Source organism: Candidatus Pelagibacter sp. (assembly GCF_052049675.1).
Classification (GTDB): Bacteria; Pseudomonadota; Alphaproteobacteria; order Pelagibacterales; family Pelagibacteraceae; genus Pelagibacter.
Window position 1 is genome coordinate 1 of the sequence record NZ_JBNGZM010000001.1, and the last position, 57,671, is coordinate 57,671.

61 protein-coding genes and 1 tRNA gene (1 of these 62 running past the window's edge) are annotated in these 57,671 nt (G+C 29.2%); 46 read left to right on the forward strand and 16 right to left on the reverse strand.

Translation table 11 applies throughout. The annotated features are described in order from the left end of the window. From ACTT9L_RS00005 to ligA, 3 genes are all read left to right on the forward strand, one after another. Positions 1–521 (forward strand): UDP-3-O-acyl-N-acetylglucosamine deacetylase (locus ACTT9L_RS00005; RefSeq protein ID WP_440927335.1); only part of this gene is annotated, 521 nt, incomplete at its 5' end. A 48-nt stretch (positions 522–569) separates the two neighbouring features. Beyond that, positions 570–1,418 (forward strand): outer membrane protein assembly factor BamD, encoded by an 849-nt coding sequence (locus ACTT9L_RS00010; RefSeq protein ID WP_440927336.1) that lies wholly within the window; start codon positions 570–572, stop codon positions 1,416–1,418. A gap of 1 nt (position 1,419) precedes the next feature. Beyond that, on the forward strand, positions 1,420–3,450 hold the full coding sequence (gene ligA / locus ACTT9L_RS00015) for an NAD-dependent DNA ligase LigA (protein WP_440927337.1): 2,031 nt from the start codon (positions 1,420–1,422) through the stop codon (positions 3,448–3,450). On the opposite strand, the gene ACTT9L_RS00020 is transcribed toward ligA, so the two are convergent. Then, on the reverse strand, positions 3,433–5,127 hold the full coding sequence (locus ACTT9L_RS00020; RefSeq protein ID WP_440927338.1) for a M24 family metallopeptidase: 1,695 nt from the start codon (positions 5,125–5,127) through the stop codon (positions 3,433–3,435). The genes ligA and ACTT9L_RS00020 overlap by 18 nt on opposite strands. Then, positions 5,124–7,160 carry an ATP-dependent helicase gene (locus ACTT9L_RS00025; protein WP_440927339.1) on the reverse strand — a complete coding sequence of 679 codons (2,037 nt, stop codon included), beginning with the start codon at positions 7,158–7,160 and terminating at the stop codon, positions 5,124–5,126. The genes ACTT9L_RS00020 and ACTT9L_RS00025 overlap by 4 nt, the downstream gene beginning before the upstream one ends. A gap of 34 nt (positions 7,161–7,194) precedes the next feature. On the opposite strand from ACTT9L_RS00025, the gene ACTT9L_RS00030 reads away from it, so the two are divergent. Further along, positions 7,195–8,685, forward strand: a complete 1,491-nt coding sequence (locus tag ACTT9L_RS00030) for an AsmA family protein (protein ID WP_440927340.1) — start codon at positions 7,195–7,197, stop codon at positions 8,683–8,685. Here the strand turns inward: ACTT9L_RS00030 and fumC are convergent. After that, the gene (gene fumC, locus ACTT9L_RS00035) at positions 8,673–10,061 is read right to left on the reverse strand and encodes a class II fumarate hydratase (RefSeq protein ID WP_440927341.1); all 1,389 of its coding nucleotides are present in this window, start codon (positions 10,059–10,061) and stop codon (positions 8,673–8,675) included. The genes ACTT9L_RS00030 and fumC overlap by 13 nt on opposite strands. A gap of 67 nt (positions 10,062–10,128) precedes the next feature. On the opposite strand from fumC, the gene ACTT9L_RS00040 reads away from it, so the two are divergent. After that, positions 10,129–10,500, forward strand: coding sequence for a phosphoribosyl-ATP diphosphatase (locus ACTT9L_RS00040; RefSeq protein ID WP_440927342.1), 372 nt, complete (start codon positions 10,129–10,131; stop codon positions 10,498–10,500). On the opposite strand, the gene nadC is transcribed toward ACTT9L_RS00040, so the two are convergent. Further along, entirely contained in the window at positions 10,497–11,330 is an 834-nt protein-coding gene (gene nadC / locus ACTT9L_RS00045; protein ID WP_440927343.1) for a carboxylating nicotinate-nucleotide diphosphorylase, read from the reverse strand. The two genes, ACTT9L_RS00040 and nadC, sit on opposite strands and share 4 nt — an antisense overlap. Before the next feature lie 4 nt (positions 11,331–11,334). Then, positions 11,335–12,324, reverse strand: coding sequence for a quinolinate synthase NadA (nadA, locus tag ACTT9L_RS00050; RefSeq protein ID WP_440927344.1), 990 nt, complete (start codon positions 12,322–12,324; stop codon positions 11,335–11,337). A gap of 55 nt (positions 12,325–12,379) precedes the next feature. Here nadA and ACTT9L_RS00055 point away from each other — a divergent pair. From ACTT9L_RS00055 to ACTT9L_RS00070, 4 genes are all read left to right on the forward strand, one after another. Then, positions 12,380–12,465: transfer RNA gene (locus tag ACTT9L_RS00055), tRNA-Leu, on the forward strand. 161 nt (positions 12,466–12,626) lie between these two features. Then, positions 12,627–13,424, forward strand: coding sequence for a hypothetical protein (locus tag ACTT9L_RS00060; protein WP_440927345.1), 798 nt, complete (start codon positions 12,627–12,629; stop codon positions 13,422–13,424). A 9-nt stretch (positions 13,425–13,433) separates the two neighbouring features. Then, positions 13,434–14,024, forward strand: a complete 591-nt coding sequence (locus ACTT9L_RS00065; RefSeq protein ID WP_440927346.1) for a hypothetical protein — start codon at positions 13,434–13,436, stop codon at positions 14,022–14,024. 114 nt (positions 14,025–14,138) lie between these two features. After that, positions 14,139–14,300: a hypothetical protein gene (locus ACTT9L_RS00070; protein WP_440927347.1), complete on the forward strand. Its 162-nt coding sequence runs from the start codon at positions 14,139–14,141 to the stop codon at positions 14,298–14,300. A gap of 4 nt (positions 14,301–14,304) precedes the next feature. Here ACTT9L_RS00070 and ygfZ read toward each other — a convergent pair whose 3' ends face one another. Further along, positions 14,305–15,195 (reverse strand): CAF17-like 4Fe-4S cluster assembly/insertion protein YgfZ, encoded by an 891-nt coding sequence (ygfZ, locus tag ACTT9L_RS00075; RefSeq protein ID WP_440927348.1) that lies wholly within the window; start codon positions 15,193–15,195, stop codon positions 14,305–14,307. Between the two features lie 43 nt (positions 15,196–15,238). Between ygfZ and ACTT9L_RS00080 the strand changes: the two genes are divergently transcribed. Further along, positions 15,239–16,546 (forward strand): dihydroorotase, encoded by a 1,308-nt coding sequence (locus ACTT9L_RS00080; RefSeq protein ID WP_440927349.1) that lies wholly within the window; start codon positions 15,239–15,241, stop codon positions 16,544–16,546. On the opposite strand, the gene ACTT9L_RS00085 is transcribed toward ACTT9L_RS00080, so the two are convergent. Next, on the reverse strand, positions 16,539–16,871 hold the full coding sequence (locus ACTT9L_RS00085) for a DMT family transporter (RefSeq protein ID WP_440927350.1): 333 nt from the start codon (positions 16,869–16,871) through the stop codon (positions 16,539–16,541). The genes ACTT9L_RS00080 and ACTT9L_RS00085 overlap by 8 nt on opposite strands. Continuing rightward, complete coding sequence (locus ACTT9L_RS00090) at positions 16,864–18,789, reverse strand: propionyl-CoA synthetase (protein WP_440928648.1); 1,926 nt, start codon at positions 18,787–18,789, stop codon at positions 16,864–16,866. Before ACTT9L_RS00090 ends, ACTT9L_RS00085 begins: the two co-directional genes overlap by 8 nt. Before the next feature lie 186 nt (positions 18,790–18,975). On the opposite strand from ACTT9L_RS00090, the gene ACTT9L_RS00095 reads away from it, so the two are divergent. From ACTT9L_RS00095 to ACTT9L_RS00115, 5 genes are all read left to right on the forward strand, one after another. Next, the gene (locus ACTT9L_RS00095; protein WP_440927351.1) at positions 18,976–19,749 is read left to right on the forward strand and encodes a bacteriorhodopsin-like; all 774 of its coding nucleotides are present in this window, start codon (positions 18,976–18,978) and stop codon (positions 19,747–19,749) included. Positions 19,750–19,849: 100 nt separating this feature from the next. Beyond that, positions 19,850–20,851, forward strand: a complete 1,002-nt coding sequence (locus tag ACTT9L_RS00100; RefSeq protein ID WP_440927352.1) for a fatty acid desaturase — start codon at positions 19,850–19,852, stop codon at positions 20,849–20,851. Between the two features lie 58 nt (positions 20,852–20,909). Further along, the gene (locus ACTT9L_RS00105; protein ID WP_440927353.1) at positions 20,910–21,230 is read left to right on the forward strand and encodes a 2Fe-2S iron-sulfur cluster-binding protein; all 321 of its coding nucleotides are present in this window, start codon (positions 20,910–20,912) and stop codon (positions 21,228–21,230) included. After that, positions 21,231–22,247 (forward strand): NAD(P)/FAD-dependent oxidoreductase, encoded by a 1,017-nt coding sequence (locus ACTT9L_RS00110; RefSeq protein WP_440927354.1) that lies wholly within the window; start codon positions 21,231–21,233, stop codon positions 22,245–22,247. It abuts the gene before it with no gap. Next, positions 22,244–22,870, forward strand: coding sequence for a glutathione S-transferase family protein (locus ACTT9L_RS00115; protein ID WP_440927355.1), 627 nt, complete (start codon positions 22,244–22,246; stop codon positions 22,868–22,870). Before ACTT9L_RS00110 ends, ACTT9L_RS00115 begins: the two co-directional genes overlap by 4 nt. Positions 22,871–23,084: 214 nt before the next feature. Here the strand turns inward: ACTT9L_RS00115 and ACTT9L_RS00120 are convergent, their stop codons facing one another. Further along, the gene (locus tag ACTT9L_RS00120; protein WP_440927356.1) at positions 23,085–23,600 is read right to left on the reverse strand and encodes a TraR/DksA family transcriptional regulator; all 516 of its coding nucleotides are present in this window, start codon (positions 23,598–23,600) and stop codon (positions 23,085–23,087) included. 78 nt (positions 23,601–23,678) lie between these two features. Between ACTT9L_RS00120 and ACTT9L_RS00125 the strand changes: the two genes are divergently transcribed. From ACTT9L_RS00125 to ACTT9L_RS00155, 7 genes are read left to right on the forward strand one after another with little or no spacing between them, the layout of a single operon-like run. Then, a complete protein-coding gene (locus ACTT9L_RS00125; protein ID WP_440927357.1) occupies positions 23,679–25,001 on the forward strand; it encodes a glycosyltransferase family 39 protein in 1,323 nt (440 codons plus the stop codon). Further along, positions 25,002–25,871, forward strand: coding sequence for a glycosyltransferase (locus tag ACTT9L_RS00130; protein WP_440927358.1), 870 nt, complete (start codon positions 25,002–25,004; stop codon positions 25,869–25,871). Between the two features lie 18 nt (positions 25,872–25,889). Further along, positions 25,890–27,326 carry a DUF1800 family protein gene (locus tag ACTT9L_RS00135; RefSeq protein WP_440927359.1) on the forward strand — a complete coding sequence of 479 codons (1,437 nt, stop codon included), beginning with the start codon at positions 25,890–25,892 and terminating at the stop codon, positions 27,324–27,326. Further along, positions 27,323–28,474: a DUF1501 domain-containing protein gene (locus ACTT9L_RS00140; RefSeq protein ID WP_440927360.1), complete on the forward strand. Its 1,152-nt coding sequence runs from the start codon at positions 27,323–27,325 to the stop codon at positions 28,472–28,474. The genes ACTT9L_RS00135 and ACTT9L_RS00140 overlap by 4 nt, the downstream gene beginning before the upstream one ends. Beyond that, entirely contained in the window at positions 28,474–29,481 is a 1,008-nt protein-coding gene (locus ACTT9L_RS00145; protein ID WP_440927361.1) for an endo-1,4-beta-xylanase, read from the forward strand. Before ACTT9L_RS00140 ends, ACTT9L_RS00145 begins: the two co-directional genes overlap by 1 nt. Before the next feature lie 53 nt (positions 29,482–29,534). Continuing rightward, on the forward strand, positions 29,535–30,404 hold the full coding sequence (locus tag ACTT9L_RS00150; protein WP_440927362.1) for a heparin lyase I family protein: 870 nt from the start codon (positions 29,535–29,537) through the stop codon (positions 30,402–30,404). Then, on the forward strand, positions 30,401–31,918 hold the full coding sequence (locus ACTT9L_RS00155; protein WP_440927363.1) for an FG-GAP repeat domain-containing protein: 1,518 nt from the start codon (positions 30,401–30,403) through the stop codon (positions 31,916–31,918). The genes ACTT9L_RS00150 and ACTT9L_RS00155 overlap by 4 nt, the downstream gene beginning before the upstream one ends. On the opposite strand, the gene ACTT9L_RS00160 is transcribed toward ACTT9L_RS00155, so the two are convergent. Then, entirely contained in the window at positions 31,915–32,136 is a 222-nt protein-coding gene (locus tag ACTT9L_RS00160; protein WP_440927364.1) for a hypothetical protein, read from the reverse strand. The two genes, ACTT9L_RS00155 and ACTT9L_RS00160, sit on opposite strands and share 4 nt — an antisense overlap. Before the next feature lie 86 nt (positions 32,137–32,222). On the opposite strand from ACTT9L_RS00160, the gene ACTT9L_RS00165 reads away from it, so the two are divergent. The 7 genes from ACTT9L_RS00165 to ureG are packed head-to-tail and all read left to right on the forward strand — an operon-like array spanning position 32,223 to position 37,055. After that, positions 32,223–33,032 carry an urease accessory protein UreD gene (locus ACTT9L_RS00165; RefSeq protein WP_440927365.1) on the forward strand — a complete coding sequence of 270 codons (810 nt, stop codon included), beginning with the start codon at positions 32,223–32,225 and terminating at the stop codon, positions 33,030–33,032. Continuing rightward, positions 33,033–33,335, forward strand: coding sequence for an urease subunit gamma (locus ACTT9L_RS00170; RefSeq protein ID WP_440927366.1), 303 nt, complete (start codon positions 33,033–33,035; stop codon positions 33,333–33,335). It begins immediately after the preceding gene. A 7-nt stretch (positions 33,336–33,342) separates the two neighbouring features. Next, the gene (locus ACTT9L_RS00175; RefSeq protein ID WP_440927367.1) at positions 33,343–33,648 is read left to right on the forward strand and encodes an urease subunit beta; all 306 of its coding nucleotides are present in this window, start codon (positions 33,343–33,345) and stop codon (positions 33,646–33,648) included. Continuing rightward, positions 33,645–35,354 (forward strand): urease subunit alpha, encoded by a 1,710-nt coding sequence (gene ureC, locus ACTT9L_RS00180; protein WP_440928649.1) that lies wholly within the window; start codon positions 33,645–33,647, stop codon positions 35,352–35,354. The genes ACTT9L_RS00175 and ureC overlap by 4 nt, the downstream gene beginning before the upstream one ends. A gap of 3 nt (positions 35,355–35,357) precedes the next feature. Continuing rightward, positions 35,358–35,801: an urease accessory protein UreE gene (locus tag ACTT9L_RS00185; protein ID WP_440927368.1), complete on the forward strand. Its 444-nt coding sequence runs from the start codon at positions 35,358–35,360 to the stop codon at positions 35,799–35,801. Continuing rightward, positions 35,767–36,447: an urease accessory protein UreF gene (locus tag ACTT9L_RS00190; protein WP_440927369.1), complete on the forward strand. Its 681-nt coding sequence runs from the start codon at positions 35,767–35,769 to the stop codon at positions 36,445–36,447. Before ACTT9L_RS00185 ends, ACTT9L_RS00190 begins: the two co-directional genes overlap by 35 nt. Further along, positions 36,444–37,055, forward strand: a complete 612-nt coding sequence (gene ureG / locus ACTT9L_RS00195; protein ID WP_440926061.1) for an urease accessory protein UreG — start codon at positions 36,444–36,446, stop codon at positions 37,053–37,055. The genes ACTT9L_RS00190 and ureG overlap by 4 nt, the downstream gene beginning before the upstream one ends. Positions 37,056–37,064: 9 nt before the next feature. On the opposite strand, the gene ACTT9L_RS00200 is transcribed toward ureG, so the two are convergent. Together ACTT9L_RS00200 and ACTT9L_RS00205 are read right to left on the reverse strand one after the other, a co-directional pair. Then, on the reverse strand, positions 37,065–38,342 hold the full coding sequence (locus tag ACTT9L_RS00200) for a Y-family DNA polymerase (RefSeq protein ID WP_440927370.1): 1,278 nt from the start codon (positions 38,340–38,342) through the stop codon (positions 37,065–37,067). Next, complete coding sequence (locus ACTT9L_RS00205) at positions 38,320–38,715, reverse strand: LexA family protein (RefSeq protein WP_440908209.1); 396 nt, start codon at positions 38,713–38,715, stop codon at positions 38,320–38,322. Before ACTT9L_RS00205 ends, ACTT9L_RS00200 begins: the two co-directional genes overlap by 23 nt. A 198-nt stretch (positions 38,716–38,913) precedes the next feature. On the opposite strand from ACTT9L_RS00205, the gene ACTT9L_RS00210 reads away from it, so the two are divergent. The 6 genes from ACTT9L_RS00210 to alaS all read left to right on the forward strand — a co-directional run bounded on the left by ACTT9L_RS00210 (position 38,914) and on the right by alaS (position 46,004). Further along, the gene (locus tag ACTT9L_RS00210; protein WP_440927371.1) at positions 38,914–39,375 is read left to right on the forward strand and encodes a VOC family protein; all 462 of its coding nucleotides are present in this window, start codon (positions 38,914–38,916) and stop codon (positions 39,373–39,375) included. Between the two features lie 13 nt (positions 39,376–39,388). Continuing rightward, the gene (locus ACTT9L_RS00215) at positions 39,389–39,754 is read left to right on the forward strand and encodes a GFA family protein (RefSeq protein WP_440927372.1); all 366 of its coding nucleotides are present in this window, start codon (positions 39,389–39,391) and stop codon (positions 39,752–39,754) included. Next, entirely contained in the window at positions 39,720–40,691 is a 972-nt protein-coding gene (locus ACTT9L_RS00220) for a uridine kinase (protein WP_440927373.1), read from the forward strand. The genes ACTT9L_RS00215 and ACTT9L_RS00220 overlap by 35 nt, the downstream gene beginning before the upstream one ends. Then, positions 40,688–41,980 carry a TolC family outer membrane protein gene (locus ACTT9L_RS00225; RefSeq protein ID WP_440927374.1) on the forward strand — a complete coding sequence of 431 codons (1,293 nt, stop codon included), beginning with the start codon at positions 40,688–40,690 and terminating at the stop codon, positions 41,978–41,980. Before ACTT9L_RS00220 ends, ACTT9L_RS00225 begins: the two co-directional genes overlap by 4 nt. Positions 41,981–42,089: 109 nt before the next feature. Then, entirely contained in the window at positions 42,090–43,244 is a 1,155-nt protein-coding gene (gene recA, locus ACTT9L_RS00230; protein ID WP_440927375.1) for a recombinase RecA, read from the forward strand. Between the two features lie 93 nt (positions 43,245–43,337). After that, a complete protein-coding gene (gene alaS, locus ACTT9L_RS00235; RefSeq protein ID WP_440927376.1) occupies positions 43,338–46,004 on the forward strand; it encodes an alanine--tRNA ligase in 2,667 nt (888 codons plus the stop codon). Here the strand turns inward: alaS and ACTT9L_RS00240 are convergent. Then, the gene (locus ACTT9L_RS00240; protein ID WP_440927377.1) at positions 45,996–47,210 is read right to left on the reverse strand and encodes an NADP-dependent isocitrate dehydrogenase; all 1,215 of its coding nucleotides are present in this window, start codon (positions 47,208–47,210) and stop codon (positions 45,996–45,998) included. The genes alaS and ACTT9L_RS00240 overlap by 9 nt on opposite strands. Before the next feature lie 76 nt (positions 47,211–47,286). On the opposite strand from ACTT9L_RS00240, the gene ACTT9L_RS00245 reads away from it, so the two are divergent. The 9 genes from ACTT9L_RS00245 to panB are packed head-to-tail and all read left to right on the forward strand — an operon-like array spanning position 47,287 to position 54,596. Beyond that, entirely contained in the window at positions 47,287–47,934 is a 648-nt protein-coding gene (locus ACTT9L_RS00245) for a phosphatidylserine decarboxylase (RefSeq protein ID WP_440927378.1), read from the forward strand. 3 nt (positions 47,935–47,937) lie between these two features. Further along, a complete protein-coding gene (pssA, locus tag ACTT9L_RS00250) occupies positions 47,938–48,747 on the forward strand; it encodes a CDP-diacylglycerol--serine O-phosphatidyltransferase (RefSeq protein ID WP_440927379.1) in 810 nt (269 codons plus the stop codon). Next, the gene (locus ACTT9L_RS00255; protein ID WP_440927380.1) at positions 48,747–49,658 is read left to right on the forward strand and encodes a glycosyltransferase; all 912 of its coding nucleotides are present in this window, start codon (positions 48,747–48,749) and stop codon (positions 49,656–49,658) included. Before pssA ends, ACTT9L_RS00255 begins: the two co-directional genes overlap by 1 nt. Further along, positions 49,659–50,270: an RlmE family RNA methyltransferase gene (locus ACTT9L_RS00260; protein WP_440927381.1), complete on the forward strand. Its 612-nt coding sequence runs from the start codon at positions 49,659–49,661 to the stop codon at positions 50,268–50,270. Positions 50,271–50,307: 37 nt separating this feature from the next. Beyond that, complete coding sequence (guaB, locus tag ACTT9L_RS00265) at positions 50,308–51,384, forward strand: IMP dehydrogenase (protein WP_440927382.1); 1,077 nt, start codon at positions 50,308–50,310, stop codon at positions 51,382–51,384. After that, entirely contained in the window at positions 51,384–51,824 is a 441-nt protein-coding gene (locus tag ACTT9L_RS00270; RefSeq protein WP_440927383.1) for a tetratricopeptide repeat protein, read from the forward strand. Before guaB ends, ACTT9L_RS00270 begins: the two co-directional genes overlap by 1 nt. After that, positions 51,814–53,376 (forward strand): glutamine-hydrolyzing GMP synthase, encoded by a 1,563-nt coding sequence (gene guaA / locus ACTT9L_RS00275; RefSeq protein ID WP_440927384.1) that lies wholly within the window; start codon positions 51,814–51,816, stop codon positions 53,374–53,376. Before ACTT9L_RS00270 ends, guaA begins: the two co-directional genes overlap by 11 nt. A 22-nt stretch (positions 53,377–53,398) precedes the next feature. Then, positions 53,399–53,818, forward strand: coding sequence for a VOC family protein (locus ACTT9L_RS00280; RefSeq protein ID WP_440927385.1), 420 nt, complete (start codon positions 53,399–53,401; stop codon positions 53,816–53,818). 4 nt (positions 53,819–53,822) lie between these two features. Next, a complete protein-coding gene (gene panB, locus ACTT9L_RS00285; RefSeq protein WP_440927386.1) occupies positions 53,823–54,596 on the forward strand; it encodes a 3-methyl-2-oxobutanoate hydroxymethyltransferase in 774 nt (257 codons plus the stop codon). Here panB and ACTT9L_RS00290 read toward each other — a convergent pair whose 3' ends face one another. From ACTT9L_RS00290 to ACTT9L_RS00300, 3 genes are all read right to left on the reverse strand, one after another. Continuing rightward, positions 54,597–55,208 (reverse strand): YjbE family putative metal transport protein, encoded by a 612-nt coding sequence (locus ACTT9L_RS00290; protein WP_440927387.1) that lies wholly within the window; start codon positions 55,206–55,208, stop codon positions 54,597–54,599. A gap of 98 nt (positions 55,209–55,306) precedes the next feature. Continuing rightward, positions 55,307–55,798 (reverse strand): tetratricopeptide repeat protein, encoded by a 492-nt coding sequence (locus ACTT9L_RS00295; protein WP_440927388.1) that lies wholly within the window; start codon positions 55,796–55,798, stop codon positions 55,307–55,309. Then, positions 55,791–56,570, reverse strand: a complete 780-nt coding sequence (locus tag ACTT9L_RS00300; RefSeq protein ID WP_440927389.1) for a 5-oxoprolinase subunit PxpA — start codon at positions 56,568–56,570, stop codon at positions 55,791–55,793. The genes ACTT9L_RS00295 and ACTT9L_RS00300 overlap by 8 nt, the downstream gene beginning before the upstream one ends. 27 nt (positions 56,571–56,597) lie before the next feature. On the opposite strand from ACTT9L_RS00300, the gene ACTT9L_RS00305 reads away from it, so the two are divergent. Both ACTT9L_RS00305 and ACTT9L_RS00310 read left to right on the forward strand, forming a co-directional pair. Beyond that, the gene (locus ACTT9L_RS00305; RefSeq protein WP_440927390.1) at positions 56,598–57,272 is read left to right on the forward strand and encodes an allophanate hydrolase subunit 1; all 675 of its coding nucleotides are present in this window, start codon (positions 56,598–56,600) and stop codon (positions 57,270–57,272) included. Further along, positions 57,265–57,671: the start of a biotin-dependent carboxyltransferase family protein gene (locus tag ACTT9L_RS00310; RefSeq protein ID WP_440927391.1), read on the forward strand. Its footprint extends 538 nt past the window's final position; only the first 407 of its 945 coding nucleotides appear in the window; the start codon lies at positions 57,265–57,267; its stop codon lies beyond the right edge, outside the window. The genes ACTT9L_RS00305 and ACTT9L_RS00310 overlap by 8 nt, the downstream gene beginning before the upstream one ends.

Genomic DNA, 57,671 nt, shown 5'->3' on the forward strand with positions numbered 1-57,671 from the left:
TTAATAAAGAAATAACTTTTTCTGATGGGGAAAGATTCATATCAATTAAACCTTCAACTTTAAATTTGGAAATAGATTTTCAATTAAAGTATAAAAATGAGATTATTGGAAATCAAAAAAATAAAGTAAAAGTTTATGAAGATGATTTATCTGATGTTTATAATTCAAGAACTTATTGTCTATTTGAAGATATAGAATTAATAAAAAGCAAAGGTCTAGCAAAAGGAGGAAGCTTGGATAATGCTGTTGTTGTTAAAGATGATGAAATACTAAATCCAGAAGGTTTGAGAAATAGTAAAGAGTTTGTAAATCATAAAATTTTAGATTGTATTGGAGATCTTTATACATCAGGGTATAGAATTGTTGCGAGTATTACATGTTCTCAAGGCGGTCATTATTTAACAAACCAGTTATTAAGGAAGGTATTTGAGAACAAAGAAAATTTTTCTATATTAGAAATTAAAGAAAAAAATCTTCCTCACACTCTTGTTAATAAAAGTTTTTTAAGATCTATTGCTTAATAAGAAAGATAACTTTAAATTAATCTTTTAAATCAGTATACATCTGTAATGAATATATTTAGAATTTTTTTATTGTTAGCAATAATTACTTTTATTTTTTCTTGTACAAAAAAAATAGATGAAAACATTGCTATACAGGAAAAAAAACTAGATGACCAAGTAATGGAAGCTTATGAACAAGGAATGGATTCTCTTAGAAAAGGGGATGCATTATATGCAGCAAAAAAATTTAATGAGGCAGAAACATTATTTCCACAGTCTATAATGGCTCCTAAGTCAGCATTGATGGCAGCATATTCATATTATTCACAAGATTATTACGAAGATTCGATTGCAGAGTTACAAAGATTTTTAAGAGTTTATTCATTTCACAAACATTTAGATTACGTTCATTATTTAATGGGACTTTGTTACTATGAACAAATAATAGACGAAAAAAAAGATTTACAAGCAATTATCAAAGCAAAAGAAAAATTCTCTTTTGTAATTAAAAATTATCCAAACACAGAGTATACTTTAGATGCTGAATTTAAGATTGATCTAATAAATGACACTTTGGCTTCTAAAGAAATGTACATTGGTAGATATTATTTTGAGAGGCAAAAATGGATACCAGCAATTAATAGGTTTAGAACTGTTATCGATGAGTATGAGACAACAATATATGTTGAGGAAGCACTTCATCGATTGGTTGAAGTTTATTATAAGATTGGATTAAAAAATGAGGCAAAAAAGTACGCTAAGCTATTGGGATATAATTATAAATCATCAGAATGGTATGAAAAATCTTATAGTGTATTTGACAAAAATTATGAAAAAAATAAAAGGAAAATAAAGAAAACAAATAAAAAAAAAGACAATTTATTTTTAAAAAAATTTAAATCTCTTATCAATTGAGATGAATAAAAAAAATATTCAAACAGAGTATAAGAAAAAAATAAAATTAATTACCAAACTAAACGAGAATTATTACAATAAAAATCAATCTACGGTTTCTGATCAAGAATATGATCAGTTAAAAAAAGAAATACTTTTATTAGAAAAACGATATTTATTCTTAAAATCTGAAAAGTCTCCATCAAAAGTTATAGGCCACAAACCATCAAAGAATTTTAAAAAATTTAAGCATAGAGTTTCCATGCTTTCACTTTCAAATGCATTTTCTGAGGAAGATTTAATAAATTTTGAAAAAAAAATTTTAAATTTTTTATCTGAAACTAAAGACTTTAAAATTGTTTATAGTGCCGAACCAAAAATAGATGGAATTTCAGCATCACTAACATACAAAAATGGTAATTTCGAGAGAGGTTTGTCTAGAGGAGATGGAAGAGAAGGTGAAGATATAACTAAAAATTTAGCAACAATAAAAGATATTCCAAAAAAAATTTCAAACAAAAGTTTTCCTAAAGACATCGATATAAGAGGTGAGGTATTTATAAAAAATAGTGATTTTGAGAATTTAAAAGAAAAATTTGCAAACCCCAGAAATGCAGCCTCAGGTTCTTTGAGACAAAAAAATCCTGAGGATACAAAAAAAATACCATTAAATTTTATAGCTTATACATTTGGTTTTGAGTTAGGTCTGGAACAACAAAAACAATCTGATTATTTAAAAAAACTAAGTGAATGGGGTTTTAAAACCAATCCATATAACAAAACTATTTCAGGTATAAAAAATTTAATTCAAAATTATAATGAAATTGAAAAAAAAAGAGCAAATTTAGATTTTGACATTGACGGCATTGTTTACAAAATTAATGATTTCGAATTACAAAAAAGATTAGGAAATGTTGCTAATGCTCCAAGATGGGCAATCGCACATAAGTTTTCATCAAATAAAGCAATTTCTAAAATTTTAGATATAGATATTCAAATTGGAAGAACTGGAGCTTTAACTCCTGTGGCAAAAATAATGCCTATAAATATTGGAGGAGTATTAGTTTCAAATGCAACTTTGCACAATGAGGATGAAATTGCTAGAAAAGACATTCGAATAGGAGACACTGTAACTGTTGAAAGAGCAGGAGATGTAATACCGCATATTTTATCAGTTGATATTAGTAGAAGACCACAAAAAAGTTCAAAATTTATTTTTCCTAATAAATGTCCTTCGTGTGGCTCAAAAACAGTAAAAGAATTTAATAAGGTCACAAAAAAAATTGATGCAGTAAGAAGATGTTCAAGTGAGGGCTACTATTGTGATAAAATATCAATTGAGAAATTAAAACATTTTGTTTCAAAGGAAGCGTTTAACATAGATGGTCTTGGAAAAAAGATAATTGAGGAATTTTGGAAATTAAAATTAATAAAATTTCCACAAGATATATTTAATTTAGATTATAAAAAAATTGAAAAACTTGAGGGTTGGGGAAGTCTTTCAGTTGAAAATTTAAAGTATTCTATAAATCAAAGAAAAAATATTTCCCTAGAAAGATTTATATTTGCTTTAGGAATAAGACATATAGGTTTAGAAAATGCTAAAATATTATCTAAAAATTTTGAATCTTTTTTGAAATTTCAAAATCTCTCTAGATCAAAAAAATATAATGAATTAATAAATATTGATGGAATTGGAGAAACTCAAGTAAATTCAATAAAAAGTTTTTTTGCTAATGAAATAAATGTAAAAGTTTTAGATGAATTAGGAAATATTTTGGTAATAAAAAATATTAAAGCTAATCAACAAAGTGGATTATTAAAAGATAAATCGTTTTTAGTAACCGGGAAATTAAATGGAATTAGTAGAGCTGAGGTTAAATCATTAATTGAAGAAAACTCAGGTATTACAGTTAGTGCTGTCACAAAAAAATTAAACTATTTAATTGTTGGTGAAAAACCGACAAGAAAAAAAATTGAATCAGCTAAAGAACTAAATATTAAAATTATAAATCAAGAAGAGTTTTTAAAAATGCTAAATAAGACTAGCTAACCATTTTTTTTCATTTGGTTTTAAATATTTTGATATTTTTGAATAAACATCTAAATGATACTTAAAAAGATAATTTTTTTCATAAAAAGTCAATAAATTAAAGTTTATCAAGTCTTTTTCTATAGGTGCCATGGTAAGGTTTTTAAAAAATAATTTTCCTTTTTTTTTGTCAACATAAACTAAATTTTCTATACGTATTCCAAAATAATTCTTCTTATAGTATCCAGGTTCATTGCTCAAAACCATTCCTGGTTTTATTTTAACTTTATTTATCTTATTAATTGATTGAGGCCCTTCATGAACATTTAGAAAAAAACCAACCCCATGACCAGTTCCATGAGAATAATCTAAATTACTTTCATTTAAAAATTTTCTTGCTCTTTTGTCAATTTTTTTACCAATATCATTTATATTTATATTAGTCATCGCAACGGCTATATGACCCTTTAAAACTTTGGTAAAAATATTTTTAATATTTTTACCTTGATTGGAAAAACAAATTGTTCTCGTTACATCTGTTGTACCATATTTATATTGTCCACCTGAATCACAAAGAAAAATATCTGTTTTGTTTATATTTCTACAATTTTCTTTTTTTGCACGATAATGGACTATTGCACCATTTTTTCCAGAACCTGCAATTGTATCAAAACTAGGATAAAGAAAATTTTTATTCATTTTTCTAAATCTCTCTAGTCTTTTAGCAGCATCTACTTCAGTAATTTTATTTTTATTAATTTTTTTCATCCAATAAATAAATTTTGTTAAAGCAACACCATCTATAATATGAGCGTTAATCATATTATTAATTTCTGCTTTATTTTTTATTGCTTTTAAAAGATAAGAAGGGTCTTCTCTACTTACAATTTTAAATTTTGAATTAATTAGATTTTCGTGAAATATTGAACATGATTTATCGTCAATAATAAATTTTTTTCCTTTAAGTTTAGTCAATTTATTTGGTAATTCATTTATATCTAAAAATTGGTTTAATTTAATTGTTTTATTTTTTATTAATTTTTTACACTTTTCTATTTTACTAATTAATAATATTTTTTTTGTTTTACTTATTATTAATCTTGAATTGGGAACGGGGCTATTTGGACCATCTCCTCCTCTAATATTTAATATCCATGCAACATTTTCAGGAGCACTTATAAAAATATAATCTGATTTATTTTTTTTTAGATATTTTGAAATTTTTTTAATTTTAGAATTGATACTTTCACCAACTATATTTTTATTTAATGAAAAAAAAGGTATTTTGAAGTTCTCTCTTTGTTTTTTAATCTCATCAATTAAATTTTTATTAACGGATTTGATTTTATTGTATTTTAAGAAATAGTTTTTTATTTGAGTGTTTGTGAACAATTTTGGATCTATACCAAGTGTAAGATTTTTAAATAAATTACAATTTATTAATTTTTCAAATCCATAGATTTTAAAATTTTTTCCACTCTCAATTTTACTCTGAATAGTATACCTTCCATCAGTAAAGAGATAATTTTTATTTTTTAATATTATAGCTAATCCTGCAGAGCCACTAAAATTTGAAATAATTTTTAATCTATTGATTTTTGAATATTCAGTAAAATAGTCGTCATTTTTTGGGACTACATATCCGTCAATTTTATATTTCTCAAATTTTTTTCTTAATATTTGAATATTTTTTTTCATTTAATTCTTTTCTGGTATCTTATCCATCCAGGACTCCTGGTGCCTTCTTCAATTTCGAAATCTTGATTAAACTCAAAATCTTCCTCATAATTTATTTCCTCATCAAAAAAAGAATTTTTTTCAATGTTTTTTTCAGGTAATTCGTCAATAAACCTTGAAGCCATACTGTCTATCCAGTCTCCTTGATAAAATCTATTCATAGAAAAAGATATTATAGCTTTTTTCTTCGCTCTAGTAATTCCTACATAAGCCAAACGTCTTTCTTCCTCTAAGCCATTTTGACCTTTTTCCTCAATAGACTTTTGATGTGGAAACAAGCCTTCTTCCCAGCCGGGAAGAAAGACAACATCAAACTCCAATCCTTTTGCAGCATGCATTGTCATCATATTAATTTTTTCACCATCCCATTCTTGATCCACTGAAGTTGCTAACGATACATGTTCTAAAAAACTTTCTAAATTATCAAATTCTTTCATAGCACTTAATAACTCTTTTATGTTTTCTAATCTATTTTCGTTATCTACATCTTTTTTATTTTTTAACATTGCTGAATATCCAGACTCGTCTAAAACAATTTGTAGTAATTTAACATGGTTTGATTTTTTGATTATTATATCATTTCTCCATTTACTTAGAGAATTTATAAATAAATTTAAACCAATTTTAGCTTTTGGTTTAATCAAATTTTGTTCAAGCATTTTTATAGAAGCTCTTTCTAAATTTAAATTATTTACCTTCGCAAATTCATGAATACTTTTTAAGGTACTATCTCCTATTGATCTTTTCGGATTGTTAACAATTCTTTCAAAAGCAAGATCATCTTTTTCCTGGTTAATCAATCTTAGATAAGCTACACAGTCTTTTATTTCAGCTCTTTCATAAAACTTTGTGCCACCTAATATTCTATAAGGCATACCAATTTTAAGGAAACGTTCTTCAAATTCACGTGTTTGAAAAATTGCTCTTACAAGTATTGCGATGTTATTGTAAGAGAATTTTTTTTTTATACTTTTCTCTATTTCGTCTGAAATTCCTACTGCTTCATCTTTACCATTTTTAAAACAGTTTAATTTAACTAAATCGCCTTCATCCATAGTTGTAATTAATGTTTTACCAACTCTATTTTGATTATTAGAAATAAGTTTTGAGGCAACCGTTAAAATATTTTGTGAAGATCTATAATTTTGTTCTAATCTAATTACTTTTGTATTTTTATAGACTTGGTCAAATTCTAAAAAATTTTTAATTTCCGCTCCTCGCCAGCTATAAATCGATTGGTCGTCATCTCCAACACAACAAATATTTTTATTTTTTTCTGACAATAGGTTAAGCCATTTACTTTGTATAAAATTTGTATCTTGATATTCATCAACAAGGATATATTTAAAATTTTTTGAATATATTTCTCTAATATCTGAATTAAGTTCAAAAATTTTTACGACATGCAATATAAGATCACCAAAGTCACAAGAATTTAAGTCAATTAATTTTTGTTGATAAATTTTATATAATGGAAGAATTATTTTTTCATAAAGATCTTTTTTATTTATTACTACTTCATTTGGATAAAATCCTTTATTTTTCCAACGATCAATTACTGCTAATATGAACCTTGGAGACAACTGTTTAATGTCAATATTTTCAGCCTTACAAATATTTTTTATTAGTCTTATCTGATCATCTGTATCTACTATCGTAAAATTGGAATTAAGGTTTACTGCCGAAGCATGTTTTCGCAATAATTTCGCACAAATAGAATGAAATGTGCCTAGCCATGAAAGTCCGACTGCATTAGAGCCAATTATTTTGCTTACTCTAATTTGCATCTCTTTAGCAGCTTTATTAGTAAATGTTACTGCTAAGATTTGATTTGGAAATGCTTTTTTTTCTTTAATAATATTGGCAATTCTAGAAGTTAGAACTTTTGTTTTTCCAGACCCAGCCCCAGCCACAATCAAAAGTGGGCCATCTAGATGTAGAACAGCTTCTTTTTGGGCATCATTTAAATTTTCTAAATAATCTTTGTTTATCATTTAAAATAATCCTTTATAAGATTTCTTGATTATTATGAGTAAAACAAATTTTTTTGTAAAACATTTAAAAAACATTAATAATTTTATTAATAATCTTTTAGAAAAAAATTTAAACAAGTTAAATTCTAAGAATCTAAGCTTTTTAATTAAAAATAATAAAATAATTTTAACTTTTGTCGCACTTTTAGTTGTTTTTATTTCTTATTTATTATTACCCACTTTTTATAATCAAAATGATATTTCAAAACAGCTGAAAAATAAGCTTCAAAATAAATTTGATTTAAATTTTAAATTTTCTAAAAATATCAAATATAATTTTTTCCCCAAACCTCATTTTATAATCACAGAGTCTAAAATTCTTAATAATGAAAAAGAAATTTCTAAAATTAGTAAATTAAAAATTTTTATTTCGTTTGATGATCTTTTTTCTTTAAAAAATATTGAAGTAAGAGATTTAATTTTAGAAAACGCCAATTTTAATTTAAATACAAAAAATTATAATTTTTTTCTAGAGCTATTAAACAGAAGTTTCCAAGATGGGGATTTAATAATTAATAATAGTAATGTTTTTTTTAAACATTTAGAGGATGAAGTTTTGTTTATATCTAAAATTTTTAAAATGAAATATTATTTTGACACAAAAGAATTAAAAAATATTTTCTATTCAGAAAATGAAATATTTAATATTCCTTTCTCAGTGGAGTCTTTTTTCAGTGAAGATAAAAAGAAAAATTTATCTACAATTAATTTTAATTTAATAAAACTTAATATTGAAAATGAATTGATCTTTGAGAATGATGCAAAAGTTGGTAAATCAAAATTAAATTTAAATAAAATAAAAAGATTTGTAGACTATAAAATCAAAAAAAACTCATTTGATTTTCATATATTTGACAAAATTGATGAACCAGATGTTGCTTATAAAGGAAAATTTAATTTTAAACCTTTTTTTGCAAATTTAGAGGGTAGCTTGGATGAGATAAATTTGAGGTATCTATTTGGTAATAATGCTATTGTAGCTCAACTTTTAAAAACAGAAATATTTAATAATAAAAATATTGATTTTGAATTAAATATTAATGCAAATAGTATTTATAAGAATTCTAACTTTAAAAATATTCACTTAAATTCAAAAATCCAAGAAGGTTTAATTGATACTGATAATACAAAATTCGAATGGAAAGATATTGCGGAATTTGAATTGTTGGAAAGTTTAATTTTTGTTAGAAATGGAGAGTTAGTTTTGGATGGAAAATTAAAAATAAATGTTAAAGATTATAAAGAGATATATAAATTTCTTTTAACACCAAAAAATTATAGAAATAAAATTGGTCAAATAGATTTAAATTTTTCGTATAATTTCGATCAAAAAATAGCTGAATTAAAGGATATTAAAATTGATAACAAAATTAATCAAAATATTAATAAAATTTTGAGTAATATAATTATAAAAAAAGATGATTTGCAAAACAAAATTTATTTTAAAAACTTGCTAAATGAAGCAATTAAGAGTTATGCTGGATAGATCATCTTTTTAGGATTAACTATCTTATTATAATCTTTTTCATTTATTAATCCTGTTTTTAAAGTTTCATATTTTAAAGTAGTATTATTTTTGAGTGCAGTTTTTGCTATCTTTGCTGCATTATCGTAACCAATATGTGGGGCTAGTGCAGTAACAAGCATCAAAGAATTATCCAGATGTTCTTGGATTTTCTTTTTATTAGGTTTTATTCCTTTGATACAATATAGAGCAAAATTTTTTGTGCTGTCGGCAATTAAGTCGATAGACTGTAAGATGTTATGAGCAATTAAAGGTTTAAAAACATTTAGCTCAAAATGACCATGAGATCCTGCCATAGTTATACCATTATGGTTGCCAATAACTTTTACACAAACCATTGTTACAGCTTCACATTGTGTTGGATTAACTTTCCCTGGCATTATAGATGAGCCTGGTTCATTTTCAGGTAAGATTAATTCTCCATAACCAGCTCTTGGTCCAGAACCTAAGAAACGAATATCATTAGATATTTTCATTAAAGCTACCGCACAGGTATTAAGAGCACCCGAAAAATTAACAATTGCATCATGAGCAGCAAGTTCAGCAAATTTATTTGGGGCTGGTTTAAATTTGATTTTTGTGAATTTAGCCATTTCTTTGACAATTTTTTTATCAAAATTTTTCTTAGAATTTATTCCAGTACCAACAGCAGTACCACCTTGAGCGAGAAATAATATTTCTTTTAATGAATATTGTATTCTTTCAATACTTTTTTTAACTTGAAAATGATATCCTGAAAACTCCTGTCCGAGGGACAATGGAGTAGCATCTTGTAAATGAGTTCTTCCAATTTTAATTATGTTTTTAAATTCATTAGATTTTCTTTTTAATTCCTTTTCTAAAATTTTTAAGTTTGGTAGCATTTTAGAAATAGTTTCTTTAGCAACAGAGATGTGCATTGCAGTCGGAAAAACATCATTTGTAGATTGAGATTTGTTTACATGATCATTTGGATGAACAGGTTTTTTTGTACCTTTTTTTCCACTTAAAATTTCTATAGCTCTATTAGCAATAACTTCATTTACGTTCATATTCGTTTGTGTACCAGAACCTGTCTGCCAAACTTTTAAAGGAAAATTTTCGTCTAATTTACCCTTGATTACTTCATCTGATGCTTTGATTATTGCTTTAGAAATTTTGCTATCAATTAATTTATCTTTAGCATGCACTATTGCAGCTGATCTTTTGATAATTGCAATTGATTTAATGATTGAAATATTAACTAAAATTTTACCAATATTAAAAAACTTATTCGATCTTTGAGTAGACGCACCCCAATATTTATCATTAGGAACGTTTATGCTTCCAATACTGTCAAATTCTTTTCTTAATTTCATTGATTAATTTTTAAGTAACAAATAATTATTAACATACAATAAATTTAAAAAAACATACAGGAGCATTATGTCGAATTTTAGCAAAGTAGGCACTTTCATGAAAACTTTTGGTCAGGAGGTTAAAACTAAACCTTCATTTAGTAGTGATAAAATAAATAAATTAAGGTTAGACCTAATTAAAGAGGAATTAGAAGAACTTACAGAAGCTTTGTATAATAAAGACTTATTGGAAGTAGCTGATGCGCTAACAGATATATTATATGTTACTTATGGAGCAGGACATGCATTTGGAATTGATCTAGATAAATGTTTTGATGAAGTCCAAAATTCAAACATGAGCAAGTTAGACGAAAATGGTAAACCTATTTACAATGACTCTGGAAAAGTTATGAAAGGTCCAAACTATTTTAAACCTGATCTTTCTAAATTTGTAAATTAAATTTCTAACTTAAAGTCAACACCTGGAGCGCTATGTGTAATACTGCCAACAGAAATTCTATTAACTCCTGTAGATGCAATAGCTTTAACAGTTTTTAAACTAACATTTCCAGAAGCTTCAGTTTCATAAAGTTTTTTAACTATTTTAACACATTCTCTTAAATTTTTTAAATTCATGTTGTCAAGCAGAACAGTATTAAATTTTAGACCTAAAATTGATTTAAGTTGTTTGATTGTATCAACCTCAACCGTAATTTTTTTTCTTTTTTTACTTTTAATTGCTCTTAATACGATACTCTTTAAATCTGAACTCGCAATATGGTTATCTTTAATTAAATACTCATCGCTTAAATTAAATCTATGATTTGTACCTCCTCCTAATTTAACAGCATATTTTTGTATAACTCTTAAATTTGGAATTGTTTTTCTTGTACAACAAATTTTAGTTTGTTTACCTGCTAATCTAACAAATTCATTTGTTTTAGTTGCTATTCCAGAAATGTGAGACAAAAAATTTAAAGCAACCCTTTCTGCAATTAAAATATTTTTTGCTTTTCCTTTAATTAAAGCAACTAAAGAACCTTTTTTTACTCCTGTACCATCTTTTTTCTTAACAATAAATTTTATTTTATTATCAATTAACGAAAATGCCTCTCTTGCAAATAACAATCCTCCAATAATTGCTTTTTGATTTGAAATTAATTTAACAGTAACAATATTATCTTTATTAATTAAACTTGAAGTAATATCTCCTGAAGGGTAAAGATCTTCATTCAATGCTAGCTTAACAGTGCTTTTGATAAATTCTTTGCTTAGCTTTATATTAGACACTTATTTATCTGCCAATGGCTGCCATTCTCTCTACAGATATTCTGGCTTTATCAATTGTTTCTTTGTCCATAATTATTTCACCAGTTTCATTCTCTAGACAATCTAATATTTTTGGAAGTGTAATTTTTTTCATGTGAGGGCACATATTACATGGTTTAACAAAGTCTACATTTGGATTTTCTATCTGGATATTGTCACTCATTGAACACTCTGTGACCATCATTACTTTTTTTGGTTGATTATCTTTTACATATTTGATCATTCCAGATGTAGATCCAGCAAAATCACTTGCTTTAATAACATCTGGTGGACACTCTGGATGGGCTATAATTTTAATTCCAGGATTATTTTTTCTAATGTCATCTATTTCTTTTTTATTAAATTGATCATGAACAATACAAATTCCTTTCCAAGAAATAATTTCAACATCAGTTTGGGAAGCAACATATTTTGCTAAATAATCATCAGGTAAAAATATTACTTTTTTCACACCAAGTGATTTAACTATTTTCACTGCATTAGCAGAAGTACAGCATACGTCAGTTTCAGCCTTAACTTCTGCTGACGTATTAACATAAGATACAACTGGGACGCCTGGGTATTTTTCTTTTAATAATCTAACATCTTTACCTGTAATAGATGAAGATAAAGAACAGCCAGCATTCATATCAGGAAGAATAACTTTTTTATTAGGGCTCATTAATTTTGCAGTTTCTGCCATGAAATGTACCCCAGCCATTAAAATTATATCAGCTGAGGTTTTTGATGCTTCAATTGCTAATGCGAGTGAGTCCGCAGAAAAATCTGCTACACCATGATAAATTTCTGGTGTTTGATAGTTGTGAGCAAGAATTACGGCGTTCTTCTCTTTTTTTAATTTATTAATTTTATGAATATAAGGAGCATGCACTGACCATTCAATTTCAGGCATAACCTTAGAAATCTTTTGATAAATAGGATCTGTCGCTTTACGCACTTCTTGTGTAAATTCCATATAGATTTTTACCAATTTGAATCATGATTGTCATTCATTTATTATGGGACATATCGCGGTCGTGCTGAAATTGGTAGACAGGCACGGTTGAGGGCCGTGTGGACCTAGTCCATGAGAGTTCGAGTCTCTCCGACCGCACCAAATTTAAATTTTTATGGGAACTTTTTGCAAAAAATTTTTGAAATTTTAACCTAACTGCGCTCGTAGTGCGCTCGTTTTAGAGTCAATGTTTTAATGATTTAAATTTGTTTTTAGACACTCGTTTAATGATTTGTTAAACTTTTAAAAGAATTATTTATCAGATGAAAAAAATTCTACCTATTATACTTTTTTGTTTATTTTTTAATGTGAATGCTTTTGCAGATAATGACAAATCATGTAATGATGGATATAGTTTTTATAAGACTAATGCTTCCAATAAAGCATTTCCAATTTTTAAAATTGAAAGTACATCAAATAAAAAAATTAAAATAAAAAAATTTAAGATTAAAGGGAACAATAACGAAACAATATATGAAAAAAATATAAGTTTAATAATTGATCCTTATAGTATTAAAACATTTGAACCTTTTAATTTTATCTCTGGAATAATCAAAGATGAAAAAATTCCAAATCTTAACCCGAAAGTAATTAAAAATTATTATTTAACTTGTGAATGGTATGATGAAAAAAGTTCAAAAAAAAACTTAAAAGATAAAATATTTATACTAATGTGTGGGGGACATACAATTTTTTATCCAAAATATCCCATAACTTATGAAGAAATTTTAAATGACGATAATTTATATTATGCCATAGGTGAAAAAAAAATAGCTATTGGATGGGACTGGAAAGAAGGAAGATTTACACAAACTATACCAATAACATCAAATACTACTGAAACAATTGTTGCTATATCTGAAGATTTTTGGAACACGAAAAGTAAAAAGTCAAAATTTTTTTTGGATTTTAACAAATATTCCATGAAAATGATTGTTGGTACGGGAGTTTTAGATAAAAATTTATTTACTAAAGATAAAATTCAATTGGAAACCAGAGTTGCAAATTGTTCAACTATCGATGTGAAAAAATTATTCAAACTTAAACCTAGAATAGATTAATTTTTTTAAATGAACTTCATTCAAAACTATTTTCAAAAAAGAACCAACAACATGATTGCTAATCAAGACTATGAATTAGCAGAGCAATTTATGAATTCGGATATGTCTTTTTGTTTAAATGAAGATAGAAGCATAAAAGATGGAAAAACTGTTGGAAAACATCTTTTTCAAATGGAAGGAATTTTTTTAGATTTAACCGATCGAACGTTAAGTCATCCAAAAGTACCATTTGCACATGAAGATAGAGGTGGAAAATTTGCAAACATTGTTAAAGAAGCTGGTTTAGGAAATAGAAAAGTAATTTGGCGACCATCAGATTTATTTGATTTAGATGAGTATATGGATGCTAAATGGTTTCCAGAGCAACTTGAAATGTATCATAAGGAGTTTAATGAAATGATGGATGCAAAAGATCTTTATTGTGAGAGATCAATAAGTTTTTTAGATTATTTTTTTAAACGTTTAGATATTTATAATGCCTGCCAAATGCCTACTTTTATAAAATATTATAGAGGAGTTGATTTAGAAAAATATAAAGACAAAATTAGACTAATTACTGACGAGTATCCTTATCAAAACAAGCGTGGTGAATTTATTTAATTCTCAGTGTGCTCATATTGTGTTGGAGCTTGGTTGTATTTATCATTTTATGTTTAAAACAAATATTAATAAGGTTTTCGACCGCACCAAAGTGAATTTTATATAGGAGTTTTGATGGATAAATTACTTTCAGTAATATTTATGGTTGGGGTTTTGCTTTTAGTCTTACCAAGTTTTTTACAATCAAATTCTAAGTTAAAGCAATTTCTTAAAAATCTAAGTATTTGGATTATTGTAGTTTTTATAATTTTTATGATTGTTTATTTATTTAAATAAGAAATTAGTTTTTTATCCAATCAGGTTTATTGATATTTATTGAAGCTTCTTTAGTTTTAAAATTTGCTTTTTCATCAAAGTTTTCGTTTAAGTATTTAATTAAAGCAAAAGGGTAGTCGCTATTAATTAAAACCTTACCTACTTCGATTTCATTGTTGTAAATACTTTCACCTTCATGCAGTTTTCCATTAATTACATTTATTGGAAACAATCTTTTTGAAAGCTTGTTCTTTAATTTAATTCGCGCTGTATTTTCTTGGCCAACATAACAGCCTTTTTTAAAATCAATTCCATTTAATTCTTCAAAATTACATTCAATACCAAATAATTTGTCTTTCAATTTATTTAAATCTTTTGGAACTATTCCAAGCCCATGACTTAATGAATAATATTCTTTAAGATCAGCATCATGAAGATCTAGTTTTTTTAAAGATAAATAAAGTTTTTCTAAATTAATAATTAATCTAGCACCCAAATTCTTATTTCTTGGATCTAAAAAAATTGGATCTTCTCTATATTTAATTGTACATCCAGGTTGATCTTTTGCTGAATTAAAAGTTAAGAATTTTTCATGAGAAAATGCTGCCACAACAAATTCATTACTTAAATTTAGAATTTCAATTTTTGATCTTAACTTATAAAGGGATAATTGCTTGAATAACTCCTCAGCCTGAGGTTTTTCACAATCCAAAATATATCCAGACTTATGTTTTACGATTATAAATTCATATAAAAATTTACCTTGGGGCGTAAGCAATGAACTAAAACAACTATTTACATCGCTTACTTTGTTTATATCATTACTGATAAGATTTTGAAGAAACTCTTTTGCATCTTCTCCATTAATATAAAGAATTGCTCTATCTTCTAAAATGTAAACGTTTTTTATATTCATAATTGATTAATTATAAAATGTAATATAATAACAATTCCTCAAAATGTTAGATCTTATAATTAAAAACGGACAATGTTACATTGATCGTGAATTAAAAGATGTTGATGTTGCTATAAAAGATGGAAAAATTCAACAGATTGGACAAATTTCAGAAGATGCAAAAGAGACAATTAATGCAGAAGGCCATACGGTATTACCAGGTTGCATAGATACCCAAACACATTTTAGAGAACCAGGATCAACGGATACTGAGGACCTTCACTCAGGCAGTAGAGCAGCAATATCAGGAGGTATCACAAGTGTATTTGAAATGCCCAATACTAATCCGCCAACTTCAAATATGAAAGAGTTTCAAAGAAAACTAGATCTCGCTAAAAATAGAATGTATTCCAATTATGCTTTTTATTTTGGGGCAACAGCAGATAATGCAGATGATTTAGCAAGTTTAGAGGGTTTAGAAGGTTGTTGTGGTATTAAACTTTTTGCAGGATCTTCAACTGGTAATTTGTTGGTTGCTGAAGAAGACGATATAGATGAGGTTTTTAAAAATGCTTCAAAAGTAGTAGCGGTTCATTCTGAAGACGAGGCAATTTTAAAAGTAAATAAGAAATTAATAAAAGAGGGTGATGTTCATACCCATCCAGTATGGAGAAGCGCAGAATGTGCAATAGCGTCTACTAGAAGAATTGTAAGAATTGCAGAAAAGTATAATAAAAAAGCTCATGTACTTCATATAACAACAAAAGAAGAAATTGATTTTCTATCTCAACATAAAGGAAACATCACATTTGAGATTACTCCTCAGCATTTAACTCTTTATGCTCCAGATTGTTATGACAAGCTTGGAACTTATGCTCAGATGAACCCACCCTTAAGAGATAAATCTCATTACGATAGATTATGGTATGGGGTGAGGAATAACTTTAATGATACAATTGGTTCAGATCATGCTCCGCATTTAAAAGAAAATAAAGATAAAGTATATCCAAATACTCCTTCGGGTATGCCAGGAGTTCAAACTTTAATGCCTGTAATGCTAAATCATATAAACGATGGAAAATTATCTCTCAACCAATTGATGAACTTTGTTTGTGAAAATCCAGTAAAGATTTTTGGAATTAAAAATAAGGGGTTTATTAAAGAAGGTTATGATGCTGATTTTACAATCGTCGATATGAATAAAACTATTGAGATTAAAAATGAAAACATTGAAAGCAAATGTAAGTGGTCACCATTTAATGGATTTAAATTTAAGGGAACACCTACCCACACCATTATTGCAGGAAAAATTAAAATGCATGATGGAAAAATTTTAGGTGATCCTGATGGAACACCATTACAGTTTAGCTAAGCTTACCTGTAAAACTGTTTACAAGTATCACTCCAATAACAATTAAGAACAATCCTAATATTGCTTGCCAGGCTAAAGATTGTTTAAAAAATATGTATCCAAGGATTGCGATAGTAAAAATTCCTAAACCACTCCATGTTGCATATACAATTGCTATAGGAAGTTTATTCACCACAAAAGTTAACAAATAAAATGCTGTGAGATAAAATATAGATAAAGCAACTGTTGGAATTAGTTTTGTAAAGTTTTGAGACATAGGAAGCAGCATTGTTCCAGCAACCTCACAAAATATTGCAGCGATTAAAAAAATATAAGTTTTAACCATTATTTAAGATTTTGTGATTAACTAAATCTTCCATGATTTCTGTTAGAATCGCAGGATCGTCAATAGTAGGTGGTACTTTATAATCAACACCATCTGCAATTTTTCTTATAGTTCCTCTTAAAATTTTTCCTGATCTAGTTTTTGGCAATCTTTTTATAACAATCACAACTTTAAATGCAGCAACTGGTCCAATCTTATCTCTTACCATTTGCACACATTCTTCAGATATAGTTTCATTTTCTTTGTCAACACCTGATTTCAAAACCACTAATCCAATAGGCAATTGACCTTTTAACTTATCTGCTATCCCAAGTACCGCACATTCAGCAACCGATTGATGTTCTGACAATACTTCTTCAATAGCACCAGTAGACAATCTATGACCTGCTACATTAATAATGTCATCAGTTCTAGACATAATCCAAATATACCCATCATCATCGATGTGACCCGCATCATATGTTTGATAATATCCTTTATAATTAGACATGTAGTTTTCTTTATATCTTTGATCTGCATTCCATAATGTTGGAAATGTTCCTGGAGGCAACGGGAGTTTCACAACGATGTCTCCCATTTCATTTGGTTTAGCCAAAGACTGATCTGGTTTAATGATTTTAACATCATATCCAGGGACAGCTTTACAGGCTGAACCATATTTTGTTTCCATCATTTCAATTCCAGTACAATTAGAGCTAATTGCCCAGCTAGTCTCTGTTTGCCACCAATGATCAATCACCGGAACTTTAAGTAAATTCTCAGCCCACTTTATAGTATCTGGATCAGCTCTTTCTCCAGCAAGGAATAAGCTTTCAAAACTACTCAAATCAAATTTTGAGAAAAATTTACCTTCAGGATCCTCTTTTTTGATAGCTCTAAAAGCTGTTGGAGCTGTAAAAAGAGATTTTACTTTGTAATCTGAGATTATTTTCCAAAAGGCTCCTGCATCTGGAGTCCCAACTGGCTTACCTTCAAACAGAACAGTGGTGCATCCTTTAAACAAAGGAGCATATACAATATAAGAGTGTCCCACAATCCAACCAATATCACTTGCAGACCACCAAATATCATCCGTGTTTATGTTGTAGATATTTTTCATAGTCCATTTAAGAGCAACAATATGACCTCCGATGTCTCTTACTATCCCTTTAGGGGTTCCAGTTGTTCCTGATGTATACAAAATATAAGCAAACTCATTTGAATTCATCTCTACACAGTCAGCATCTTTAGCATTAGATACAACTTCTTCCCAACTGACCTCATTAGGCGCTTTTAGTTTTACTTCATGACCAGCCCTCTGAAACAAAATCATCTTTTCAATTTTATGATTGGCTATTTTTATTGCTTCATCGACAAGAGGTTTGTACTCTACCGTCCTTCCTGGCTCAAAACCACAGGATGCAGTTACTAATATTTTTGCATTACTATCATCAATTCTGCTTGCGAGTTCATTTGAGGCAAATCCTCCAAATACAACAGAGTGAATTGCCCCAATTCTTGCACAAGCAAGCATCGCAACCACTGCTTCAGGGATCATTGGCATGTAAATGATAACCCTGTCGCCTTTATCAGCTCCTTGAGCTTTTAATGCCCCAGCAAACTTAGAGACCTTTGACCTTAATTCTTCATAAGTGAACTGACTTTTCTTTCCTGTAATGGGACTATCGTAGATTAAAGCTGTTTTTTGACCTCTACCTTGGTCAATATGAACATCTAAAGCATTGTAACAAGTGTTTGTGACCCCATCTTCGAACCATTTAAAGAAAGGTGGGTTAGATTTATTTAAAATTTTTGTTGGTTTTTTAAACCAAAAGATATCTTCAGATGCTTCTTGCCAAAACTTTTCAGGATTTTTTATAGAATTTTCGTAAATTTGACTAAACTTAGATGACATAAAAATTTGATTCGAATTCCTTATTTTTTTTGGTTTTTAACTTGTAAATTGTATTTAATTTTAAAAATTAAGTAAAATCAATGCTTATTAGTGACAATTAAGTCTTCATAAAACTATTTTTATTTGCTATTTAACCACGAAATTGGCTTAGGGAAACTTAAGTCTAGTTTATATAAACTAAAATAAAAACTAACGAAGAGGGAGTTTTTTATGAAAAAACTTAAACTGTTTGCTTTAGCAGCTATGGGCTTGATCGGTTTTTCAGGTATAGCTATTGCAGCAGACGCAACGATGTTGATGCAAGATGACTTCGTAGGAATTTCATTCTGGGTTATCTCTATGGGGATGTTAGCAGCTACTGCTTTCTTTTTCATGGAAGTAGGCAACGTCGCAACTGGTTGGAGAACGTCAGTAATAGTTGCTGGTCTAGTGACTGGTATTGCATTCATACACTACATGTACATGAGAGAAGTATGGGTGGCTACTGGTGACTCGCCAACAGTATACAGATACATTGACTGGTTAATCACTGTGCCATTACAGATGGTAGAATTCTATTTAATTCTAGCAGCTATTAACAAAGCAAACTCTGGAATGTTCTGGAGATTGTTAATTGGTTCATTAGTGATGCTAATCGGTGGATACTTAGGTGAAGCAGGATACATTAATGCTACACTAGGTTTCATCATCGGAATGGCAGGTTGGGTATACATTCTTTATGAAGTATTCTCAGGTGAAGCTGGTAAAGCTGCAGCGAAAAGTGGTAACAAAGCTCTTGTAACTGCTTTTGGTGCAATGAGAATGATCGTTACAGTAGGTTGGGCAATTTACCCATTAGGTTATGTATTCGGTTACTTAACTGGTGGAGTAGACGCTAACTCACTTAACGTCGTTTATAACTTAGCTGACTTCATTAACAAAATTGCATTTGGTCTAGTAATTTGGGCTGCTGCAACTAGTTCTGCAGGAAAAAGAGCTAAGTAATTTAGCTAAAATTTAAACTAAGGGCAGGTACAATTTAGTACTTGCCCTTTTTTTTTACCTTTTGTAAGACTATGTATAATAACTATACATAATTTTTTTTATGGACGTAAAATTAGAAAAATGGCATCGATGCCAAGTTGATATAGAAGTTCTTAAAGAACTTTCAAAAAAATCTGATATCAAAGGGCTTCAACATGTTTCAGTTTTTTTTGGATTATTATTAATTACCGGAATATTTGCGTATCAAACCTGGGGTACATGGTGGTCGGTATTTTGGTTTTTGGTTTATGGAAACATTTATGGTTTTTCAAATCCATTATGGCATGAGACTGGTCACAAAACTGCGTTTCAATCAAAATCTTTAAACGAATTTTTTTATTATATTTCTTCATACCTCTCAAATTTTGAACCAGTCAGGTGGAGATACACACACTTTGTTCACCATGGAAATACATATTCAACAGAAGATCCATATGATCATGAAATTGAATATGGAAATAATTTAAAAGAAACTCCAAAAAATTTGTTGATGAATTTAATTCCTTTTATGGAACTTGTTTATTTTAAAAAAAGTATAGCTTACGAAATTATTCAACACGCATTGGGTATAAAAACAAAAGTAATGCAAGATTGTATTCCTGAAAATGCACAACCAAAAGTTATTTTAAACTCTAGAATTTTCGTTGCAATTTGGATTGCAATTATTTTGTGGTCTTTAATTACATTATCTTGGTTACCAGTATTATTTTTTTTATTACCAAAATATTATGGAAGAACTTTACACAAACTTGTCTCTTTTACTCAACATGCAGGTTTGGCAAGAAATATTAAAGATCACAGGTACACAACAAGAGAAATGTATTTAAATCCTGTATTAAGCTTTTTATATTGGAAAATGGAATACCATGTGACACATCATATGTTTCCAACGGTACCATCTTACAACTTAGATAAACTTCATCATCATATAAAAGATCAATTACCAAGAACAAATAATGGTTTAATCGAAGCTTATAAAGAAATTTTACCAGCTTTGATGAAACAAAAAGAGGACTCTAGCTACTTTTTTAAAAAGGAAGTTCCTGAACCAGAAAACGCGTAAAACTGACCAGGTTTGTTTACTTACTTGTTCAATTTAGATAAGAACCTATATATAACGCATGGCGAAAATTACTTACCACACACACGATAATAAAACTCATACAATTGATGTACAAAAGGGACTAACTGTAATGGAAGGTGCAATTCAAAATGATATTCCAGGAATTGATGCAGATTGCGGGGGAGGAATGGCTTGTGCTACTTGCCATGTTTATGTCAAAGAAGAATGGTTAGATAAGCTTCCAGCAAAAGAAGATGGTGAAGAAGATATGCTTGATATGGCTTTTGAGCCAAAAAATAATAGCAGGTTGAGTTGTCAGTTAATTGTTTCTGATGAGTTGGATGGATTGGAAGTAAATATTCCCTCAAAGCAAGGCTAAATGAATAAAACAGATGTATTAATTATTGGAGCAGGACCAACAGGTTTATTTTGTGCTCATCAACTAGGAATTATAGGGTTGAGTTGTGAAATAGTAGATAATCTTGATAAAGCAGGAGGACAATGTATCGAACTTTATCCAGATAAACCTATTTATGATATTCCAGCAATCCCTGAGTGTACAGGTGAAGAGTTAACTAATAATCTTTTAAAGCAAATTAAACCTTTCAATATTAAATTTCATTTAAATGAAAGAGTAGAAGAATTAAAAAAAAATAAAAACAGATGGCATGTTAAAACCTCTGCTGGAATAGAATTTGATGTTGCAGCAATTGTTATTGCTGGTGGTGTTGGTTCTTTTGAGCCAAGGAAGTTTTCAGTGAAGGAGTGTAAAAAATTTGAGGGCAATTCTTTATTTTATTCAATTAAAGATAAATCAATATTTAAAGACAAAACTATTTCAATATTTGGAGGAGGAGATTCAGCTTTGGACTGGGCTATTGAATTATCAAACAACTCCAAAGTAAATTTAATTCATAGAAGAGATGGTTTTAGTGGAGCAGAAGCAAGTGTTCAAAAAGTAAAAGAGCTTAAAGAAAAAGGAAAATTAAATTTATATACAAAGTTTCAAATGGACTCAGTTTTAGGAGACGAAAATATTGAGAAAGTAAAAATAAAACATGATGAAGGAGAAATTAAAGAAATTAAATCTGATTACGTATTAGGTTTTTTCGGTTTAATTATGCAACTTGGTCCTATTTTAGATTGGGGATTAAATATTGATAAGAAAACAGTTCAGGTAAATACTGAAAACTTTGAAACAAATATTAATGGAATATTTGCTGTAGGTGATATTTGTTCTTATCCAGGAAAATTAAAATTAATTCTTTCAGGCTTTCATGAAGGTGCATTAGCCGCAAGAGGTTGTTTTAAATATGCAAAACCAGATGAGAAATTAAGATTTGAATTCACAACAACTTCCAAAGCTGCACAAGAAAGACTTGGAATAAAAAAATGATAGAACTTTTTTCTGCTAATACTCCTAATGGATGGAAAATAAGCATCATGCTTGAAGAAATTGGGTATGAATACAAAGTAACCAAAGTTGATATTAGTAAAGATGAACAATTCAAACCAGAATTTATAAAGCTAAGCCCTTTTGGAAAAATTCCTGTGATCATAGATCATGATAGCAGCAAGAGTATTTTCGAGTCAGGTGCTATATTAATGTACTTGGCGGTTAAAAGTGGAAAACTTTACAATGAAAAAGATAGACTGGTTATTAATCAATGGTTAATGGCTCAAATGGGTACAGTAGGTCCTATGATTGGTCAACATCATCAGTTTCATCACTTCAATCCAGGTAAAAGTGAGTTTGGTGAGGAAAGATATTTTAAAATTACTAAAAGACTTTATGGAGAATTGGATGCAAGGTTAAAAGAATCTAAATTTCTTGCTGGCACTAATTATACAATTGCTGATATTGCAACCTGGCCATGGATGGCAAGACATGAATGGCATGATATTGGCTTAAAAAATTATAAAAACTTGTCAAGATGGTATTTAGAAATAGCTGAAAGAGAAGCTGTTGTAAAAGGCTATAGATTTATGGATAAAGAGGCCGAAATCCCAAAACTATAAAGTTTATCCAAATAATCTGAAGATAGTACTAAGAATTCCATAACCTGAAAATTCAATAGCAACAATAATTATAATTATTAAAACTAATTTTTTATTCATTTTAAAAACAAATATAGCAACAGCACAATCCAAAAGAAAGGATAGTAAAAATAAATATATTTCTTAGCAAAAAGAAATGAAATTGAATTTTTCTTAGATGATTTCTTTTTCATTTTTAGTCATCTGCATGAACTTTTTCTTCTTTTTCATGCTTTTCTTGTGCTGCAATAGTGTATTTGGCAACAGGTCTTGCCATTAATCTTTTTAATCCAATTGGCTCTGCTGTATCCAGACAATAACCATATGTATCTTCTCTAATTCTTCTTAAAGCTTTATCTATTTCAGATATCAACTTAATTTGTCTATTGATTGCTTTCATTTCTACATTGCTATCAATGTAGGAGTTTGCTTGATCAACAATATCTGCAGATATATTATTGTCATCCATACCGCCATTATATAAAGCTTCGTTATTCGTTTTAATTAATTCTTTTTTCCATTCAGTTAGTCTCATTCTGAAAAATACTTTATGTTTTTCACACATATATTTTTCAGTGTCTTTTGGAACATAAGTTTTTGAAATTTTTACAGGTCCCTTGGAGACAACTTTAGCTGCAATTGGCTTTGCTTTACTTGCAACTTTAGTTTTTGGTTTTGATACTTTTTTCTTTGCTTTAGCAGTCTTTGGCATAGCTTAATTTTGATCGATCGCAGTATATTCAGCAAATTAGGGGTGTCAAGCAAGCTTAATTGATATAAATATTTATAAATGACCATTAATAACAAAAATATCGATAATGTTTTTTATATTTTTGTGACAGGTCATCTAATTTTTTGGACTTTGATTCCATCAATTACAAACCATAATTTACCACTTGATACAATCGAGGCTTTAGCTTGGGGAAGTAACTTAGATTGGGGTTTTAACAAACATCCTCCTATGAGTGCTTTTTTTCCAGAAGTTTTTTACAAAATTTTTGGATCACAAGATTGGGTATATTATTTATTAAGTCAAATATTTGTAATTGTTTCTTTTTATTATATTTTTAAATTTTCAAATGAAATATTTAATAACAAGGTATTAGCTTTAATTTCTGTATTACTAATTGAAACAATTTATTTTTATAATTTTACCACACCAGAATTTAATGTAAATGTATGTCAATTACCTTTTTGGTCTTTAACAGTTTATTATTCTTGGAAAATATATAGCGGCAAAGAAATAAAATTTTTAGATTGCTTTTTGGTTGGTCTATTTGCTGCATTTGGTTTCTTATCAAAATATTTATTTATTTATCTTTTGGTTTCAATTGATCTTTTGTTTATTTATTTAATATTTTTCAAAAAGGATAGAAAATTTGATTTTAAATATCTCATTACACTTGAAGTTTTCTTAGTGGTTCTAGTTCCACATTTAATTTGGCTAAATAACAATGAGTTTATTACTATTACTTATGGATTAGCTAGAGCTGGCTTAGAACAATCTAGCTTTATAGATCATATTAAATTTCCAATTTTCTTTTTGTTAAAACAAGTAGGGATATTAATTCCTTTTTTAATATTATCCTGGTTATTGTTTAAAAAAATTAAATTAAATTTAAAGTCTAAAGATAAAAAATTAATATTTTTGTTGGCAATTAATATTTTGCCAATTGTTTTAATGTTTTTAACATCATTAATTACAGGTTCAAAAATAAGAACCATGTGGATGACACCCTTTTATTTATTTTTTGGCACATTAACTGTTTATTTGTTTAAAGCTCAAATTAATCTTAATAAATTAAAACCATTTTTGATTGGATTTATTTTCTTCTTTTTTTTGTCGCCAGTGCTTTATGCTTATGTTTCAATTTCAAAAGATAATAAGAGAACCGATTATCCAGGTAAGGAAATTGCAATTAAAACACAATATGCGTGGGATCAACAATTTAATTCAAAAATTAATGTAGTTTTAGGTGATGAGTGGAGTGCTGGAAATTTATCTTATCATTTAAAATCCAGGCCAGTTTGGGATGGTTTTGTTGCAAGAGAAAAACTCGATCAATTGAAAGATTACATGTGCCTTGATAATGTTTGTGTAGGATCAAGATAGATGAAATATGTAATATTAATTCCAATTTATAATGATAGAGAGTCATTAAAATTTTTGATTGAAAATATTAATAATGAAATAAATAATTTAAATCATGATATTTCATTAGTGGTTATTAATGATGCGTCATCACAACAGATAATTGATAAGTACTCAAATACAGAAAACATTAGCTCTATAGAAATAATAAATATGAAAGAAAATAGGGGCCATGCAAGATGTATTGCTTCTGGTTTAAAGTATATATTTGAAAAGAAAGATTTTGATTTTGTAATTCCAATGGATGGTGACGGAGAAGATAGACCTGAAGAAATTAAAAGTTTCGTTCAAGTTTCAGAGCAATCAGGGGGAAAGTCAATTATTGGTGAAAGAGTAAAAAGATCTGAAGGTATAATTTTTAAATCATTTTATCAGTTTCATAAATTTTTGACTTTTGCATTTACAGGGCGATCAATTAAATTTGGTAATTTTACTTGTTTATCAAAATCAACTGTAAAAAAGTTAATAGATGAAAAAGCTACCTGGAATAGTTTTTCTGGTTCATTAAAAAAAATAGAAAAAGATTTAATTTCTATTCCATCCACAAGAGGCAAAAGGTATTTTGGTCCGTCTCAAATGAGTTTTTTTAATTTATTAAAACACTCACTTTCAATAATTAGTGTTTTTAGAAAAACTGTTTTAATTCGATCAGCTTTGTTTATTATATTTTATATATTGCTTATCAAAAGCTACGCCTCAGTAATTACCTCACTACCATTAGTTTTATTATTAATGATGATTTATTCAATTTCTAGTTTAGCTTTGAGAGAAAATATTGAAGAATTTAATAATTCTTTAACAAACATCCACGATATTGATAAAATTAAATAATTTTCATATCATAACACTATGAAAAACTTTTTTAGAAAAGTTGCTTTTGGTATTGGACCTAATGAGCAATCTCCTTCCGATCCTTTGAAGTGGGCTCTTGATCAAGTAAATGATGTACCAGAATTATCTTGGAAAGGTAAAATATATTCCGAAAAAGAATTAAGAAAATATTATAGAGATTGGGTTTATGGTGACAGAAAAGTATTAAGAAAAAAGTATAAAGATAACAAAACACTATACAAAACACATAAAGATATACTGAGACACAAAACAGGACAAAAGTTTTGGGAGTCTTTGGAAATTTCGATCAGACACAATGAAGGAATTAATAGTAGCAGTCCAGTTTTAGCAAAACTATGGATGTTTTGGGGAAATTTTTTTGCTATCAGTGAAAAAGATTTTTTAGCAAATTATTCAACTGGTGCGTATCAAAGAGAAATTATTAGACCAAATCTAAATCAATCATTTGAAAAAATGGTTTATGATGTAACAACTTCATGGGCGATGATCCATCATTTAGATAATAGTGAGAGCGCAGGGCCAAAAAGTGTTACTGCTGGTGAAGAATGGAGAATTAGAAAAAAAGAACCAGCAACAATTAATGAAAATCATGCAAGAGAACTTTTAGAACTTCATACAGTATCCCCAAAGGCTGGCTATTCTCAAGAAGATGTAATTCAACTAGCATATATTATGACCGGCTGGCAACATAGATGGAGTAAAAAAAATCTGGAAACAGGTAATGTTTGGTTTAACTCTGAGTATCATCAAAGAGGTAAAAAAAATGTATTAGGAAAAGAATATAAAAAGGGTAAAAAAGCATTAGCTGTTGTTGTTAAAGATTTAGTAAATCATCCTAATTGTAGAGACTTTGTTGCAGAAAGACTTTGTAAATTTTTGATCACAGACGAACCCACACAAGAGATGAAGCAACCAATTATTGATGCCTTCAAAAAATCTGATGGATTTATTCCCGAAATTCATAAAGCAGCTATTAAAGTTGCCTTTGAGTACAATGATAAATATAAAAAATTTCAGACACCTGAAAATTGGCTAATCCAGGTTGCAAAAGTTGCAGATTTAAATTGGCCACCTTCACCAGATCTAATGGATAAATATGAACTTGGTCAAAGACCGTTTGACTCTCAACGAGAACCTGAGTGGTTATTACAAAATATTGGCCACCATCCTTACAGAGCAAAACAACCAAATGGTTGGTCAGACCATTCCGCTGATTGGATTTCTCCTGAATTATTAATTAGAAGACTGGTGTATGCAAAAGCAAGTTATAATTTTGCTAAAATGGAAAATAATAAAAATTCAGAATATTATGTGAAAATGGTTGAAAATAATTTTGACAACCCAAGTAAAATAATGAAATACTTAAATCAAAAAAATAGATCTGTTGAAAAACATACTCTACTTTTTAACCACCCGGAGTTTTTAAAAGCATGAAGATATCAAGAAGAGATTTTTTAAAAACCACAGCTTTAACCTCGTTGTATTTTGCTGGTTTCAGTGCTCATAGTTATGCAAATTCTAAAACAAAAAAGAATTTAGTAATAATTATGTTACGTGGTGGAATGGATGGTCTATGTGCTATTCCAGTTAAAGGTGACAAAAATTTCGAGAAATTGAGAAGTAAAATCAATCTTGATAAAACTTTAAAATTAACGACAGATTTTGATTTACATCCAGCATTAAAAACATTTAAAAGTCTTTGGGATCAAAATTTAAGTGCTGCAGTTCATGCAACAAATATCCCTTACACTGGTAGATCACATTTTGACGGTCAAAATTTAATGGAGTCAGGTGGTAAAATACCATACCAAGAAAAAACAGGTTGGCTTGGAAGAGGAATGAAGACAGCTGGGTTAACAGGGCAAGGGTTAGCTTTAGCTCTCCCTATGCCTTTATTAATCAGAGGTGTTCCAATGAATAATAATTATTTTCCTGTAGGTCGTAGCTTGCCATATCCTGCAACTTTAGAATTAATAAAACAAGCATACAAAGAGCATGATGAAAAATTATTAAGTGACAATTTGGAAATAATTTTAACAAGAGATTTTAACAATAGATCAAGAGATGATGCTTGGATTTTAGCCTCAAGTGCTGGTACAGAGTTATCAAAACCTGATGGACCTAAAGTTGCAGTATTTGAAGTTGATGGTTTCGATACGCATGCTGCACAAGGAGCAACTGATGGCGCTCATGCGGATTGTTTAAGCGATTATGATAATATTGTTAGATCTTTAAAATCTTCTATGTCCGAAGAGGCATTTAATAATACTTTAGTTTTAACGCTAACAGAGTTTGGAAGAACAATTAAGCAGAACAGTAGTAACGGGACAGAGCATGGTTATGGCTCAGCAATTCTAATGGCAGGAGGACTAGTTAAAAAAGCACAAGTTCATACGGATTGGCCAGGATTAAAGAAAAAAGAATTATTTGAAGGAAGAGATTTAAATTCTACAATAGACTCAAGAGCAATTTATGCTTCTGCAATGTCTACAGTTTTTGATGTAGATTTTAAGAAAATCACTAAAGAAGTTTTTTGGGGTGAAAATTTACCAAACTTATCAGATAAGCTTTTTAAGGCTTGATGAAAAAATTATTAATTATTTTTCTAACTTTTTTATTTTTAACTAATTTCGCAAATTCTCAATCGAGATTTGGTGAATTGACTGAAATACGAGATGAAAAAATGCGAGGTAAAGACGGCCAGTGGGTTAGACCACATCCGGGACCTTTTATTTGGAATCATATTGAAAAAGAAAAAGGAAAGTTCAACTGGGAAGAAGCAGATAAATATGTTGTTTACGCTCAAGAGCATAATCAAACAATTTTAGCAACTATCTGGCCTCATGCAAATTGGGAACAAAAATCTTGCAAAAGAAAAAAAGCTAAAAGTCCTTTTGGAAAACGTTTTACAAAATATTTAAGTAAGCCTTGTTCAATGGATGAATATAGAAATTTTCTTGTAAAATTAGTGGATCGTTATGACGGTGATGGTTTAAATGATATGCCTGGATTAACCAAACCTATTAAATATTGGGATGTAATGAATGAGCCAGAGTTTAAAATGTTCTTTAAAGGAAGTAAGGAAGATTTTGTTGAAATCTTTAATTTCTCATCAAAAGTGATTAAAGAAAAACAACCAGATGCAGTAATTGTTATGGCTGGAGCAGCCGGAATGTTTCCAGAAAGTAAAAAGTATTGGAAAGTTGTTTTACCAAAAATTAAAGATCATTTCGATATTGCAAATATTCATCATATAAGTGGTCCAGATGGTCAATGTGATAAACAGCTTTGGGTTGATGAATTTGCTGACTTGTTAAAAAGTACAGATGTTGATAAACCTATCTGGTTAACAGAGGCAATGACCTGTGGTCCTCCAGTGAAAGCTTGGGTCAATGCATTTTTAAATGGAGCTGAACTAATCATTGATGTTGGTGTAAATGCTCCAGGAAGAAAAATGAGTAAAAAGGGCAGAAAAAAATTAAATGAATTTATTGCTGAATATGATGGTTTTACATCAATAAAAAGTATTTCAGAAAAAAAAGTAGAGTTCACTTATAGCGACGGTTCTTCAAAAACTTTAGAGTTTTAAATAATATAGAGTAGTCATTAGACACTTTGAACAGGATTTGCTAATTAAGGACTATGAAAAAACTTCTATCGATTCTGTTTCTTGGCTTGTTGTTAGGTGGAAGTAGTTTTGCAAGTGTAGAAGAAGTCCTTAAAGAAATCAAAAAAAATAAAGATATAGCCCAAGGTTTTAAAAAAGTTAAAGAATTTGATAAATGGAACGAATGGCGTATTGACAATAAAGCAATACTTAAATCAGATAAATCAAAAAGAGAGCATATAGTCAAAATTGTTACTAAATCTGACAATCATCCTGTTAGATTTGGAAATCAGTCATTAAGATTTGAAGTTAGAGATGGTAATGGATGGGGTTGGGATTCCAGAAATGACAGAGAAAGAGTTGAGCTGAAAATATGTTGCGTTAATAAAAAAACTACATGGACAGCTTGGTCATTATATCTACCAGAAGATTATAAAGTAATTTATCCTGCTAAAACAATGTTAGCTCAATTTCATAATGATGCTGATAATCCCCCCGCTTTTGCTTTCGAAAATCAATCTCACTTTAATGGAGGAGGTTATTGGATTGATCGTGATAGTTATATTCTTGGATACAACGAGCAATTAAAATTAATAGACGAGTCAGAAATGTATGGAAAATGGCATGATATTTTAGTTAATGCAAAATGGACACACAAAAAAGACGGTTTTTTTAAAATTTGGATTAATGGTAAACTTACTTTTCACCACAAAGGCAGAACGCAAGAAAAGGGTGAAAGAATAGAATTTCATTTTGGTATATATAGATCATATATGTCTAGAACACCTGGGCCAGATCCAACTCAAATAGCTTATTATGATGAAATACGACATGCAAAGTCATGCAAAAAACTTAAACTTAAAGAGCTAGGATATTCTTGCAAAGAAATTGAAAGTCAAAAATGATAAAAATTTTATTAACTTTTTTTGGACTATTGTTGTTTAGTTTTAATGCTTACTCTGATGAAAAAATTATCAATGAAAATATTACATTTAAGCCTTTTAAATGTGAGCAAATAAAATCAGAATTCATAAGATCTAAATCTGAAAATAGTTGTTTAATTATTCAGAAGCTGGAAAATCATTATGAAGTTAAATCACATGAACATTCAATTAATACCTGGAATTCTCCTCAATTATTAAAATATATTGATAATAAAGATGGAAATAAAATTATTGCTCACACTTGGAATAATGTAGTTGAGTGGGGAAAACAATCTGACAAACAACCATTTTCGCATCTTGTAAGTATAAGTTTAGAAAATTTAGATAATTTATTTAAAACAGATAATTTAGAATTAAAATCTAATCATTTAACATTACCTTTAACCGCTAGAAGAATGAATGTTTTGGATATTGATAGTGATGGAAATAAAGAAATAGTTTATCTAGGTAATCGTGAAGATGGGAGAAACAGAAATAGCAGCTGGAAAGATGTTAATTATATTTTTGATTTAAATTCAAATGAATTAAAAAGTTTTGGATCACCTCATTTTTCTCATGATTTAATGTATTTTGATTTTAATCAAGATGGATATTACGAAATTATTGACTACTTTTATGGTGACCAAAAACCTGGTGCTATTGAAGTTTGTGATATGAAAACCAATAAATGTCGAAAAGCTAAAAAAGCAAATAATTTTATAGATATTGGATTTAATCATATTCTTCCATCAAAAAAAGGAGCAATTATTTTTGGAAGTTGCCCAGGTTTGGGAAACACAACTTTTTGTTGGTCTAAAGTAACTAGTAAAAAAAACAAATTAAAATTTGAAAAACTTGATAGCTATCAATTTAAAGAAAAACCAACTGATAAAGCAAACTTCCTTATATGGACAGGAGATATAAACGATAAACCTGGTTATTGGGTAGAAGGATCAGATAAAAAAGTTTTTAAAATGGCTGATCGAGCTTGGATTTCTACTGCTATTGATTTCAACAAAGATGGTAATTTCGATAGTATTGGAGTTGCTAAAGATGTAGTTTGTAAGCGAAAAGATAATTCAAAACCATTTGATCGTGGAAAAGATTGTAAGACTGAAGAGTTTTTATATGTTTTTAAAAACAATAATGATCAGTCATTTGAAAAATATCAAGTAATGCCAGTTTCTCTCAATGGTTCATTTAGAATTGAGACTGCAGATATAAATAAAGATGGAACAGATGATATTTATGGATTTAAAGAGGATTGGTTTAATCCTTGGATAGATTGCAAAAAACAAGTAAGTGCAATGTATTTTAATCAAGACAATAAATCTTTTGAACAAGCATCTAAATCATTTAATCAAGAAAATTTTGGCTTATATGGTTGTGAACGAGCTTCTAGTTTTTTTAAAAACAATAATAATTATTATAGATTATTTATTACAATACCTTCTACAGACTCAAAGTTTGCTTATTTGGGGATTGAAAGATATTAGCAACAACCGCAGCTTTTTTTAGCAGCTTTTGGTTGATCATCAGTTTTTGCAGCTTCTAATTCTTTTTGTTCTTCCTCAAGAGCTTTTTGTTTCTTTAAAATCTTATCTTCAAAGTAATCATAAAGAGAAGCAAATCCCAATTTAGAGGCTCTTTTTTCCTCATAATTTCTTCGCCCTTTAAGGTTTTCAATTATTTTGACTATTTCTTGGTTTTGCATCCTCTCTTTTTATTTAAAAAGGCAAATAATTCAAGCTGTAAAAATTGGCAAATTATAAAAAGGTTATTTTGTGTTAGGATAAAGCCATGAATATAAGTCAAAAAAAACTTGAAAAATCTAGGGGCAGATTAGAAATAAAAATTAAAGATCAAAATTTACAAAAACTTTACCAACAAGGATCTTCAAAAGCTTTGATGCCAGATTTTCATGAAAATTTAAAACAATTAATGCTTATCAACACTGCCGGTGGAATTACTAATGGAGATGAATATGATTACAAATTTGAAATTGATAGTTCGAAACTTTGTATATCAACTCAGGCAGCAGAAAAAATTTATAGTGGTTTTGGTAATCCAGCCAACTTAAATATAAACTTAAATTTAACAAACAATTCTAGTCTATTTTGGTTACCTAAAGAACTAATTTTATTTAATAATTGTAATCTAAAAAGAAAAATTAATTTCAATTTATCAAAAGACTCGAATTTACTTCTTTGTGAAAATGTTATTTTTGGACGAACTTCTATGAAGGAGGAGTTTGAAAAGGGATATTTTTCAGATTTTTGGAATATTAATGTTGATAATAAATTAATTCATACCGAAGCAATAAATACAGGTTTATTTGAAAAAAAATATTTGAATAGTTTTTCGACATTAAATAATAATTCTGCAGTTGCGACAATTATTATTGTAGGAAATAAGTTTTTGAATAACATTAATAATCTGTCTGAAACTTTAACTAACAATGAAAATACAACTTCAAATTATTCACATTGGGATAATAAATTGATCGTAAGACTTTTATCTAAAGATAGTTATAATCTTAAATTTGCAATTGATAAAATTTTGTCTTATTTTTTTGAAGGTTCAAAGATACCAAAAGTATGGAATATATAAATGAAACTTACTCCTAGAGAAAAAGATAAACTTTTAATAAGCCTTGCAGCGATTGTCGCTAAAAATAGATTATCAAAAGGTATAAAATTAAATTATCCAGAAGCTATAGCTATAATAACAGATTTTGTAGTAGAGGGAGCTAGAGAGGGCAAAAGTGTTGCAGAATTGATGGAGGCAGGAGCTCATGTTGTTAAAAAAAAGGATTGTATGGAGGGTATTCCAGATATGATTAAGGAAGTTCAAGTAGAAGCTACTTTTCCTGATGGAACTAAATTAGTAACAGTGCACAAACCTATTAGATGATAATATTATGAAGCCAGGTGAAGTAATTACAAAAAATGAGGAAATAGATCTAAATAAAAACTCCAAAGTTACTAAAGTTAAAATTTCTAATTCTGGAGATAGACCTGTGCAAGTTGGAAGCCACTATCATTTTTTTGAGACAAATGAGTATTTAGTTTTTGATCGAAAATTAGCATATGGAAAGAGATTAAATATACCTTCAGGAACTGCTGTAAGATTTGAGCCAGGTCAATCTAAAGATGTTGAGCTAATAGAAATAAATGGATTAAAAAAAATATATGGTTTCAATAAGAAAGTTATGGGTGATTTATAATGGCTAAAATTTCTAGAGCAGCTTATGCAGATATGTATGGGCCTACAACAGGAGATAAAGTAAGGCTTGCAGATACTGAACTATTTATTGAGGTTGAAAAAGATCTAACCACTTATGGTGAGGAAGTAAAATTTGGTGGTGGAAAAGTAATAAGAGATGGGATGGGCCAATCTCAAATCAGTAGAGAAAAAGGAGCTGCTGATACAGTTATTACCAATGCTTTAATAGTTGATGTAAATGGTATTTATAAAGCTGATATAGGTTTAAAAGATGGAAAAATATTTGAAATTGGTAAAGCTGGTAATCCAGATACTCAATCTAAAGTAAATATTATTATTGGTCCAGGAACAGAGATAATTGCTGGTGAAGGAAAAATTTTAACCGCAGGAGGTTTTGACAGTCATATTCATTATATATGTCCTCAACAAATTGACGATGCTTTACACTCAGGTATTACAACTATGCTTGGAGGAGGTACTGGACCAGCTCATGGAACACTTGCAACAACGTGTACACCTGGACCATGGCACATACAAAGAATGATACAATCTGCTGATGGTTTTTCTATGAATTTAGCTTTTGCTGGGAAAGGTAATTCTTCATTACCAGAAGGTCTTGAAGAACAAATTCTAGCAGGAGCTTCAGCTTTAAAATTACATGAGGATTGGGGAACCACTCCTGGAGCAATTGACAATTGTTTAAATATTGCTGACAAAAACGATGTACAAGTAATGATTCACACAGACACTTTAAATGAAAGTGGGTTTGTCGAAAATACTATCAAAGCAATAAACAAAAGAACTATACATGCTTTTCATACAGAAGGTGCTGGTGGTGGACACGCACCAGATATAATTAAAGTTTGTGGAGAAGAGTATGTTATTCCTTCTTCCACAAATCCAACTAGACCATATACAGTCAATACAATAGAAGAACATTTGGATATGCTGATGGTTTGTCATCATCTTGATAAATCTATTCCAGAGGATGTAGCATTTGCTGAAAGTAGAATAAGAAGAGAAACAATCGCAGCAGAAGATATTCTTCATGATATGGGTGCCTTTTCAATTATTGCATCAGATAGTCAGGCTATGGGTAGAGTTGGAGAAGTTATCATTAGAACTTGGCAAACTGCACATAAAATGAAAGTTCAAAGAGGAAGCCTACCAGAAGAAAAAGGGGATAATGATAATTTAAGGGTTAAAAGGTATTTAGCAAAATATACAATTAATCCTGCAATTGCTCATGGGATTTCAAAACATATTGGTAGTATTGAAAAAAATAAACGTGCAGATTTAGTTTTATGGGACCCAGCATTCTTTGGTGCCAAACCAGAGATGATATTAATAGGTGGAAGTATAGCTTGTGCGCAAATGGGAGACCCAAATGCTTCAATTCCAACTCCACAGCCTGTATACACTAGACCAATGTTTTCGTCTTTTGGAACTTCTTTAGAGAAATCTTCAGTAATTTTCACAAGCAAACTAGCTCTTGAAAAGAATTCATTAAAAGATGCAAGTATAAGAAAAGACTTATTACCTGTAGAAAACACAAGAGCCATTTCTAAAAAAGATATGATTTTAAACAACAAGTGTCCAAAGATTGAAGTCAATCCTGAAACATATGAGGTAAAAGCTGATGGTGAGATAATTACTTGTGAACCAGCTAAAGAACTCCCTTTGGCACAAAGATATTTTATGTTTTAGCTTATGGATAATTGTTTTTTAATAGTTAATAAAATTGCCAAAAATAAAGCAAAAGATCACATATCTTTATCTTATGATGAGCGATTTTTAAGAAGAAAAAAACTTGTTTCAGATAACGGTTTTGAATTTTTAGTCAATTTACCAGAAACAAAATCATTATCAGAAAATCAAGCTTTTAGACTTCAAAGCGGAAATTTGATTTTAATCAAAAACAAAAAAGAAAGTTTGTTAGAAATAAAAGGAAAAAATTTAATGCAACTTATATGGCATATTGGAAATAGACATATGCCATGTCAAATTGAAAAAGATAAAATTTTTATTCAGTACGATGAAGTAATAAGAAAAATGATATTAAAATTAGGTGGAAAGGTTAAGAAAGTTTCACGACCTTTTAAACCAGAGGGAGGAGCATATGGAATTGGTAGAACCCATAGCCATAAACACTAAATTAAAAAATAAAAAAGATTTGAAAGAGTCTTTGCAAATTCTTCAAACTTGGTTTTCACCCTCATTTCCTGTTGGAAGCTTTTCATATTCTCATGGGTTAGAGGCGATGATTAATGATAATTTAATTAAGTCAAAAGAAGATATTTTGGATTATTTAAAATGTATCTTAAAACATGGAACTGGTAAAAATGATGTAATTTTAATGAAATATTCCTATCAAGGAGAAGACTTTAATGAACTTGCTCTATCACTTTGTCCAAGTAAGGAAAGAAAAATAGAGACTATTGAAATGGGAAATGCATTTAGAAAAGTTTTATCTGATAGTTGGGATTTTAAAATTGAGGAAAATACTGCTTTTCCAATTGCAGTTGCTAAAGCAGCTAAACATTTTGGTATACCCTTAAATTTAACGATTGTATCTTATTTGCAATCTTTTGTTTCAAACCTAATAAATGTTTGTATTAAACATATACCAATTGGACAAAAAATTGGACAGGACTGTATAATTAAAACTTATGACTTAATAAGAGAAATAGAAAAAGAAAGTCAAAATTTAAATTTAGAAGACTTAGGTGGAATTTGTTTTAATAGTGATATCTACAGTATTAAGCATGAAAATCTGAAAACACGAATTTATAAGACATGAAAAATATAAATGGACCATTAAAAGTTGGAATTGGTGGACCTGTTGGTGCAGGGAAGACAAGTTTAACAGCTGAATTGTGTAAATTTTTATCAAAGAAAATTTCTATGGCTGTAATATCAAACGATATTTATACAAAAGAAGATGCAGAATTTTTAATGAAAGTTCAGGCTTTACCTCTTGAGAGAATTAAAGGAGTTGAAACAGGAGGGTGTCCACATACAGCAATTCGTGAAGATGCTTCAATTAATATGCTTGCTGTAGAAAATATGAAAAAAAAATTTCCTGATCTTGATTTGATTTTAATTGAGTCTGGTGGAGATAATTTAGCAGCAACTTTTAGTCCTGAGTTAGTTGATCTATCTATTTATGTTATTGACGTTGGTATGGGTGGAGATATACCTAGAAAAGGTGGTCCTGCCATTCAAAAATCAGACTTGTTAATTATTAACAAGACAGATTTAGCTCCTCATGTAGAAGTTAATCTCGAAACCATGAAAGAAGACGTAAAAAAGGCCCGAAATGGCTTACCTTATGTTTTTTGCCAGATGAAAAAGCAAATTGGTGTTGAAGATGTTGCTAAATTCTTATTTTCATCAGGTGGACTATAGAGTTTTTTATTATGCTCTAATTGTTGGCAAACAATAGAAATCAGCTGTATCAATCTTAGAAGAATACTGTCTTCGCATATTCCATTTTTTATGAACCCCAGCACTTGCAACACTCAAGGTAGATCTTCCGTATCGATGATTAGTATTATCAATTGATCGCATTAAGCTATTTATCTTTTCATCCTTTTCAGAAGTAAATAAATTTGTTTTGTCACTTGCATTAGATAAACCCGTTAGCATTACACCTGCTTTTTGATAACGGTAACCATTTTTAAAAATACTTTCAAGTATTGAAACTGCTGTCTTAACTGTTTCAATACTATTATTTGTTGCAATTGGAAAATCAATAGTCTTTGCATTTGAATAGTAACCAAAATTCCTTTGAAAAGGACTAGTTCTAACAAATACAGTAATTGCTTTTGCGACTAAAGACTCTGATCTAATCTTTTCAGATGCATTTAAACAATAATTAGCAACTGCTTCTTTTAACTCTTGAAACGTTTCAATTCTTTTTCCAAATGATCTTGAAACAACACAGCTCTTTCTTTTAGTTGTAGTCGTCTCTAATCCAATACAAGAAATTCCTCTAAGCTCCATAGCGGTTCTTGAACTTAGAACATTTGAAGATTTTTTGATCCAGGTATTAGATTTATTTTTTAACTGCTTAGCGTTATAAATTCCGTGCTTTTGATAAAATTTAGTTAATTGTCTACCAACACCCCAGACATCATTAATTTCAACTTTTTCTAAAATAGGATCTAAGTTTTCAATACCAATTAAACTTGTCACTCCTGATTGTTTTTTTTTAGCAATATGATTTGCAACTTTACTTAAAGTTTTTGTATTTGCTATTCCAATACTTGTTGGAATACCTGTCCATTGTAGAACTGTTTCTCTAATTTCTTTTCCAACTTTTTCTACTTCAGCATCAGGAAAGTTTGATAAATCTAAAAAAGCTTCATCAATAGAGTAAACTTCTATTTCTGAATTAAATCTTTTAAGAGTTCGCATCACTCTTCTCGATAAATCCCCATATAAAGAATAATTAGATGAGAAAACTTCAACTTTATTTTTAAGAATAATGTCTTTTGCTTTAAAATAAGGTTCCCCCATTTTAATTCCCAAAGCTTTTGCTTCATTTGATCTTGAAATAATACAACCATCATTATTGGATAAAACTACAACAGGCTTTCTTCTTATTTTTGGATTAAATAATCTTTCACATGAGACATAAAAAGAATTACAATCAATTAATGCTATTTTTTTAGTATGTTGAATGGATGACATAAGTAACAACTCCCCAAATAAAAATATCTTGCTCTTCGTTAATTAAAATTCTGTCAGAAAACTCTTTAGACCCAGAAGTTAAAAATTTTTTATCTCTTTCTTGAACCAAAGTTTTAACCACAAGCTCATCATGAACATTTGCAATCACTGTTGAAAAATTTTTTGGTTTTAAACTTTTATCAACCACTAACAAGTCACCATCATTAATTCCAACATCGACCATGGATTTACCTTGAACTCTGATGATAAAAGTTGCTGGAACATTTTTTATTAAATGCATGTTCAGATCAATATCTTCTTCAATGTAATCAGTAGCAGGAGAAGGAAAACCAGCGCCTGCTTTATGCAGATAATAAGGGATTGTTAGTTTCATGTTCTTGTTTTGTTCTAATTTATAGACCATTTATACAATGCACTCAAGAGGTTGTATTTTGAGTCCGTAATTGAATCAAAAGTGAATCAAAAGGTGAACATCCAAACTACATTTTGTATGCTTGTGGATAACTTCAACCAGAGATAGTTTAAATATATAAATTTAGAAACTTGGTTATTATTAGCTTTGTTGGGAATAGTGCTAGCTATAGCGATAAGAGTAGACAAAATTAGTAAAATTTTAAAAAAAATAAAAATAAAAAAGATTAAACTAGTTATGAACATTTTAGATTTTGTAATGGTAGGGTCTAATGACTATGAAAAGTCTAGTGAGTTTTATGATGTTATACTTGAACCATTAAAATTAAAAAAAACTTTAAAGACTGAAAAATATATTGGTTATTCTCATTTGGGTGAACCAGAAAAAGTAATTTTTTACATTACAAACCCAGTAAATGGTCAACCAGCAACTTTTGGCAATGGAACACAAATTACTTTATTAGCAGACTCTAAAGAAGCGGTTGAAAAATTTTATGAAATTGCAATTTCTAAGGGTGCAGTTGATGAAGGAGGCCCAGGTGTAAGAAAAGATGGAAATTATTATGCTTATATCCGTGATTTAGATGGAAATAAGATTGCAGCAAAAAGTAATTTAAAATAAATTAAAGGTATATATGAAATTAAATTGTCATTGTGGAGTCGTAGAAGCAGAAATTAATGCTACAGTAAACGAACTAGCAAAAATTGTAAGATGTAACTGTTCTATTTGTAAAAGAAAGAATGCTACTATGGGAATGGTTAAAAATGAGGATTTTAAAGTTACCAAGGGAGAAGATAAATTAAAACTTTATCAATACCATACCAAAGTTGCTAATCATTACTTTTGTACCGAATGTGGAATTTATACTCATCATAATCCAAGAAGCGCACCAGCTATGACTGGTTTCAATTTAGGATGTGTTGATGAAGTAAAAGTAGAGGACTTAAAAGAGGTGGCTAACTTTGATGGTCTTAACCATCCAATGGATCAAGAAAAATAAAAGTTCAATGAAATTATCTGAAGAGTGCTTTAAAAAAGTTAAAAAAGATTGTTTTAAATTTATTAAATCACAAGAAACTTCAACTGAAAAGTTTGGAAATAAAGATCAGATGATTAAAAATTATTTGATCCCAATATGTTTTTGGATTGTAAAAAAAGCAGATAACAAAAAACCTTACTTTGTTGGATTAGCTGGAGGTCAAGGAACAGGTAAAACAACAATAAGTTCAATAGTAAAGATAATTTTAGAAAAGTATTTTAAATTAAAAGTGTTTAAAATTTCTATTGATGATTTTTATAAAACTAGGAAAGAAAGAATTGCTTTATCAAAAAAAGTCCATCCTATGCTGTTAACTAGAGGTGTCCCAGGTACTCATGATATTAACATGATGTTAGATTTCTTTAAAAAATCAAAAAGTAAAAAATTCAAAAAATTAAAATTACCAAATTTTAATAAGGCAATTGATGACAGATTTCCAAAAAACAAATGGAACACAATTAATAAAAGACCAGATGTTATTATTTTTGAAGGATGGTGTGTTGGCGCAAGAGCAGAAACTAATAAGTCATTAAAAAAATCTATTAATTCTATGGAAAAGGCCAACGATCAAAAACTTGTTTGGAGAAAATATGTAAATCAGCAATTAAAGACTAAATATAAAAAGCTATATTCTCAGTTAAATTGTATGATTTACTTAAAAGCAAAAAACTTTAGTTTATTACAAAAGTGGAGATTAAAGCAGGAACATAAACTATGGATAAAAACCAAAAAAAAGGGAGGTCATAAAATAATGAGCAAAGGAGATGTGATTAATTTTATGCAAACTTACCAAAGAATTACTCAAAACATGTTTAAAAATATGCCAAAATATTCTTCTATAATTCTAAATTTAAACAGTAACCATCAAATTAAAACTGCTGTATATAAATCAAAATGAAAAAAATATTTATCATAGTTATCACATCAATATTCTATTTTGGTAACGCTTTTGCAGTTACTCTTCTTGATGCATTAAATCAAACCTATAAAAATAATATTCAATTAAACGCTGAAAGAGAAAATATTAAAGTTTCAGAGGAAGATGTAAATATTTCTAAAGCAGACTATAAACCTTCATTGACATTAAGTGGGTCTAAAAGTTTTGAAGATACTAACAAATTGACAAATCAAAGTGGAGGAGATGCGAGTGTCAACGATGTAGACCCTTTTACAACTTCGATTAAATTGGAACAAACATTGTTTGATTATGGAAGGGATCTCACACTTGAAAAAAATATTACTGCTTTGGATTTGGCTAAAGCAAAATTAGTAAAAAAAGAACAGGATATATTACATAAAGCAATTGATGCTTTTACAAATTTAATTTTAGCAAGAGAAACTCTGGATATTAACGCAAAAAATTTAAATCTTTTAATCAGACAAGTTGAAAATGATCAAATTAGAAGAGACAGAGGCCAAATTACAAACACTGATTTGGCACAATCCGAATCATCACTTGCTGGAGCTCAAGCTCAATTTGCAAAATCAAGAAGTGATCTGTTAATCAGCAAACTTAATTATGAAAATATTATTGGAAAAATAAGTGATCCGAACCAATTACAGAAAAATTCAACAGCAATAGTCAGTATTCCAAAATCTTTAAATGAAGCAATTAATCTTTCAAAACAAAACAATCCAGACATTCAAATAGCAAAATTTGATTTAGCTAAAGCTGAAAAAGAATTAGCAATTTCAGAGTCAGACTTGAAACCAACTGCTTCTTTGTCTTTAGAGAGATCTTATACTGACGATCTAAGTTCTACTTATGCTGAAAGAGAAAAGGATATATTAAAAGCAACAGTTAATTGGCCTTTTTATTCAGGTGGAAAAAAAAGATCAACTATTTCTAAAAATTCAAATTTAACTACTAGAAAAAGACTATTGTTAGATGATGCTGTGAGAACAAACGATACAAATGTAGCAAGTGCTTGGTCTAGTTTAGAGTCTTCAGAAAGTTTTTTAAATTCAGTTAAAGTTCAAGTAAGTGCAGCTGAAATAGCTAATGAAGGAATTGCAGCAGAATACGAAAGAGGATCGAGAACTACCCTAGATGTTATTCAATCAAATGCTTTATTGCTCTCGGCTCAAATTTCTTTAGCAAGTTCAGAGAAAAACTATCTAATGGCCCAATACAATCTGCTTAAAGCAGTAGGTTTGCTTAATAGCCAATATCTAAAACTTAAGTAAATATTTGATTTTTTGGGGCAGAAAATAAATATATTGCTAATGAGAACAAAATGTGTACATTTAAATTCATGATTCGAGTGTTAAAAAATTTAAAAAAAAGAGGCAAAAAATGACTAAAAATAACCTAAAAGTGGTTAAATCTACTAAAGATCAAGAAATGGATGTTAAAGAAAAGAACAAAGCGTTAGACGCTGCAATAGCTCAAATTACAGATAATTTTGGAAAAGGTTCTGTAATGAAGCTTGGTGAAAAGAAAGCGATGGATATTGAGTCTGTATCAACAGGTTCTTTAAGTCTTGATTTAGCTTTAGGTATTGGCGGATTACCAAAAGGAAGAATTATTGAAGTTTATGGACCAGAGTCATCTGGAAAAACAACATTAGCATTACAAGTTGTTGCTGAAGCTCAAAAAGCTGGAGGCATTTGTGCATTTGTTGATGCAGAGCATGCATTAGATCCAGTTTATGCAAAAAAATTAGGAGTAAATACAGAAGAACTTTTAATTTCACAGCCAGATACTGGTGAACAAGCATTAGAAATCGCTGATACACTAGTAAAATCAGGCTCTATTTCAGTAATCGTTATCGACTCTGTTGCAGCTTTAACTCCAAAAGCCGAAATCGAAGGTGAGATGGGAGATCATCATGTTGGTCTTCAATCAAGATTAATGAGTCAGGCATTAAGAAAATTAACTGGTTCAATCTCAAACACAAACACGATGATGATTTTCATCAACCAAATCAGAATGAAAATTGGTGTTATGTTTGGAAGTCCAGAAACAACATCAGGTGGAAATGCACTTAAGTTTTACTCATCTGTAAGAATGGATATTAGAAGAATTGGTGCCATTAAAGATAAGGATGAAATTATTGGTAACTCTACAAGAGTTAAAGTAGTTAAGAATAAAGTAGCACCACCATTTAAAGTTGTTGAATTTGACTTGATGTATGGAAGAGGAATTAGCAAGATGGGTGAACTAGTCGATCTTGGTTCTAAAGCAGATATAATTGAAAAATCGGGTGCTTGGTATGCTTACAAAGGAGAGAAGATTGGTCAAGGTAGAGAAAATGCTAAGACTTATTTGGCTCAAAATCTTAAAGTTGCTGCAGAAATTGAAATGGCAATTAGAGAAAAAGCAGGTGTGATTTCTAAAAAAATAGAAGGAAATCCAATCGATCCTGAAAAATTGGAAAAAGAAAAGAAAGTAGCTGAAAAAGAAGAGGCTGATAAAGCAGAAGCTACTCCTCCATCGAAAAAGAATTAATAGGTCATCTTTATTAATAAAAGGCGCTTAATTTAAGCGCCTTTTTTCCCTTCGATATCTAGACATAGAATAAAAAAGCTGTATTTTAAAAATATGGCAGACAAAACACTCAATGAGATAAGAAATACTTTTCTAAAATATTTTGAAAAGAACGATCATAAGATTGTGGAATCTAGTAATTTGGTTCCAAACAATGATCCTACATTGATGTTTGCAAATTCTGGGATGGTTCAGTTTAAAAACGTTTTTACAGGATTAGAAAAAAGAGATTACGTTAGAGCTACAACTTCACAAAAATGTGTAAGGGCAGGTGGTAAGCACAATGATTTAGAAAATGTTGGTTACACACCAAGGCACCACACTTTCTTTGAGATGTTAGGAAATTTTTCTTTTGGTGATTATTTTAAAGAGCAGGCAATTCATTATGCATGGGATTTAATAACCAAAGATTTTGGAATAGATAAAAACAGGCTTTATGTAACAGTATTTCATGAGGATGATGAGGCCTTCAATTTTTGGAAGAAAATAGCGGGTTTTAGGGATGATAGGATTATAAGGATAGCTACATCTGATAATTTTTGGTCAATGGGTGAGACAGGTCCATGTGGCCCTTGCTCAGAAATCTTTTTTGACCACGGAGATCATTTACCAGGAGGTTTACCAGGATCTAAAGACGAAGATGGAGATAGGTTTATAGAAATTTGGAACTTGGTATTTATGCAGTTTGAACAAGTTACTAAAGATAAAAGAATTAATCTTCCAAAACCGTCAGTTGATACTGGAATGGGATTAGAGAGAATTGCAGCTTTATTGCAAGGTTCACATGATAACTATGAAACAGATCATTTCAAAAAAATAATTGGCTCTGCATCTGAAATTACAAAAGTTAAATCAGACAAATCTAATCTAGCTAGTTTCAGAGTAATAGCTGATCACTTAAGAGCAAGTTCATTTTTAATTGCTGAGGGAGTTTTACCTTCAAATGAAGGAAGAGGATATGTTCTCAGAAGAATTATGAGAAGAGGGATGAGACATTCTCATTTATTAGGATCTAAGGAACCAGTTTTTTATAATTTGTTTGACACTCTTAAAAATGAAATGTCTGGAAATTATCCAGAATTAGTTAGAGCTGAGTCTTTAATTAAAGAAACTTTAAAAATGGAAGAAGAAAAATTCTTAGTTCTGCTGGATAGAGGAATAAAAATTTTAAATGATGAAATATCTAAAATTGACAAAGTGTTACCAGGCGAAGTAGCTTTTAAATTATATGATACTTATGGTTTCCCATTAGATCTTACAGAAGATATTTTAAGAAATAAATCAATGTCAATTGATACTGAAAAGTTTCAATCTTTGATGAAAGAAAGTAGAGAGCTTGCTAAGAAAAATTGGAAAGGTTCTGGTGATGCAGCTGTTGAAGATATTTGGTTTGGAATAAAAGATAAAATTGAGACAACTGAATTCTTAGGATACGAAACTAATCATGCTGAAGGTGTCGTATTATCTCTTTTAAAAGATAATAAAGAAGTTGATCAGTTAAAAGAAAATGATGAAGGGATGATTATAGTAAATCAAACTCCTTTCTATGGTGAGTCTGGTGGACAAGTTGGTGATACTGGCGAAATAGTCTCGAATGATTTTAAATTTGAAGTAACTGATGTTCAAAAAAAATTAGGTGATTTATTTGTTCATTATGGAAAGGTAAAGAGTGGATCTATAAAACTACAGGAAAGTGTGGAATTAAAAATTGATGTTGAAAGAAGGGATAATACACGTGCTTATCATTCAGCAACTCATTTATTGCATGAGTCTTTACGAAGAGTTCTTGGCACGCATGTCACTCAAAAAGGATCTTTAGTAGAGCCAAGTAGATTAAGATTTGATTTCAGCCATATGAAGCCAATTTTGAATGAAGAAATTGACAAAATAGAAGAATTTGTAAACAAAATGGTGTCTAAAAAAACTGATGTAAAAACTAGATTAATGACACCTGATGAGGCAGTTGAAAATGGTGCCTTAGCATTATTTGGTGAAAAATACGGAGATGAAGTAAGAGTCCTTTCGATGGGAGACGAGGATGGAAAGTACTTCTCAACTGAATTATGTGGTGGAACACACGTTAAAAACACTGGTGATATTGGTAAATTCAAGATCGTCAGCCAATCGTCAATTGCTGCAGGAGTTAGAAGAATTGAAGCCTTAAGAGATAAACAATTGGAGGAATATCTTCAAAATAAAGTGAAATTATCAAACCTATCTGCTGAAAAAGACGAGGAAACAATTAAAAGTTTAAGTCAGCAAATTATTAAATTGGGTGGAAAACCAAACTTAGAAGAAGCTGATCAAAAAACTTTAATTAAAAATTTAACTAAACAACTTGAGACTATTTCAGTTAATTCAATTTTAGAGGATAAATCTAAAAATATTATTAAAGAAGAAGAAATTAATGGAGTTAAGTTAAGACTTCAAAAAATAGATGGATTACCTCCTAAAGAATTAAGAAAACTTGTAGATAAAGGTAAAAAAGAATTAAGCGAAGGTGTCATCGTTGTATTTGCTAATAAAGACGACAAGGTTGGGTTAGCAGTTGGAGTAACAGATAATTTAACCAACAAGTTTGATGCAGTTAAATTTGTTAAAGTTGGATCTGAAATAATTGGTGGCAAAGGTGGTGGAGGAAGAAAAGACTTTGCACAGGCAGGTGGACAAGATCAATCAAAAATTGAAGAAGCTTTTGAAAAGCTTAAGAGTTTAATTTAATTTCTTTTTTAAATTACCGTCAAGTTCATCTAAAAACTGATTGGTAGTTAAATACTTGCTATCAGGACCAATAAGAATTGCCAAATCTTTTGTCATTGATCCACTTTCCACACATTCAATACAAACTTTTTCTAAAGTTTGTGCAAATTTAATTAGTTCATTGTTACCATCTAACTTACCTCTATGAGCTAATCCTCTAGTCCAAGCAAAAATAGATGCTATTGGATTTGTTGAGGTTTCTTTTCCTTGTTGATGCATCCTATAGTGCCTAGTTACTGTCCCGTGTGCAGCTTCTGCTTCCATTATTTTTCCATCTGGAGTTAACAATGTACTGGTCATCAATCCTAAAGACCCATAACCTTGAGCCATAGTATCTGACTGAACATCACCATCGTAATTTTTACAAGCCCAAATATATTTACCACTCCACTTCATTGCACATGCAACCATATCATCAATTAATCTATGTTCGTAAGTCAAATTATTTTTTTCAAATTCACTTTTGTATTCTTTGTCAAAAATTTCTTGGAAAATATCTTTAAATCTTCCATCATATTTTTTAAGAATTGTATTTTTGGTAGACATGTAAACAGGCCATTTTTTAATTAACCCATAACTGAAACAAGATCTTGCAAAGTCTTCAATAGACTTATCTAAATTATACATTGATAAAGCCACACCAGGACCTGTAAAATTAAATACTTCATATTTAATTTCATCTTTCCCATCCTCTGATGTCCACTTTACTTCCATTTTTCCTTTTCCAGGAACTTTAAAATCTGTTGCTCTGTATTGATCACCAAATGCATGTCTTCCAATAATTACTGGATCTGTCCAAGATGGAACAAGTTTTGGAATATTTTTACAAATAATTGGCTCTCTAAATACTGTTCCTCCAATTATATTTCTTATGGTTCCGTTTGGAGATCTCCACATCTTTTTTAAATCAAATTCTTCTACTCTAGCTTCATCAGGTGTAATTGTTGCACACTTAATTCCAACACCAATTTTTTTAATAGCATTTGCAGAGTTTATTGTGATCTGATCGTCTGTATTGTCTCTGCTTTTCATGCCTAAATCGTAATATTCAATACCAAGATCTAAATATGGGAGGATTAATTTATTTTTGATGAACTCCCATATAATACGAGTCATTTCATCGCCATCCAGCTCAACAACTGGGTTTTTTACCTTGATTTTGCTCATTAAATAAAAATTATCTTATTAATTGAATTTGACCATTTTATATACATATTAATCGAAAATTAGCAAATAGAAGAATATGTTTAGTAAGATATTTCCAAAAATTCACACTGAAGGCTACAAGTTTATAGTAATAGCTGTATTCATAACTATCATTTTTTTAATTATTAATAATTTTTTAGGATTAATAGGAATTTTACTAACTGTATGGGTTTATTATTTTTTTAGAGATCCAGAAAGAGTTATCATTGGAGATGATAGTTACTTAGTTAGCCCTGCAGATGGAGAAGTGATTAAAGTTGAGGAAGTGGATGGACCAAAAGAACTTGGACTAGAAAATAAAAAATTTAAAAAAATAAGTATTTTTATGAACGTCTTTGACTGCCATGTGAATAGATCGCCATGCTCAGGTATTGTTGAAGATATTTTATATAAACCAGGAAAATTTTTAAATGCATCCTTAGATAAAGCAAGCGAAGACAATGAGAGAAATTATTATAAAATAAAAGATAAACATGGAAATGATATTGTAGTTGTTCAAATCGCAGGATTAGTTGCAAGAAGAATTGTTTGTGAAACAAATAAAAATCAGGAATTAAATCAAGGTGATAGAATTGGAATGATTAGATTTGGTAGTAGAGCAGATGTTTACTATGAAAATTATGAACCACTAGTTAAAGTTGGTCAAACAGCAATTTCAGGAGAAACACTGCTAGCTAAAAATTAATTTATGGAACAGCCAAAAAACAATTTAAAAATTGTTACAGATAAAAAAACTAACGCAAGAGTGATTTTGCCTAACATGTTAACTCTTATCGGGGTTTGTATAGGTCTGTCATCTATTAGGTTTGCTCTGGATGGAAAATTTGAATTTGCAATTATAGCAATTATGTTTGCTGCTCTTATTGATGGATTAGATGGAAGAATAGCAAGATTAATTAAAGGAACATCAAAAGTTGGAAAAGAACTAGACTCTCTTACGGACATGATTAGTTTTGGAGTAGCTCCAGCATTTATTATGTATTTTTGGAAACTAAATACATTAGGAAGATTTGGATGGTTGTTATGTCTAATATATGTAATTTGTGTTGCATTACGTTTAGCTCGTTTCAATATAAATACAGGTCAAGCACCTTCTTGGAGAGATAATTTTTTTGAAGGGGTTCCATCTCCAGCAGGTGGTATCTTAGTTCTAACCCCATTAATTTTTAGCCTTACAAGCTTTGATTTTATAAAGATAAATTATGATATTGTTGTTCCAGTTTTTTTTATTACAACATCTCTCTTACTGATCAGTAAATTTCCAAGTTATTCATTTAAAAAAATCGTAATTCAAAGAAAAGCAACCATTTTTCTTTTATTTGGAATAGTTTTATTTTTTGGATTACTTCTAATATATCCATTTAATGTCATATCTATTAGTGCAATCATATACCTAGGTATGCTTCCAATCAGCTTTTTTCATCATCAAAAATTAAAAAAACAAAACGAAGATCATAATTATAAAGATGAAGATGACGATCTTGAAGATATTTTGTGATGAAAAAAAATGTCATTGTATCATTAGCTGATTCAAATTATTTTCCTTTATTAAATGAGCTAATAGACTCTATAAAAAGATTTAATGATAGCTCGGAAGTTGCAATATGTATTTTGGATGCTGGTTTATCAGAGGATCAAAAGACCGAATTATTATCAAAAGTAGATGAAATAAAATCAGCAGAGTGGGATATAAAAGTTCCAGATAGTAAAATTAAAGGGCGTGAATGGTTAAAGAGCCAAGTATCAAGGGCTTTTTTACCCAAATATTTTCCAAGCTATGAAAAATACTTATGGATTGATTGTGATGCTTGGGTAAATGATTGGCAATCAGTTGAGCTTTATTTTAAAGCGTGTGAAAATGGCAAATTAGGAATTACACAAACTATTGGACCAGGTTACAAGATTACTTCCAGAGTAAATTGGGTTTTTGGAAAACTAGCAATTATTAAATCTCAAAATTTTAAACACGCTGTAAAATCTAATATTAGTTTAGAAAAAGCTAGAAAGTTAGCGTTTGCCCCTCACATAAATATTGGTGTTTTTTCACTAGAAAAAAATTCAATGTGTTGGAATTCATGGCAGGAAAACTTAAAACAAACACTTAAAGGTGGAGAAATATTTGGCTCTGAACAATTAGCGATGAATATATCTGTGTATGTTGATAAAGTCGAAACTGAATTTCTTCCTTTAAATTGCAATTGGATCACTAGTAATCTTTTGCCAAAGTTTGATGAGGATAAAGATACATGGGTAGAGCCTTATTTACCTAATTATAAAATTGGAATTATGCATTTAGCGGCTGGCATCTGGAAAGATAACGAAGATATGAGATTAAACAAGAATATTAAAATTAATATTAAAACTATTACAGGTAAAATTTTAAATAAAAGTTTAAGATTTAATAATTAATTGAAAAAAAACAAAATTTCCAAGAACTGGGTTATTAAACAGCGTAGAGATATCTATGTAAGACAGTCCAAAATAGATGGGTATCGCGCTAGATCAGCTTACAAATTAATTGAAATTGATGAAAAATTTAACATTTTTAAAAGTGGATTATCAGTAATTGATATTGGTGCAGCCCCAGGAAGTTGGTCACAATATGCTCTTAAAGCAACTAAAAGTGGAAAATTGATATCGATAGATTTAAAAAAAATGGAGCCCATAGATAATAGTGTTCTAATCCAAGGAGATTTTACTGAAGAAAAAATTCAAGAAGAAATTAAAAAACATGTAAACGGTAAAGTTGATGTTGTAATGTCTGATATGGCCGTAGATACTACCGGTATTAAAAATATTGACTCAATTCAAACAGGAGAACTATGTAAAGAAGCAATGTTTTTCGCAAAAGATTTAATGAAAGAAAATGGATATTTTATTTCAAAAATTTTTATGGGAGGAACATTTAACGAAATCGTCGCAGAGGGAAAAAAATATTTTAAAGAAGTTAAGGTTTTTAAACCAAAATCTAGTAGAAAAGATTCAAAAGAAAGTTTTATAATTTGTAGTAAAATTCGATAGAGACTTTTATTTTAAAAGGAATCGTATATAAAAGATTATGGTTCCTATAAAAGAAGCACTTACCTTTGATGATGTTACATTGGCTCCGAAGTATTCTGAAATATTACCCTCAGATGCAGACACTAGCGTATCTTTAACAAAGCATTTGAAGCTTAAAATTCCACTTTTATCATCTGCGATGGATACAGTTACAGAGAGCAGAATGGCAATTGCTATAGCTAAAGCTGGTGGTATTGGAGTGATTCACAGAAACATTGATATAAAAAAACAGGTATCAGAGATAAAAAAAGTAAAAAAACAAAAACTAATTGTTGGAGCAGCTGTAGGTGCAGCACCAATTGAATTTATCAGAGCTAAAGAAATAATTAAAGAAGGTGTAGATTTAATTGTAGTAGACACAGCACATGGCCATACAAAGAAAGTTTCTGAAATAATTAAATATATTAAAAAAATAAAAACTAACAAAATTGCTTTGTGTGCAGGAAATATTGCAACACCAGAAGCTGCAAAATTCCTAATAAAGTTAGGAGTAGATATAATTAAAATTGGTATAGGGCCAGGTTCTATTTGTACAACACGACTGGTTGCTGGAATAGGAGTTCCTCAATTGAGCGCAATTTTAGCTGTAAGAAGCGGTTTAAAGAATAAAAATGTTAAAATAATTTCAGATGGGGGAATAAAATATTCTGGTGATTTAGCAAAAGCTTTTGCAGCAGGAGCAGATGCTGTAATGATCGGTTCGTTATTTGCAGGTACAAACGAAACGCCAGGAAAATTAATAAAAAAAAATGGACAGCTCTTCAAAAGTTTTAGAGGCATGGGTTCTGTAGGAGCTATGAATAAAGGGTCAGCTGATAGATACTTTCAAAAAAAACAAAAAGACTCCTCAAAATATGTGCCTGAGGGTGTTGAAGGTTTTGTAAAATATAAAGGAGATGTTGGGAGTGTTATTTATAAATTAATTGGTGGATTGAAATCTTCAATGGGTTATCTTGGATCAAAAACAATCATTAAATTAAGAAATAAACCACAATTTGTGAAAATTACAAAAGCTGGATTTTATGAAAGTATGGTTCATAATGTAGATGTGGTAAAAAAAGATAGTAAATATTAATGATCAAATTTTTGAAATTAATAGGATTAATACTTTTAACAGCTTCTTTTAACAGCACGTCTTTTAGTAAAGAAAATTTTTTTAATGAAGCTTTAGAATTATTTAAAAAAGAAAAATATGAAGACGCGCGCTTTTTATTTGAGAGAAATATTGTTTTTAATCCAAAAGATGCAAACTCATACTTATATTTAGCAAAAATTTATAACCAAGAAGAAAATCAAAGAAAAGAGGAATACAATTTAGAAACGACACTTTTAATTGAGCCTGATAACGAAGAAGCTTTATTAATGTTAATGAAAATTGCATTAGAAAAATCTAATTATGAAAAAGTCAAAGCTCTTTCAGATAATTTTGTAAAAGTTTGCAAAAATTTATGTGATGAAAACAAAGATATTCAAGAGTCATTAAAAAATATAGAACCTGAAAATAATGAGTCTTGATAAAAATCTAAACAAAATCTTAATAATAGATTTTGGTTCTCAATTTACTCAATTAATTGCAAGAAGAGTAAGAGAATTAGGTGTGTTTTCTGAAATAGTTAGTCACAAAAAAATAAAATTAAAAGACATTAATCGCAGTACTAGAGGAATAGTATTATCTGGTGGTCCATTAAATGTTTATCAAATAAATAAATACTCATTTGATAAAAAAATTTTACAACTTGATGTACCAATTCTTGGAATTTGTTTTGGGCATCAAATTTTATCAAAACTTAATGGTGGAAGGGTAAAACAATCAAAACATAGAGAATTTGGTTTAGCTAATGTTTATAAAAAAAATAATAGTCTTTTAACTAATAATTTTTTTGGAAACAAAAAATCCAAACAAGTTTGGATGAGCCATGCCGATCAAGTTTCAAAACTTCCTAAGAATTTTAAAGTTTTAGCATCAAGCACTAATTCAAAATTTGCAATTGTTGAAAATAAAATAAAAAAATATTATGGAGTACAATTCCACCCAGAAGTAACTCATACGGATAATGGAAAGAAATTAATAAGTAATTTTATTTTTTTAATTTGCAAAATTAAAAGAAATTGGTCCTCTAGAGATCAAAAAAATCAACTTATTAAAGATGTTAGAATTCAAGTTAGAAATAACAAAGTTATTTGTGCATTATCAGGAGGCGTTGATAGCAGTGTAGTTGCTCAATTACTGAATAAAGCTATTGGTAAAAAACTTTATTGTATTTTTGTAAACACTGGCCTTTTAAGAAAAAATGAGGAAGTACAAGTAGTACAAACTTTTAAGAAGCGTTTAAAAATGAATTTAATTTATGTAAATGCTGAAAAGGAATTCTTAAAAAAATTAAAAAATATTTCTGATCCAGAAAAAAAAAGAAAAATAATTGGTAATTTATTTATCAAAATATTTGAACGGTATGCTAAGAAAATTAAAAATGTTAAATTTTTGGCTCAGGGCACTCTTTATCCAGATTTAATTGAGAGCAAATCTGTTACAGGTAGTCAAACTTCTAAAATTAAATCACATCACAATGTTGGCGGTCTACCAAAAAAAATGAATTTAAAATTAGTAGAACCACTAAAATTTTTATTTAAGGACGAGGTAAGAAAATTAGGATTAGAGTTAAATTTAAGTAAAGAAATTATTTCAAGACATCCTTTTCCTGGACCAGGCTTAGCAATTCGAATGCCAGGTGTTATAACAAATGAAAAAATTAAAATTTTAAAAGAAGCTGATTATTATTTTATTCAAGCTTTAAAAAATCACGGTCTTTATCATAGGATTTGGCAAGCCTATGCAGCATTGCTTCCTGTTAAAACTGTGGGTGTTATGGGAGACAATCGAACTTATGAATATTTATGTTTATTAAGAGCAATTACATCTGAAGATGGAATGACAGCTGATTATTATGAATTTAAAAAAACTTTTATGCAAACTATTTCAAATAAAATAGTTAACAGTATAAGAGGTATTAATAGGGTAGTGTATGACGTTACTTCAAAACCACCAAGCACTATTGAATTAGAGTAGTTTTTAACTATAAATTAAGATTATGAAATATTTACATACAATGATTAGAATTAAAGATGTAGATGAGTCTCTAAAATTTTTCTGCGAAGGGCTTGGTTTAAAAGAAACAAGAAGAATGGAAAATGAAATAGGAAGATTTACATTAATTTTTCTTGCAGCACCACATGATGAAAAAGCTGAAATAGAATTAACATATAATTGGGATGGTGATGAGCTTGGAGAAGGTTCGAGAAATTTTGGTCATCTGGCCTATAGAGTAGATAACATTTATGAAACATGCCAAAGATTAATGGATATGGGCTACACGATTAATAGACCTCCAAGAGATGGTCATATGGCTTTTGTTAGATCACCAGATAAAATTTCAATTGAAATTCTTCAAGAAGGAAATTTAGAACCCAAAGAACCTTGGGCTTCAATGAAAAATACCGGCTCTTGGTAGGTTGATGAAAAAAAAAATCTTAGATTTAATTAAAAAAAAAAATAAACGTAAAATTGTAAGTTTAACTGCTTACTCCAAAAATGTAGCGTCAATTTTAGATAATCATTGCGATATTATACTTGTTGGAGATTCTCTTGGTTCGGTTTTATACAATTATAAATCTACGAGAAAAGTAACTTTGAATACTATGATTGAACACTCTAAAAGTGTCAGAATGGGTATAAAAAAAAGCTTAATGATTGTTGATATGCCACATAACACCTATCGAACTCCTAAAGAGGCAGTGAAAAATGCAAAACAAATAATGAAAAAAACAAAGTGTGACGGTGTAAAATTAGAAGGTGGAAAAAAAATTTATAAAACAATCAAATCTTTAGTTAAAAACAAAATTCCAGTCATGGGCCATCTAGGGTTGCTTCCTCAGTCAGATAAAACTTTCAAATTTAAAGGAAAAAAAAAGTTAGAGAGAAACAATATTATAAAAGACTCACAATTATTAGAAAAAGCTGGGGTTTTTTCAATTGTTTTAGAATGTGTTCAAACTTCATTAGCAAAGCTTGTCACTCAAAATTTAAAGATACCAACTATTGGTATTGGAGCTTCTAAATATTGTGATGGTCAAATATTAGTTTTTGATGATTTAATTGGCTTAAATCCGATGAATTATAAATTTGTAAAAAAATACGCAAATATTAGAAATGACATTTCTAAAGCTGTTTCAAATTATTCAAAAGAAGTTAAAAAAATTAAATTTCCTAATAAAAAAAATTCTTTTTAATTAAAAGTATTTTTTAAATTCTTCATTAATATTTAATATTTCAAGATCAACCAATCCACCAATTACTAATTGTAAACCAACAATTAAGATAAATACCAAGCCGATATAAGCTATCCAAATATGTCTTTGTATATAATTAGCCATATATGTCGCTAAAGCACCAGTTAAAACAACTGATAACATCAGTCCAAATATCATAAATCCGAAATAACCTTTTGCTGCAGCAACTACTCCAATTACATTGTCAAAACTAATCATGATATCTGCAAATAAAACCTTTCCAATGCTACTAATGAATGAAGGTTCTTTACCTTTTTTAGTTATGGGTTTTACTTTTTTAATATCTAGTAAATCTTTCCTTAAATCATTTACAATCCAAATTAATAATAAACCACCCAAAATTTTGATAAAATAAAATTCAAATAAAAAAGTCGCAAAAATTGCAAAAAAAATTTTAAAAACAAAGGCTCCAATTACACCCCAAAGAATTATTTGTTTTCTATTTTTTGGAACAAAATTTGAAGCAATAGACCCAACTATTACCGCATTATCTGCTGTTAATATAATTGTGATAAAAATTATATTGGTTAAAATTATGAGCTCTTCAATCAAGATGGGTTAATATTATTTCAATTTGTGAATTTTTCAATAAATACTATTTTTAAGCTGGTGATTTTAATACCAGCTTATATTTTTATATATTGTTTAAATTAATATTTAGATTTTTTAGTACCTTCAATAACTTCTTTTAACTGGGTATATTCTTTACAGTTACAGTTTTCTAATATTTTTAATCTTTCTTTTGCTAAATTTAATCTGTTTGTTGCAACATATAGTTCACCCAAATATTCGTTTATACCAATATGATTAGGTTCAATTTCCAGACCTTGTAGATAATATTTTTCACCGTTTTCGTAATCACCAAGTTTTCGCGTAGTGAAACCTAAATAATTTAAAGTATCAGCTTTGTTAGGTTTTTCTGAGTTTGATTTTAAAAGTAGTTTTTGAGCTTTAACATATCTTTTTTTTGCTTTTTCAAGTTTTCCTTTTGCTTCATATTTTTTTGCGAACTTGATTGATTCCACTGCCTTATCATAGTTAGATTTAACTTTTGTAGAAGTCGAGTCCGAACTTGATCCTGCAGAAAAAGAATTTGTTGTAAATAATGTAAAAATCAAAATTACAAATATTTTTTTAATCATTTATAAATTTCTCCATTTTATTTAAAGGTTTTAATTGCAATCCATTCTCTATCAGGTTTTCTCTTATTGATTTTGCTGTAGATAAAGAACTAATGTTATCTCCATGTATACACACAGAGTCAATTTCACAAGGTATCTGCTTTCCACTGTGACAATTAAGTGACTGATTTTTAACCATATTTAATACGTGTTTTTTAGCTTCTTCTGGATCAGTAATAAGAGCATGTGGTTTTTTTCTAGAAACTAAATTTCCATCATCTTCGTAATTTCTGTCAGCAAATATTTCACAAGCTATACGCATGTTTAGTTTTTTGGCTGCTTCTTCCATTTTAGATCCTGTAGGAACCAAATAAATTAAATCTTTACTAATCTCGTTTATAGCTTTTGCTAAAGTAGTAGCTAAATCTATATCCTCACAAGCCATATTGTTTAAAGCACCATGTGGTTTTATGTGAGTAACATTCTCTCCATGATCTTGAGCAATTTTTTGAAGAATTTCATATTGATCAATAATTAATTGCCTTACCTCATTAGGTGGAAGTTTCATTCTTTGCCTTCCAAAATTTTCAGGGTCATTAAATGACGTATGTGCTCCAATACTAACACCATTTTTTTTTGAAATTTGAACTACTTGATTCATCGACTCATCATCACCTGCATGATAACCGCATGCAACATTTGCAGAATTTACTATTTCTAGTAAATCTGGATCATACTTATTTGAATGATGTTTTGATTTTTCACCTAAATCGCAATTTATATTAATTTCCATAGTCTCTAATGTTAAGTATAACATGACATGATAAAAAATATATCAAATCTTGGTGACGCAGCTTTGTACTGTGATTTTGGTAATGAAGTAAATAAATTAATTAATTCACAAGTAATAAAATATTTTAAAACTATTAAAGAGAAAAAATTTGAAGGGATAAATAATTTAACACCTTCTTATAATAAATTAATAATTTCTTATGATCTAAAAAAAACAAATTTTAATGAAGTAAAAAATTATGTTGAAAATATAAATCCCGAAGACTCCATAGATATAAATTCAAAAAAATTAAAAATACCAGTCTGTTGTCATGAAAATTTTTTGTTGGACATTAAAAGATTGGAAGAAATATTAAAATTAAGTAGAGAAAAAATTTTAGAGAATTTTTTAAATAAGGAATATTTTTGTTACATGACGGGGTTTATTGCTGGCATGCCTTTTCTTGGTGACTTAGATGAAAATATGCGAGCTCAACGTTTAGAAACTCCAAGAGTAAAAGTGCCAAAAGGATCTGTTGCAATAACTGAACAATTTGCAAACATTTATACATTTGAAAGTCCAGGTGGATGGAATATCTTAGGAAACACACCTTTAGATGTCTTTGATAGTTCAAAAGAAGACAAGCCAAATCTAATTAACCCAGGAGACACAGTAATTTTTAAGGAAATTACTTTAGATCAGTACAAAAATTATAATGAGTAGCAATTATTTAGATATAATCAGACCAGGAATTAATACTACCTTTCAAGATAAAGGCAGGGATCATCTTTATCATATTGGCATTCCGTTTAGTGGCGCTATGGATAATAGAAATTATCTTATAGCCAATAAACTTGTTAATAATAAATTAGACTCTGCAGTGATAGAGTTTGCATATCAAGGTCCTCATATAAAATATTCAGGAGAAAAAATTAATTTTGCTGTCACCGGGGATGTAATTTTTTCAATTAAAAAAAAAGATACTGAAATTGAGGGCAAATGTTACGAAAGTTATCAAATTGAAAATGGAGATGAAATCAATATCATTTCTACAAATAAATCAGTTTATGGATACTTATCATTAGGTGGAGAGTTCGATTTAAAACTTCAATGGAATAGTTG

Bases quoted from the DNA above. Each gene is read 5' to 3' on its own strand.
- ACTT9L_RS00010 (WP_440927336.1), top strand. From the start codon at position 570: ATGAATATATTTAGAATTTTTTTATTGTTAGCAATAATTACTTTTATT.
- ligA (WP_440927337.1), top strand. From the start codon at position 1,420: ATGAATAAAAAAAATATTCAAACAGAGTATAAGAAAAAAATAAAATTA.
- ACTT9L_RS00020 (WP_440927338.1), bottom strand. From the start codon at position 5,127: ATGAAAAAAAATATTCAAATATTAAGAAAAAAATTTGAGAAATATAAA.
- ACTT9L_RS00025 (WP_440927339.1), bottom strand. From the start codon at position 7,160: ATGATAAACAAAGATTATTTAGAAAATTTAAATGATGCCCAAAAAGAA.
- ACTT9L_RS00030 (WP_440927340.1), top strand. From the start codon at position 7,195: ATGAGTAAAACAAATTTTTTTGTAAAACATTTAAAAAACATTAATAAT.
- fumC (WP_440927341.1), bottom strand. From the start codon at position 10,061: ATGAAATTAAGAAAAGAATTTGACAGTATTGGAAGCATAAACGTTCCT.
- ACTT9L_RS00040 (WP_440927342.1), top strand. From the start codon at position 10,129: ATGTCGAATTTTAGCAAAGTAGGCACTTTCATGAAAACTTTTGGTCAG.
- nadA (WP_440927344.1), bottom strand. From the start codon at position 12,324: ATGGAATTTACACAAGAAGTGCGTAAAGCGACAGATCCTATTTATCAA.
- ACTT9L_RS00060 (WP_440927345.1), top strand. From the start codon at position 12,627: ATGAAAAAAATTCTACCTATTATACTTTTTTGTTTATTTTTTAATGTG.
- ACTT9L_RS00065 (WP_440927346.1), top strand. From the start codon at position 13,434: ATGAACTTCATTCAAAACTATTTTCAAAAAAGAACCAACAACATGATT.
- ACTT9L_RS00070 (WP_440927347.1), top strand. From the start codon at position 14,139: ATGGATAAATTACTTTCAGTAATATTTATGGTTGGGGTTTTGCTTTTA.
- ygfZ (WP_440927348.1), bottom strand. From the start codon at position 15,195: ATGAATATAAAAAACGTTTACATTTTAGAAGATAGAGCAATTCTTTAT.
- ACTT9L_RS00080 (WP_440927349.1), top strand. From the start codon at position 15,239: ATGTTAGATCTTATAATTAAAAACGGACAATGTTACATTGATCGTGAA.
- ACTT9L_RS00085 (WP_440927350.1), bottom strand. From the start codon at position 16,871: ATGGTTAAAACTTATATTTTTTTAATCGCTGCAATATTTTGTGAGGTT.
- ACTT9L_RS00095 (WP_440927351.1), top strand. From the start codon at position 18,976: ATGAAAAAACTTAAACTGTTTGCTTTAGCAGCTATGGGCTTGATCGGT.
- ACTT9L_RS00100 (WP_440927352.1), top strand. From the start codon at position 19,850: ATGGACGTAAAATTAGAAAAATGGCATCGATGCCAAGTTGATATAGAA.
- ACTT9L_RS00105 (WP_440927353.1), top strand. From the start codon at position 20,910: ATGGCGAAAATTACTTACCACACACACGATAATAAAACTCATACAATT.
- ACTT9L_RS00110 (WP_440927354.1), top strand. From the start codon at position 21,231: ATGAATAAAACAGATGTATTAATTATTGGAGCAGGACCAACAGGTTTA.
- ACTT9L_RS00115 (WP_440927355.1), top strand. From the start codon at position 22,244: ATGATAGAACTTTTTTCTGCTAATACTCCTAATGGATGGAAAATAAGC.
- ACTT9L_RS00120 (WP_440927356.1), bottom strand. From the start codon at position 23,600: ATGCCAAAGACTGCTAAAGCAAAGAAAAAAGTATCAAAACCAAAAACT.
- ACTT9L_RS00125 (WP_440927357.1), top strand. From the start codon at position 23,679: ATGACCATTAATAACAAAAATATCGATAATGTTTTTTATATTTTTGTG.
- ACTT9L_RS00130 (WP_440927358.1), top strand. From the start codon at position 25,002: ATGAAATATGTAATATTAATTCCAATTTATAATGATAGAGAGTCATTA.
- ACTT9L_RS00135 (WP_440927359.1), top strand. From the start codon at position 25,890: ATGAAAAACTTTTTTAGAAAAGTTGCTTTTGGTATTGGACCTAATGAG.
- ACTT9L_RS00140 (WP_440927360.1), top strand. From the start codon at position 27,323: ATGAAGATATCAAGAAGAGATTTTTTAAAAACCACAGCTTTAACCTCG.
- ACTT9L_RS00145 (WP_440927361.1), top strand. From the start codon at position 28,474: ATGAAAAAATTATTAATTATTTTTCTAACTTTTTTATTTTTAACTAAT.
- ACTT9L_RS00150 (WP_440927362.1), top strand. From the start codon at position 29,535: ATGAAAAAACTTCTATCGATTCTGTTTCTTGGCTTGTTGTTAGGTGGA.
- ACTT9L_RS00155 (WP_440927363.1), top strand. From the start codon at position 30,401: ATGATAAAAATTTTATTAACTTTTTTTGGACTATTGTTGTTTAGTTTT.
- ACTT9L_RS00160 (WP_440927364.1), bottom strand. From the start codon at position 32,136: ATGCAAAACCAAGAAATAGTCAAAATAATTGAAAACCTTAAAGGGCGA.
- ACTT9L_RS00165 (WP_440927365.1), top strand. From the start codon at position 32,223: ATGAATATAAGTCAAAAAAAACTTGAAAAATCTAGGGGCAGATTAGAA.
- ACTT9L_RS00170 (WP_440927366.1), top strand. From the start codon at position 33,033: ATGAAACTTACTCCTAGAGAAAAAGATAAACTTTTAATAAGCCTTGCA.
- ACTT9L_RS00175 (WP_440927367.1), top strand. From the start codon at position 33,343: ATGAAGCCAGGTGAAGTAATTACAAAAAATGAGGAAATAGATCTAAAT.
- ACTT9L_RS00185 (WP_440927368.1), top strand. From the start codon at position 35,358: ATGGATAATTGTTTTTTAATAGTTAATAAAATTGCCAAAAATAAAGCA.
- ACTT9L_RS00190 (WP_440927369.1), top strand. From the start codon at position 35,767: ATGGAATTGGTAGAACCCATAGCCATAAACACTAAATTAAAAAATAAA.
- ureG (WP_440926061.1), top strand. From the start codon at position 36,444: ATGAAAAATATAAATGGACCATTAAAAGTTGGAATTGGTGGACCTGTT.
- ACTT9L_RS00200 (WP_440927370.1), bottom strand. From the start codon at position 38,342: ATGTCATCCATTCAACATACTAAAAAAATAGCATTAATTGATTGTAAT.
- ACTT9L_RS00205 (WP_440908209.1), bottom strand. From the start codon at position 38,715: ATGAAACTAACAATCCCTTATTATCTGCATAAAGCAGGCGCTGGTTTT.
- ACTT9L_RS00215 (WP_440927372.1), top strand. From the start codon at position 39,389: ATGAAATTAAATTGTCATTGTGGAGTCGTAGAAGCAGAAATTAATGCT.
- ACTT9L_RS00220 (WP_440927373.1), top strand. From the start codon at position 39,720: ATGGTCTTAACCATCCAATGGATCAAGAAAAATAAAAGTTCAATGAAA.
- ACTT9L_RS00225 (WP_440927374.1), top strand. From the start codon at position 40,688: ATGAAAAAAATATTTATCATAGTTATCACATCAATATTCTATTTTGGT.
- recA (WP_440927375.1), top strand. From the start codon at position 42,090: ATGACTAAAAATAACCTAAAAGTGGTTAAATCTACTAAAGATCAAGAA.
- alaS (WP_440927376.1), top strand. From the start codon at position 43,338: ATGGCAGACAAAACACTCAATGAGATAAGAAATACTTTTCTAAAATAT.
- ACTT9L_RS00240 (WP_440927377.1), bottom strand. From the start codon at position 47,210: ATGAGCAAAATCAAGGTAAAAAACCCAGTTGTTGAGCTGGATGGCGAT.
- ACTT9L_RS00245 (WP_440927378.1), top strand. From the start codon at position 47,287: ATGTTTAGTAAGATATTTCCAAAAATTCACACTGAAGGCTACAAGTTT.
- pssA (WP_440927379.1), top strand. From the start codon at position 47,938: ATGGAACAGCCAAAAAACAATTTAAAAATTGTTACAGATAAAAAAACT.
- ACTT9L_RS00255 (WP_440927380.1), top strand. From the start codon at position 48,747: ATGAAAAAAAATGTCATTGTATCATTAGCTGATTCAAATTATTTTCCT.
- guaB (WP_440927382.1), top strand. From the start codon at position 50,308: ATGGTTCCTATAAAAGAAGCACTTACCTTTGATGATGTTACATTGGCT.
- ACTT9L_RS00270 (WP_440927383.1), top strand. From the start codon at position 51,384: ATGATCAAATTTTTGAAATTAATAGGATTAATACTTTTAACAGCTTCT.
- guaA (WP_440927384.1), top strand. From the start codon at position 51,814: ATGAGTCTTGATAAAAATCTAAACAAAATCTTAATAATAGATTTTGGT.
- ACTT9L_RS00280 (WP_440927385.1), top strand. From the start codon at position 53,399: ATGAAATATTTACATACAATGATTAGAATTAAAGATGTAGATGAGTCT.
- panB (WP_440927386.1), top strand. From the start codon at position 53,823: ATGAAAAAAAAAATCTTAGATTTAATTAAAAAAAAAAATAAACGTAAA.
- ACTT9L_RS00295 (WP_440927388.1), bottom strand. From the start codon at position 55,798: ATGATTAAAAAAATATTTGTAATTTTGATTTTTACATTATTTACAACA.
- ACTT9L_RS00300 (WP_440927389.1), bottom strand. From the start codon at position 56,570: ATGGAAATTAATATAAATTGCGATTTAGGTGAAAAATCAAAACATCAT.
- ACTT9L_RS00305 (WP_440927390.1), top strand. From the start codon at position 56,598: ATGATAAAAAATATATCAAATCTTGGTGACGCAGCTTTGTACTGTGAT.